Consider the following 55,969-nt stretch of genomic DNA (forward strand, 5'->3'; position numbering starts at 1 on the left):
GCCGAGCGCAAGGGGCGCGTGTTCATCGACTGGAGCCAGAACAACGGGAGGAAAACCACCATCAGCCCGTACTCGCTACGCGGACGCGAGCGCCCCACGGTGGCGGCGCCGCGCACGTGGGAGGAGATCGCGGACCCGGCGCTGCGGCAACTGGAGCTCGACGAGGTCATCGCGCGGGTGGAGGACGGGCTCGACCCCATTGCGACCCTCGGCGCGCCGGGGGAGGACGGGCTGGCCACGTACCGCTCCATGCGCGACAAAACAAAAACCGGCGAGCCCGTGCCCGACGCCGCCCCGACCCCGCGCGCGGGCGAGCCGATCTTCGTCATCAGCGAGCACGACGCCTCCCACCTGCACTGGGACTTCCGCCTGGAGTACGATGGGGTGCTCGTCTCCTGGGCGGTGCCGAAGGGCCCGCCGCTGGAAACCGATATCAACCGGCTTGCCGTTCAGACCGAGGACCACCCGATCGAATACGCCGAGTTCGAAGGCGAAATCCCGAAAGGCCAGTACGGTGCCGGCACGGTGAAAATCTGGGACATCGGCACCTGCGAGATAGAAAAGTGGCGCGAAGACGAGATCATCGCCATCCTCCACGGCCGCGACAGCGGCGGTTTGGGCGGTATCCCGCGCCGCTTCGCGCTCATCCGCACCGACGGAAAGCACTGGCTGCTCAAGCTCACCCGCGATCAGCCCAGCGCCGCCCCCGATACAACGCCGCTGGCACCGATGCTGCCCACCGCGGCCACCCGCGGCGACATCACCCTCGAACAACACGACGGCACCGAGTTCGCCTACGAGATGAAGTGGGACGGCTACCGCATCCTCGCGGCACACGGCGGCACGGTCCGCCTGCGCAGCCGCAGCGGCAAGGACTACACGCACCTGTTCCCACACACGGACGAGCTTGCGCATTTGCTTATCGACGGCGGCTGCCTCGACGGCGAACTCGTCGCCCTCGACGCCAACGGAAAACCAGACTTCTCCGCCCTACACCGCGCCGACCAGCACGGCGCAGAGGCGCAGCTCCGCTACATGGTCTTCGACCTTCTGCGCCTGGGTAGTCGGGACCTGACCGGCACACCCTGGCACGCCCGCCGCGAGCTGCTCGAGCGTCTCGACGAAACCGAACACGTGGTCATCCCGCCCGCAACCACCGGCTCCTTCGACACCGCATGGCGCGCCGCCGAGGAACTCGGGCTGGAGGGTGTGGTGGCCAAGCGCACCGACGCCGAATACGCGCCGGGGGAGCGCTCCCGCGTGTGGCTGAAAGTCAAGCGCGCCCTGCACCAGGAGGTGGTGGTCGTGGGCGTGCGTACCGGCAAGCGCGGCATCGCATCGCTGCTGGTCGCGGTGCCCGACGAGGGCGGCGAGCTGCGTTACGCGGGGCGTGTGGGCACCGGTTTTTCCAACTCCCAGCTCGCCGACATCGGCCGCAAGCTGCGCCGCGTCGAGCGCACAACTCCGCCGATAGAGATCCCCGCCCCAGACGCGAAAGACGCCTGGTGGGTGAGCCCGAAGTACGTCGCTGAGGTGCAGCTCGCTGGCGCTACCGCAGACCGAAAGGTGCGCCAGGCATCATGGAGAGGTTGGCGCGAGGACAAGGACCCCAGCCAGGTCCGTTGGGAAGTGTGAGGAGCAATCGGTGTCGCCCGAGAACATTCTGCTGCGCCTGCCCGAGGCCGAAGAGCAAGCCGTGCGCGAGATCTACGCCGAGCTCGCCGGGCGCGGCTTCCCGCAGCAGCACCAGCGCCCGCACATCTCCGTCACCTTCGCGCCTGCCATGCACCGCCGCGCCATCGCCGCGGCGACGGACCTTCTACCGCCCGTGTTGCCTGCAGCTTTACGACGTTCCGGTCTCGCCATCTTCGGCACCAAGTCCAAACAGACCGTTGCTTGGCTGCTCGAGGCGCCGGAGGAGCTCGAGCGTGCAGCCCGGGCCGTCAGCAGCGCGAACCCGGAGGGCCGCGGCGAGCGCTGGATCCCGCACCTGACCATGGGGCTGCGCCTGCCCAAACGCATCGTGCCGGGCTACATCGCCGCGCTACAGGAGGTCACCTCGCCTCACTTCAAGGAGCTCACCGCGCAGCGGGCCGCGTTCTACCAGCCCAGTCTGGGCACTGAGCTCGAGCTCTAGGGGCTAGTCGTGCAGGGGCGAAGCGCCGTCGATAGGCAATTGAGCGTCAGGGAGCGGCGCATCGGACGCGGCTACGACGACGTTGCCGTAGCCGCGGCCCGTAAACGTCGCGGCGGTATTGGCGAAAACCTCTTGCAGCCCGGCGACAGTGGCGCGGGCGCGGGGCAGGCCAGCCACATCGCCGACGTTGACCACGAATAGCCCGCCCGGGGGTCAGGGCGCGGTACGCCGCCCGGTAGAACTCCACCGTTGTCAGCGGGCGGGGAGTGTCGGCACCGGCGAAGACGTCGCGCACGATCACGTCCACCGATCCGGGCGCGAGCGCGTGGGTGAACGCACGCGCTTCTGCGACAGCGATCTCTACCGGCGGATCAAACGCGTCGCGCACCAGGTGGGCCAACCCCCGGTCCAACTCGACGGCGATGTTGCGGCTGTCCCACCGGTGCTGCACATAGCTCGGCAGCGCGCAACCGGCCGCGCCCAGGTGCACTGCAATAAACGGTTCCGGAACGCTCGCGGCCTCGATGAAGTCCGCGATCCACCGCATGTAGTCGTACCCCAGCACCTCCGGCGCGCCGGGTACGACGTACGACGACGGCACCCGGTTGACCTCCAACACGTACGCGCCGTCGCGTTCAGGGTCCGCGACGATGCTGGCCGTGCCGGTGTCGATGGGGTAGGTGCCCTTGATGCGTTTCTTCCGAGTGCGCGGCTTACGGCGGCGGTGGTTGGACATGGGAGTATGCATACCTGTTGTGTGGCCGGTATCGCACCCGAATCGAGGACCCGGGGGTAGGCGGGGTTGGTACGATCACAGCATGGTTTATCTGTCACGGGACTACATCGGGGAACTGGAAACCTCCCAGGCCCCCATTGTCGCCCCTGACTTCACCTCGCTGCCTCGCGACCCGAATGAGCTGTTCGCGGCCTGGTTCATGGAAGCCGTGGAAGCGGGAATGCTCGATGTCAGCGCGACGGCGGTTGCAACTGTCGACAAGCACGGGCACCCAGACGCGCGCATCATGGACCTGCTCCACCTGGATTCAGACGGCTTCCACTTCGGCACCGGCAAGAACACCGCCAAGGTCCAACAACTGGAAACCACATGGGCGGCCGCGCTCACCTTTTGGTGGCAGCCGCTGCGGCGCTCCGTGCGCGTGAAAGGGACCGCTCACCGAAAGGTGGACGGGGAGCGGTTCAACCTGTGGTGCGTGAAGCCGCAGCACTTCGAGTTCTTCTACCTTTGGGAAGACCGCCTCAAAACCGACAGGGTGGTCTACCAGCGCGACGACACCGATTTCTGGGACCGCATCCGCATCATGGACAACTAGGCGCTGTTAATCGTTCCAGGATTTCGTCCTTGCGAAGAAGCACGCGACCACGGCGCCTGCCGCGATGACGGCGCACGGCAGCCAGATCGAGTTGCCCATTGCCAGCGCGAACGGTTCGTGCAGCGCCTCCGGCAGCGGGCCTGTCGCCTGACCCGCGGTGGCCATGTCGCCCGCGCCGGCTCCGTCGCCAAGCTTGGCGGCGAGCTGCGACGACATCATCGCCGCGATCGCCGCCGACCCGATCACCCCGCCGATCTGGCGGGTGGTGTTGTACACGCTCGAGCCAGCGCCGGCCAGGCGCGGGTCCAAGTTGCGGGTGGCGATCATGGAAAGCGGACCCCACATCAGCGAGTTGGCCACGCCATAGACCACGGCGATGGCGTACATCCAGCGCGGGTCCACCGCCGGGGTGGTGATCAGCGCCGAGACGCCCATCGACGCCGCCGCCAAGGTGAGGCCGGTGATAGCGAAGGGCTTCGGGTCGTGCGTGTTGGTCAGCTTGCCAACCCACGGCGACAGCAGACCGGAGACCACACCCGACGGCAGCACCAGCAGCGCCGCCTGAGTGGGGGTAAAGCCCTGCACCGTCTGCACGTAGATCATCCACGGGATGATGTAGGTGGAAATAGCGAAGCCCACCGTGGAGATAGTGGCGCCGGCGAGAGAAAAGTTGCGGTCCTGGAACAACGCCAACGGCACTAGCGCGCTGCCGCCCTGCCTGGACTGCCAGCGGAAAAACTGCACCATCGTCGCCGCGCCGACAAGTACCAGCGCCCACACGCGCCAGTCCCAGTTGAAGTTCTCCGCCTCCTGGATACCAAAGACCATGCAGAACATGCTCACGGTGCTTAACCCCACGCCCACCCAGTCGAAGTGCCGGTTGGTCTTGTCCAGGCGCGGCACGTAGATCCACGCCAGGACGAGGCCGAGCACACCGACGGGGACGTTGACGAAGAAGATCCAGGGCCAACCGGAGGCGTCGACAAGCACACCGCCCAACAGCGGACCCGTGACGGTGGCAAGGCCAGCCGTGGCGCCCCACACACCCATCGCCCCGCCGCGCTCCTTCGGAGAGAACGTGCGAATCATCACCGACATGGTTTGCGGCGTGACCATCGCACCACCAAAGCCCTGGAACGCGCGGGCGGCGATCAGCCCAGCCGAGGTGGAGGCCAACCCGCACGCCAGCGACGACGCCGTGAACAGCGCCAGGCCGGCCAAGTAGATGGTTCGGGGGCCGAAACGGTCGCCGAGGCGGCCAGTGATCAACAGCGGCACCGCGTATGCCAAAAGGTACGCGGAGTTGACCCAGATGACCTCGTTATAGGAGGCATCGAGGCCCTCTGAGATCGCGGGGATCGCCACCGAAACAATGGTGGAATCCACCAGGATCATGAAAAACCCGAGCATCATCGACCACAGGGCCGGCCACGGTGAACGAGTTGAGGTTTGACGCACCGGGGAGATGATACCGGGCCTAGAACGGCAGCATCTGCTGGATCGGCTCCGGCAGCATGTCCCTGTACATCGGCAGCGTCACCGCCCCGATGGCGCCGATGGCCGCGAGCACGCCCAGAATGATGCCGACGGTGCGCAGGGTACTCAGCGTGTTGCTGTCCTCCGAGGACAAGAACAGCTCGGGCTTGTCGTTGACCAGGTTGTCCTCAGCCTCCATGTCGGTGGTGGACTCCGACCCCTGCTTGACTACAGTGACCTCGGGCTCCTCGCGCACCTCGTCCGCGTCGATGCCGTACACCTTGTCCAGCCCCTTCACGTTGAACTGGGTGGCGGTGTAGCGGCTGTTGTCGGTGGTGTTCCACTGAGAGACCACAATGTCCATGTCGTCCAGGTGCGAGCCCGGCACGATGTAGCCGCCGTAGGGCTGCGACCAGTTCAGCGGGGTCTGCTTGCTGTCCCAGGACCCGTGCCGTGCGATCTTGGCTACCCGGACGTCGTCCCAGTCGCGTTCCAAAGTCTCGGAGATGCGCACCTCGACGCTCAGCGAGTCCTCGTTGAACATGACCAGAACCCAGTGGCCGTCGATGTAGCGCAAACACATCTCGCCGGCCTTCACGTTGTCCTCCAAGATCGCTTCGGCGCGATCGGTCCAATCGTCGATCGAGGCGCTGTAGCCCTCCCAGTTGCCCGGGTTGTCAATGTCTTCCGGCTTGAACCGGAACAGGTACACCGCCGAATCGCGGCCGAATTTGGTGGTGGTGGCGTAGATGTAGCCGTCCGGGCCCTCGTCCCAGCTAATCAGTTGCGTCACACCGCCCATGTGATTGCCGCGGGTGGAGCTGATTTCTTTCCAGGTTTTACCGCCATCGTCGGACTTCCACACGTTGGAGGAAACCACGTCGCCGAAGGCGGGGGCATGGAAGGTGCCGTGCAGGTACAGCGTGCCGTCGATGTTGATCACGTCGGACGGAATCAGGGTGCTTTGGTTGATGCGGCGGTACGAGATCATGTCGCTGACCTCGGAGGTGTTGTCGATGGGGCGCAGGATCTTGATAAAACCGTCCTCGTCCATGGTGGCCACCACGCCGACCGGGCTCATCCACCCTTGGCCGAAATCCCCGCGGAAGGAGTCGCCGAAGATCATGGCGAACTCGCCGTTGCCCATCGGCGCCATCGCACCCAGGTCGCCGCTGCGGAACCCGGTGTGGGCGGAGTATTTACCAAGCACGTCGTCCATGATTTGGATGGTGGTGCCGTTGGGCAGCCGCAGCGGATTCGACGCGGTCTTCTTCGGCGGCTCCACGGGCACCCACGGCTTCTTCTCGCGCTTCTTCTTCGCGGGGGTGCCGGAGGAAGATGAAAGGCTGGACAGGCTCGATTCCGCATGCGCCTGGGGCGCGGTCACGGCCGTCAGCGCGAGGGCGCTGGCCACACCTGCGCTGAGAAGGATCTTCGGGGTTGTCTGGGTGCGCATGGGGCTCGCCTTTTCTACAGGTTTTGGTGAGACATTTCAGAACCAGAGAGCACTCTAGCACCGGATACGCGCCCGAGTTGGCGTTTGAAAAAGCCCGGAAACGAACCTTCGCGTTTCCGGGCTTTCGCCAGTTTTACACAGCGCTGTTTACACAGCGTCGGTTTCCTGCGGGTCGTTATCCGCGTCCGCCTTGGTTTCGTGGCGGGTGCCGGGGGCGTGCTCCGGCGGGGAGTAGATGGAGTACAGCTTCGCCGGCGCGTCGGATTCGTTGACAAAGTTGTGCCACTTGCCGGCCGGCACGAATGCGGCCCAGTCGGCCTTGACCACTTCGTCGATTTCCAGGTCGTCCTCGGACGGGCCGATCTGTGCGCGCAGTTCGCCTTCCTCGAGGCGGAGGAACTGGTCGTGGTCGTCGTGGATCTCGGCGCCGATTTCGCCGCCGACCGGGATGGTCATCACGGTCAGCTGCAGGTTCTTGCCGGTCCACAGCGTGTCGCGGAACGCCTCGTTGTCCAGCGTCGCCTTCTCAATGTCCACCACAAACGGGTTGGGGCCCTTGTCAGCCATCATGCCTCCTCGGTTGTTGGAAGTGTTCCACGTCCGAGCCTAGGGGCTTTCGCTTATCGACGGTGGCGTCCGCCCCGCCGACGCTTCCTATTTTTCCTCCTGAGCTGGACTTTCTCCACTTCGGTAAGGTAGCCGCCCCGGGTGTTTTGCGCCGCAACTGCCGTCGGCTCCGGTCGCTTCGGCGCCTCGGTTTCGCCAGGCTCGTCCACGCGGCCGAACATCTCCGTCGGCGCGGCAACTTCTTCGGGGCGTGCGCCGCCGCCGAGGGAGACGTACCGGGCGGTGTGTTTCGGTTTGACTGTGTCGGCCGGGTCGGTGGCGAAGTCGCGCTCCACGGTGACGGCCCAGCCGCCGCCGGGAAACTCGATCAGCTGCCACGGCTCCGGGCGGCGCTGCGGTGCAGTACTCAAGGCGGGGATGTTCTCAATGCCCTCGTCCGGGGCGCCGGCGTCGAGGGCCGCCATGCCGCCCAGGACAACCGCGCGCGCCCACAGCCCGCCGTTGGGAAAGCCCGTCAGCCACTCCAGCACGGCCTCACCGTCGGGCCCGGCAATAGCGCCGAGGACGCGGCCGTCGAGGGTGGCCAGCGCGGTGCCGTCGATAGGCAAAAGCCCCACGAACCACTGGCCGGGGGAGCGGGCCGCAAGCTCATCGGCTGAGAACTCGCCGACGGAAGTGTCGACGACCAGCATGTCTCCCGGCAGTAGCACCGCAGCTTCCTCGGGTGCGTTGTTGCGCGGCACCGCGAGCTGCGGCTCCGGCAGCACCACGTGCACCTCGAAACGCCCCGTGTCTTCATTCAGGCTGACCGCGGCCACCGTTGCGGGCTGCAGAAACGACGAGTGGACGCGCTCCACCTCATCGAAGTGGGCGCGCCACTCGGGCGCGACCTCGCCGAGCACAGGACCAGGCAGCTCGCCGCCGCTGCGACGGCGCACGCGCCACGAGCGGTTCAGCGGGTTCGCCTCCAACACCACGTCGACGTACGTGGTGCCCCTGCGGCCCGCGAAATCGGAGAAGAGGGCGGCCTGCGAGACGTGGTCCACCGGGACTTCCACGCCGGCACCCCACGTGGACGGGGCGAGAGAGTACTGCTTGGCTGCCATGGGGCGAATTGTAGGCAGGCGTTAGCGCAACTTCTTCACCAGCTGCACCACGCCCAGCACAATGAAACCGACGATAAGGCCCGCCACCAGGGAAACGCCGGTATCCACCAGCCAGCCCAGCGCGCCGCCGCCGACGGCCTCCTGACCCATGGCGATGACGTCGTGCGGCCAGTGCCAGCCGAAGACCTCGTCGAAGCCGCGGATGAGCAGGTGGCCGCCCACCCAGAGCATTGCCACGGTGCCGATGATGCCGATGGCGTTGAGCACGTACGGCATGCCCTTGACCAGCGCACGGCCGGTGTTTTCGGCGTTGCCGCGCTTGATCATGCCGTGGCCGATGTCGTCGATCTTGACCAGCAGCGCCACGGCGCCGTAGACGGCGATGGTGATGAAGATCGCCACCGCGACCAGCACGGCGGCTTCCATCCACACCGACTGATCCTTGACCTCATCGAGGGAGATGAACATGATCTCCGTGGACAAGATCAGGTCCGTGCGGATAGCGCTGTTGACCAGCGTGTCTTCGTCCTGGTCGGACTTGTTGGCCGCCTTCTCGGCTTCCTCGTCGTCGTTAGAGGACAGCTTGTGGGCGATCTTTTCGGCACCCTCGAACGCGAGGTAGGTGCCGCCGAGCATGAGAATCGGGGTCAGCGCCCACGGCGCGAACGCGTTGAGCAGCAGCGCGACCGGCAAAATGAAGACCAGCTTGTTGCGCAGCGAGCCTTTGGTGATGCGCCAGATCATCGGCAGCTCGCGCGCCGGCGTGACCCCGTCGATGTACTGCGGGGTCACCGCAGCATCGTCGATGACCACGCCGGCGGCCTTCGAGGATGTCTTTGCGGTCATGCCCGCGACGTCGTCGATGCTCGCGGCGGCTTGGCGCGCGATCAAGGCGACGTCATCGAGCAGGGCGAGTAGGCCACCGGCCATGTGGATCCTTTCGAACGGGTGACATGAGTAGCGGGTGTGAGCACCACGGTCCCACAGTGTAAGGCAACGCGTCAGTTTCATCGGGCCGCACCTATAGAGCGAAAGTTTTTAAGCCTACGGGGTAAGGATTGCCTAACCTCTGCTAGGTTGTGGGCATGAAAATATCCCAGGCAAACGTGAAAACAGCCCGCCCCGAGCGCTACGCCAAACAGCTGGCTTCCCACTTCAGCAGGAAGGTCGAGGCGACGTGGGACGACACCACCCGCGAAGGCGCGATTACGTTCCGCGCGCAAGACGGCGCGGGTGAGAGCACTCGGTGCAGCCTCGCTGCGGGAGAGGGGGTGCTGCACTTGCGTATCGACGGCACCGCCGACGCTGTCGAGCGCATCGAACGCGTCGTCGGCACGCACCTCGTGCGCTTCGGTGCCCGGGACGGGCTGACCGTGCAGTGGCAGCGCGGCGACGGGTCGGGGCAAAGCTTCACAGCCTCCGAGACGGAGCCGCCCAGCCGATGATGTAGCATCATTTCAACAATTGAATGCCCACACGGGTGCTACCGCGGAAAATGCGGTGGCTGAGATGCCGAAGCGCTTCGGCGAACCGTTGAACCTGATCCGGGTAATGCCGGCGATAGGAAGGAAGATTCGCACATGACTGCGCCTGCAAACTCTGCCGCACCGAAGAACAACTCCTGGCGCGTGGTGGACATTGTCACCGCCGCCGTCCTTGGCGTGGCCTGCGGCCTGCTGTTTTGGGTGTGGAACAGCATCGGTGATGCGGGGTTTAAGGCGCTCGACGCCCTGACCCCGGGCCTCGGTGGTCTGGTCACCGGCATTTGGTTCACCGGCGGTGTGCTTGGCGGCCTGATCATCCGGAAGCCGGGTGCCGCGGTGTTCGTCGAGGTTGTCGCCGCATCCGTTTCCGCGGTACTTGGCAGCCAGTGGGGCATTGAGACGCTTTACTCGGGTCTGGCCCAGGGCTTCGGCGCCGAGCTGATCTTCCTGATCTTTGCTTACCGCCGCTTTGGCCTGTCCACGGCGGTGCTCTCCGGTATCGGCGCTGGTATCGGCGCGTTCATCCTGGAGCTGTTCCTCACGCCGAACCTGGCGATGAGCCTGCAGTTCAACCTCATCTACCTGGCCTGCCTGATCATTTCCGGTGCGGTCCTCGCGGGCGTGGCGGCCTACTACCTGGTCAAGGCGCTGGCGCAGACCGGCGCACTGGACCGCTTCGGCGCTGGCCGCGAGCGCTTCACCACAGCCGCGTAAATGTCGCTGGCCATCTCGGCGCGGGGGCTTTCCTACCAGCACGCCACGCGCCCGCAGCCCGCGTTTCGCAACGTCGACCTCGACATCGCGCGAGGGGAGCGGGTGCTCATCACCGGCGATTCGGGCTCGGGCAAGTCCACGTTGCTTGCGGTGATTGCCAAGCTTATCGACGACTCCGAGGACGGCAGCCGCGCCGGCACCTTACACGTGGACGGGACCGTCGGCATGGTGCTGCAGGACCCGGAGGCGCAGACGATCCTGTCGCGGGTGGGCGACGACGTCGCCTTCGGCGCCGAGAACCTCGGCGTACCCCGCGAGGAAATCTGGCCGCGTGTGCAGCGCGCCCTCGACGCCGTGGGCCTCGACATCCCCCTGGACCACCGCACCGCGCACTTGTCCGGCGGGCAGAAGCAGCGCCTGGCTTTGGCGGGCGTGATCGCGATGGGGGCGGACATCCTCATCCTGGACGAGCCCACCGCCAACCTGGATCCGCGCGGGCGCGACGAGGTCATCGCCGCGGTGGACCGCGTCTGCCAGCGCACCGGCGCCACCTTGATCGTGGTGGAGCACCGCCCGAAGCACTGGGCGCACGTAGTTCAGACCTACTACCGCCTGGACCAGACGGGCCTTTCCCGCATCAGCGCCGACGAGCTGCCGGACGCCCCGGCCCTGCCGCCGGCGAAGAAGGTGCCACGGGGAGTGCCTGCGGCCGTCGCAACGCAGGAGGTGCTCACACGTTTCGGCCCGCCGCGCACCATGCACGCGCCGGAGGGGTATTCCACCGTGATTACCGGTGAGAACGGCTCCGGCAAGACCACGCTGGTGCAGGTGTTGGCGGGCTTGACCCCGCCGGAAAAGGGCGAAGTTGAGTACTCGGAGACGATCCGGCAGGGGCTGGCCTCCCCGTCGATTACATGGTCGTCGAAGGATCTGGCCAGCCGCATAGGGTATGTGTTCCAGGAACCGGAGCACCAGTTCGTCACCGCCACCGTGCGCGAGGAGATGGCGCTGTCCGGCGCGCCGCGGGAGCGTATCGACGACCTGTTGCACCGCCTGCGCCTGGAGCACCTGGTGGACGCGAACCCGTTCACCCTCTCCGGCGGCGAAAAGCGACGCCTGTCGGTGGCCACCGCGCTGGTCAACGCCCCGCAGCTGCTCATCCTGGACGAGCCCACGTTCGGCCAAGACGACCGCACCTTCGTCGAACTCGTCGGCCTGATCCGCGAGCTGAGGGAGCAGGGCGTGACCGTCATGTCCATCACCCACGACGAGGCGTTCATCGCCTCGCTGGGCGACCACGTGGAACGCGTCCTCGCAAGCTCGGACGCTGAGGGAGATGGCCGATGAACCTGCTGCGCGGCATCAACCCCGTTACCCGCATCCTCGGCCTGGTGCTTTTAACCACGCCGCTGATGTTGACCATCGACTGGGTCTCCGCCACCTGCGTGCTCGCGTTCACGCTGCTCATGGTGCCTGTGTGCGGTCTGGGCTACGGCCGCTTTTTCAAGCGCGCACTGCCGATCCTGCTCATCGCGCCGCTGGCGGGTATCCCCATGGCGCTCTACGGCCAGGCAGGCGGGGAAACCTACCTCGAGTGGGGACTGGTGCAAGTCACCGAGCTGTCCGTGTCGCTGGCGTGGGCGGTGATCCTGCGCGTGCTCGCGATCGCGCTGCCGGTGGTGCTGCTGTCTGCGGACGTGGACCCCACCGACCTGGGCGACGGGCTCGCGCAAGTGCTGCACCTGCCGGAACGCTTCGTCATCGGCACCGTCGCGGCACTTCGCATGCTCACGCTGCTGCGCGACGACCTCGATGCCATGCGCCGCTCCCGCCGCGCCCGCGGCATTGCCGACCAGGGGAAAATCAAGTACTGGTTCTCCCTGTCCTTCGGCCTGTTGGTGATGTCGCTGCGCCGCGCCGGCAAGCTCGCCACCGCCATGGAAGCGCGCGGCTTCGGCGGGCCGAACAAGCGCTCCTGGGCGCGCGAATCCAAGCTGCACTCCCGGGACTGGGCGGTCATGGCCGCCTGCCTCGCCGTCGCGCTCGCCGCTCTCGCGCTTGCGTGGGCGACCGGCTACCTTCGCCCGGTGTGGGCGGTGCGATGACGTACACCCTGCTTATCGACGGCCCCTCGGGCTCCGGCAAAACCACCCTCGCCAACCACATCGGCTTCGTGCTAGGCATCCAGGTGGTGCACTTGGACGATTTCTACCCAGGCTGGGGCGGGCTGGCCGAGGGTGCCCGGATGGTCGCCGACGACGTCCTCGACCCGGTTGCACCCGGGTTCTGGCGCTGGGATTGGGAGCAGGATAGACGTGCAGAATGGGTGCCGTTGGTGCCCGGCGCGGACCTCGTGGTGGAGGGGGTGGGGGCGGTGACGGAGGCGTCGATAAGCAAGGCGAAAGCGCGCGGGGACGTGGACACGCTGAGGGTGACCGCGGCCGATGCGACGCGAAAAGCCCGGGCCCTGAAGCGGGACCCGGGCTACGCGCCTTGGTGGGACATGTGGGCCGAGCAGGAAAAACTCCTGCCCGTACTCCCCGTGGACGTGGAGGTTAGGAGGGTGTGACCTCCTCCGGCTTGTACACCGTGCGCTCGCGCGCACGCTCCGCGTCCGGATCGGGGATCGGAATCGCAGACAACAACGCCTTGGTGTAGGGGTGCTGCGGGTTGTCGAAGACGTCGTCGGTGTCGCCGAACTCCACAAAGTCGCCCTTGTACATCACCGCCACGCGGTCCGACAGGTGGCGCACCACCGACAGGTCGTGGGCGACAAACAGGTAGGACAGGCCCAGCTTGCGCTTGAGCGAATCCAGCAGGTTGATCACGCCGGCCTGGATGGACACGTCGAGCGCCGAGACCGGCTCATCCAGCACGATCACGGACGGGTTGGTCGCCAACGCGCGGGCCAGGCCGATGCGCTGGCGCTGGCCACCGGAAAAGTGCCCGGGGAAACGGTCGATCTGCTTCGCGTCTAGACCCACCGTGCGCATCAGCTCGGAGATGCGGGCGTCTTTGTCGCCCTCGTAGCCGAGGGCGTCCAGCGGCTCCTGGATGATTTCCTTGACCGTCATGCGCGGGTTGAGCGAGCTCATCGGGTCCTGGAAGACCATCTGGATGTTCTTTCGCGCCTCGCGTCGTTGCGCGGAGTTCATCTGCGCTGCATCCTGGGAGAACGGGTGTACAGGTTCATGTTCGCGTGGAACATATTCTGCTGCTCGGCGATTTCGGTGATCGCGAGCGTGAGTTCGCCGCCGTCCTGGATCTGGTCGCGCTCGAGCGGGTTGTAGTCGCCCGCGGCGTTGACTTCGAGCTTCTCGCCGTTGTCGCCAGAGTTCTTAGACTTGGTGTTCGCGGTGTCTTGGCCGCCACCTGCGGTTGTGCCCTCGGTGTTTCCGTCCGAGGAGCAGGAGGCGAGGACGAGGGAGATGGAGGAGAGGCCGGCGAGAGCCGCGACGCGGAGGCGTTTGCTCATGGTCAGTTCCTTTCATAGGTCGTCCGTTCGCAGTGTGCTTTGCGACGGTTGCCCAAGGCGGGCAATGGTGCCGGTAGATTCCGGCGGCCCCTGCACACGACACCGTTTTGGTAAACACGACGTGAATCAGGTTGAACACAACCTACCGCGCGTGTCATCTAGTTCACATTGCTTTGGCAAAGTATTTTGCGTTTTATGCCCAGTGATTTTTCAGCGAATTTGCATGGAACTGAAAAAGTGCACGTCAATCGCGGCATTTGGTCGCTCTTGATATAGCTGCCCAGCTATAGAAAAAGTGAATGATATTTGTGCAACGCAAAAACCCCACCCGCCGCTGCGGCGGATGGGGTTAACGGAAGGTGAATTAACCGGCCGGGGTTAGCTCCACATTGTCGGCCCACGTCAGTTCGATGCCTTGGGCGCGCAGCCACTCCATGGCGTCGTCGCCGTGGCGGGTGATGCCTTCGACGGCGGCCAGCGTGACGTCGATAGCCTTCTCGGCGTCCTCGGCGGTGATGAAGCCCGCAGAGGTGGCGGCGGCGAGCTCGTCGATGTCGAGAACGTCGATCGGGTTGCCGGTCAGCGACACGAGGTCGACGTACAGGTCGCGGGTGCTCCACACCTCACCGTCGACGTCGATGTCGGCGACGTCGAAGTAGAAGTCCTGCTCCCGCCCGGCGCCCTCGCGGAAGTGGAAGATGTTTGCGCGCAGCCCCAGCTCCGGCAGCAACCAACTCTCCAGGTAGCCGAACTCCGGGTGGTCCGCGCCGCGGCCCATGTACAGGCCAAAGTCCGTGATGCGGAACGTGTCCACCTCGCGCAAAAACCCCTTCGGGTCGGTGTTGATGTTCGCTGCGGTGTCGAACGTCTCCTGCTTCACGGGGTGTAGATCGGCGGCCATGGGTTACCTCACGTCAATCGATGCGGCGGTCGGTGCGAAGGGGCAGACCTTGTCGACGGTGCGCACACTCCCGTCAACAACTGCCAGAACCCGCCCAGAGCCCGTGTCCGCGGTTGCGGACACGGTGGCCGGTCCTGTGGGGTTAATCCCGTTGTTGTCCAACGGCGTTACGCCGGTGCGGAAATTGGCCAGGTTAATCCAGTACACCTTCATGCCGCCCTGCTCCTTCGCGGCCGCCGGGGTGCCCAGCGCGGTGAAGACGAAGGTGGTTTGGCCGGCCTTCGCGCCCGGGGCGGGGGACTGGGCGGGCCCGGGTACTGCGATCGCGGAGGCGGTGGAGTGCAGTCCCTCGCCGATGCAGTTGCCGGAGACGGTGGGCCAGTAGAACTGGGTGAACCGTGGGGCGTTCGCAGGCAGGGGCGGGCCGCCGATTTCGTCGCCACCCGCGTAGAACTGCACCGCGGTGCGCAGCGCGTTGCCCACCTTTTGCGGGACGTGAGGCTGATCTGCGAACGCGTTGACGCGCGCGACAGTCTCGGGCGTGGGCCGGCCCAGCGGGTCGAGGAAAGAGGACTGCGCAGAAGCAGTTTGCTTGGCGACGCCTCCGGTCACCAACAAACCGGCAGCGCACACCGCCGCAACGACGGTCCTGGAGAGTGAAAGGTAGTTGTGCACTTGCGCCACATTAGTCACATCCGTAACAACGTCAAGCGGAACTGGGATATCACTGTGGGAACCGTGCGCGCGCATCGCCCCGGTTTGCTGGCGGGATAATGCGATTTAGTGCAGGCGGGAGTATCGTTTAGGCGTTATTTCCGCCAACGCAAAGGACCTATCTCTGTGTCGCACCCTGAATTTCGCAACGTAGCCATCGTCGCCCACGTCGACCACGGTAAAACCACCCTGGTCAACGCCATGCTGGAACAGTCCGGCGTGTTCGGCGACCACGGCGAACACGGCGACCGCGTGATGGACTCCGGGGAGCTCGAGTCCGAGCGCGGCATCACCATCCTGGCCAAGAACACCGCCATCCGCCGCGCCGGCAAGGGCAAGGACGGCGCGGACCTGATCATCAACGTCATTGACACCCCGGGCCACGCCGACTTCGGCGGCGAGGTCGAGCGCGGCCTGTCCATGGTCGACGGCGTTGTCTTGCTTATCGACGCATCCGAAGGCCCGCTGCCGCAAACCCGCTTCGTGCTCGGCAAGGCACTCGAAGCCAAGAAACCGGTCATCATCTGCGTGAACAAGACCGACCGCCCGGACGCCCGCATCGACGAGGTCGTCGAAGAAGCCCAGGACCTGCTCCTCGAGCTCGGCGCTGGCCTGGAGGACCCGGAAGCCGCAGAGGCCGCCGAGAACCTGCTCGAGCTGCCGGTGCTCTACACCTCCGGCCGCGCCGGCCGCGCCTCCCTGGAAAACCCGGGCAACGGCAACCTGCCGGACAACGAGGATCTGCAGCCGCTGTTCGACGTCATCTACGACGTGCTGCCGGAGCCGTCCGCGGAGATCGACGCGCCGTTCCAGGCACAGGTGACCAACCTGGACTCTTCCTCCTTCCTGGGCCGTATCGGCCTGATCCGCGTGTTCAAGGGTTCCGTGAAGAAGGGCCAGACCGTCGCCTGGGTCCACTACGATTCCGAAGGTAACCAGCAGGTCAAGAACGTCAAGATCGCGGAGCTTCTGGTCACCGAGGGCCTGGACCGCGTCCCGGCCACCGGCGACGTGGTCGCAGGCGACATCGCCGCCGTCTCCGGCGTCGAGGACATCATGATCGGCGACACGCTGTGCGATCCGGAAAACGTCGAGCCGCTGCCGCGCATCGCCATCGACGCCCCGGCGATCTCCATGACCATCGGCGTGAACACCTCCCCGATGGCCGGCCGCAACGGCGGTGACAAGCTCACCGCCCGCATGGTCAAGGCCCGGCTGGACCAGGAGCTGATCGGTAACGTCTCCATCAAGGTGCTGCCCACCGAGCGTCCTGACGCCTGGGAGGTGCAGGGCCGCGGCGAGATGGCCCTGACCGTGCTCATCGAGACCATGCGCCGCGAAGGCTTCGAGCTGACCGTGGGCAAGCCGCAGGTGGTGACCAAGGAGGTCGACGGCAAGACCTACGAGCCGTACGACCACATGATCATCGACGTGCCCGCCGAGCACCAGGGCGCCGTCACCCAGCTGATGGCCAGCCGCAAGGGTCAGATGACCTCGATGGGCAACGCCGGCTCCGGCGACTGGGTGCGCATGGAGTTCGACGTGCCGTCGCGAGGCCTGATCGGCTTCCGCACCACCTTCCTCACCGAGACCCGCGGCGCCGGCATCGCCAACTCGTACTCCATCGAGCACCGCCCGTGGGCCGGCGAGATCAAGGGCCGCCCGACCGGCTCCCTGGTCGCCGACCGCTCCGGCCAGGTCACCGCCTACGCGCTGCAGCAGCTGGCAGACCGCGGCGACTTCTTCGTCGAGCCGGGCGTGGACGCCTACGAAGGCATGGTGGTGGGCGCGAACTCCCGCGACGAGGACATGGACGTCAACATCACCAAGGAAAAGAAGCTGACCAACATGCGCGCCGCCTCCGCGGACGCCACCGTCACGCTGCAGAAGGCCCGCACCCTGTCCCTGGACGAGGCCATCGAGTTCTGCGACGACGACGAGTGCGTCGAGGTTGCACCCGAGGCGATGCGCGTGCGCAAGATCATCCTCAACGCCACCGAGCGCGGCCGCGCCCGCTCCCGCGCGAAGCAGAAGAACAGCTAGCCTGTTCTTCCATGCACCCAAGTAGAACGCGCCGCCCAGCCACCCGCGCTGCGGCGGCGTTTTCCGTGCTCTGCCTAGTGGCGTCGTGCGCGGCCAACCCTGGCCCGCCGCCGTTGGTGGAACCGGAGGACCGCCCGGATGCCGTCTCGGAGCGCGACGCCGATAGCGACGGCTCAGACAGCGCTAGCAGCGCAGACAACGCCGAGGAGCAAGGCACCAACCAGGAACCGGCCAATGGACGTCCGCAGGCGCAGATCGGCGTCGACCCGGTACGCGCGGGGTTCAACCCGCACCTAGTCGGCGACGAGTCCGCCGTGGTGCGCGGCATCGCAGACCTTGTCCTGCCCAGCGCGTTCCAAGCAGACGGCGCAAAAGACCCGAACCTGCTCGTCGGCGCGTCGGTGCTGCCGACGTCCCCGGACGCGTTCACGGTCCGGTACGTCATCGCGCCGAACGCCCAGTGGTCCGACGGCACCCCGATCACCGGCGCGGACTTCGCCTACCTGTGGCGCGGCATGACAAAAACCGCCGGCGTGGTGAGCCCGGCAGCGTACCGCGCGGTGTCGAACGTGCGAGTCAGCGGCCCCGGCGGCAAGGTCGTGGACGTGGATTTCGCGCAGCCGGTGGCGAGTTGGAAGGTGCTGTTTCGGCACCTTTTACCGTCGCACTTACTCGCCGCCGACGCCGCCGATTTCGCTTACGCGCTGCGCAACACCGTCCCCGCCTCCGCGGGGCGTTACCTGGTGCGCAGCGTGGACCGCGCGCACGGCACCGTCACGCTGAACCGCAACGACAGGTTCTGGGGGCCGGACCCGGCGCCGATTGACATTCTCACTCTCGCCGCGGCGCGCGACACCACCCAGGTGGCGGACCAGCTGCGCAGCGGCCAGCTGGCGTTCGTGGACATGGTGCCGCAGGACACCACCGAGGATGTTCTCGGGCTCATCCCGGGTGCGGACACCCGCACGTTTGCGGGCACCCGCACCCTCGGTGTGACGCTTTCGGCCACCAGCGGGCTTTCGGCGCAGGCGCGCGCCGAGGTGCGTTCGCTTATCGACGTCCCCCTGCTCGCCCACATCGCCGCCCGCCGCAGCACCAACGTTCACGCCGCGGCACCCACCGAACCTGGCTCGCTGGCGCTGCTGCACGCACTGGCTGCGGACGGCAAGGTGCTGCGCGTGGCAGCCGACACCGCGGACCCAGCGGCCACCGCGGCCGCGCGTTCGCTGGTGGATTTGCTGGACGCCGCCGGCGTGCCCGCACGCATCGTGGCCAACGAGCTGCCCGCCATCGCCGCGCGCAGCTTACCTGCAGGCGAGGTGGACGTTGTGGTGCACTGGCGCAACGACGGCGACTCCGCAGACACCCTGGCCAGCCGCATCGCCTGCCCTGCGGAGACCGGCCGCGCCGGAAATCTCGCCGGCTTTTGTTCGGTGGCCGGCGACGAGTTTGCCCGCGCAATCCTCGCGGGCGAGATTCCGCCCGCCGTTGCAGCTGAGCGCGCCGCGGCGATTGAGCACCGCGAAGCGCTCTGGGTGCCTCTGCTGCACGAAACGCGCCTTGCCGCCACCGCGGGCGGGGTGCGCGCGGCCGGCACGCAGCCGGGGCAGTGGCCGGGCGGGTTGTCGTCGGCAGGCAAGTGGAAGCTAGCCGATACAGTGAAGCGGCGATCAACAACTCAGGAGGTTCCATGACCGTTCGAGACCTTTCCGGCTACCGCGTTGTCGCCGTGCACGCCCACCCCGACGACGAAGCAATCACCACCGCCGGCGCCCTCGCAGACCTTTCCGCCCGCGGCGCGGACGTGCTGGTGGTCACCTGCACCCTCGGCGAGGAAGGCGAAGTCATCGGAGAGCCGTATCAGCACCTCGTGGTCGATGAAGCGGACCAGCTCGGCGGTTTTCGCATCCAGGAGCTGCGGCGCTCCCTGGACGCGATCGGTGCGCGCGGGCAGTTCCTCGGCGGCGCCGGCCGCTTCCGTGACTCCGGTATGGCGGGCTCGCCCGCGAGCCGAAACCCGCGGGCGTTTGTGAATTCGGGCGACGTGGCCGTCGAGAAGCTTGCTGCCATCTTCGAAGCGGAAAAGCCGCACCTTGTGATCACCTACGGCCCCGACGGCGGCTACGGCCACCCGGATCACATCCGCGTCCACGAGATCACCCACGCCGCCGCCGAGCGTGTGGATGTCCCGCGAATCATGTGGGCGGTGCGGCTTGCCGAGGAGACCGCGGCGCTCATGCCCACCGAGGCCCCCGAGGGCTGGCGCCTGCCCGAAGACGGCGAGCTCGACGGCGTGGACACCTCCGATATCCGCGTCGAGCTCAACGACGCCGCCTACAGCGCCAAGGTGGAAGCGATGCGCGCGCACGCCACGCAACTGTGGATCGCGGACGGGCGCACCACCGACGTCAACCCGCACGCCGCGCTCGCCGCGGGCCCGGTGGTGTACTACGCGCTGTCCAACCTGATCATCCAGCCGATCCAGCGCGTCGAGCACTACCAGTTGGGCGCGGGGCTTCCGCTTCACGACGGCACTTCGCTGCTCGCCGGGATCGCGCGATGACCCAACCCGTCGTGCGCGACGACTTCTCTCGGGGCGAAGCCGTTGCCGGTTTAGTGTGGCTCAGCGTCGGCGCACTGGTCTCGCTCGCGCTGGAAGTGGTCTACCTCAGCTGGATCTGGGCGGTTGTGGCGCTGCTGTTTAACGCGGTGCTGACGAAGACGGCGCGGCTGTGGTCCCAGACGTGGGCGCTCGCGCCGCTGGGGGTGTGGGGATGCGCGTTTTTCATTTCACTGGCCATACTCCCGCCAACCGGCTGGTCGCTAGTGCTATTCGTCGCCGGCATAGTGGGTGGCGTTTGGCCCCTGGTTCGACGGAAGTGACATACTGTTTGCCATGACTTACGTGATTGCTCAACCGTGCGTCGATATCTTGGACCGCAGCTGCGTTGAAGAGTGCCCCGTCGACTGCATCTACGAGGGAAAGCGCATGCTCTACATCCACCCCGACGAGTGCGTCGACTGCGGCGCCTGCGAGCCGGCATGCCCGGTCGAGGCCATCTTCTACGAGGACGACACCCCCGACGAGTGGGCCGAATACTATGATGTCAACGTCGGCTTCTTCGACGAACTCGGCTCCCCAGGCGGTGCCGCCAAGACCGGCCCGCAGGACTTCGACCACCCGTTCGTGGCCGCCCTGCCGCCGCAGAACCAGGACTAGGCCCTTGGCTCGCACTCCACTCGGATCGCGGCTACCGGACTTTCCCTGGGACACCATCGCGGACGTGCGCGAACGCGCGGCCGCGCACGAAGGAGGGCTGATCGACCTGTCCGTCGGCGGCCCCGTCGACCCGGTCGCGCCGTCGATCCAACTCGCGCTGACCGAGGCCGCCGCGGCCCCCGGCTACCCGCAGACCGCTGGCACGCCTGAACTGCGTGCCACGATCGTCTCCTCGCTTGCCCGCCGCTTCGGCATCGCCGCGCTGAACGAGCGCTCCGTGCTGCCCGTCATCGGCCTGAAGGAGGCCGTGGCGTGGCTGCCCACGCTTTTGGGCCTGCGCGGCGCGAAGGTGGTCATCCCGGAGGTCGCGTACCCCACCTACGAGGTCGGCGCCCTGATGGCCGAATGCGAAGTCGTGCGTTGCGACGACCCCGCGGCTGCCCCGCGCGACGCCTCGCTAGTCTTCGTCAACTCCCCGTCGAACCCGACCGGGGCAGTGGTGTCCGCAGAGCAGATGCGTGCCTGGGTGGAGTTCTCCCGCGACACCGGCGCAATCATCGCCTCCGACGAGTGCTACCTCTACCTCGGCTGGTCCGCCGAGCCGGTGTCCATCCTGCACCCCTCCGTCACCGGCGGCGACAACACCGGGCTCCTCGCCCTGCACTCGCTGTCGAAGACGTCCAACCTGGCGTCCTATCGCGCCGGCACCATCTCCGGCGACGAGAAGCTGGTGCAGGAGCTGCTTCTCGTGCGCAAGCACTCCGGCCTCATCGTGCCGGGCCCCATCCAGGCCGCCATGGTCGCGGCCCTCGGCGACGACTTGCACGAGGAACTGCAGCGCTCCACCTACGCCACGCGCCGCGTCGAACTCATGAAGGCGCTGCCTGAAGCAGGCTTTACTATCGACGACTCTGATGCCGGGTTGTACCTTTGGTGCCGTCGAGAAGCAATGAGCTCCCGCGAAATCCTGGAATGGCTCGCGGACCGCGGCATCCTGGCAGCCCCCGGCCACTTCTACGGGCCCGCCGGCGCGAACCACGTGCGCATCTCGCTGACCGCCACCGACGATCGCATCAACGAAGCCGCCAAGCGCCTGATTTCATAGCGTCGACCTCCCGCGACTACACTCACGTAAGTTTTGCGTACTTTTCCGAGGAGGTTGACCGTGACGCACGAGCACACCGCCGCCCCAGCCGGCGGGAGCACAGCGGTGCGATTCGTCGCCGGACTGCGCCAGTTTCTGCGCTTCGGCATCGTCGGCGGCTCCGGCGTGCTGGTCAACTTTATCGTGTTCTACTTGGCTAACAAGGCCCTGGAAAACGGCCTTGACCTCCACGCCAACGACGTGGTGATGCAACTTGGTTCCACCCGCTGGAACGTGCGCTGGTACCACGTCATGTACACCCTGGCGTTCGTGCTGGCCAACACCTGGAACTACCAGCTCAACCGCTCCTGGACATTCCGTGGGGTGCACGCGCGCTCCTGGCTGCGCGGGTTCTTCCCCTTCTTGGCCACCGGCGCGCTCGCGTTCGCGGTGTCGCTGACGTGCATGACGCTTTTGATGAACCCCACCACGCCAGTTGGCCTGCCGGACCACATCTTCGACGACTCCTCCGGGCTGCGCACCAAGTCCTACTGGGCGCTAGCCATCTCGACGTTCATTGCCATGCCGGTAAACTTCATCATCAACAGATTCTGGACCTTCGGAAAACTAAAATCCGCCGTCTAGCTGGGGATTGTGAAATTCTCAGGAAAAGTTATCCACATTTTGGCCCGGGTCTAGTGTCGGGGCTTGCGCGGTCATAGCTTGTCTGCCATGACACCATTCCAAGTGTTTCTGAACACACAACCGACCATCCGCGTGCTTGAAGGCTTTGACAAGCGCGCCGCCATCGCCGCCGGCGTGATACCAAACCTGGCCAGCAAGTGGGAAGCCATCCACAAGGTCTATTTCGGCGCCACCCGATGGACCAAACACCAACGCCTCGCCCGCAAGGCCGCCGAAGAGTTCCCGCTGAGCCAGCTGGTCTACATCGAAGATCGGTTAAAGAAGATCCCCAACGAAGCCGAGCGGTGGCGCGTGCGCCGCAAGCTGCTGGAAAAGTTCAGCACCCACCACGAGCTCAAAGCGAAAGCGGACCGGCTGATTCTTAAACCGGCGCGGACCAAACCGAAGCTGCAGGTCACTTTTGGACGGTCGGTGCACGGCCGACGAACGATCCGCATTACTGCCGACGAGCACGACGCCGCCGACATCGAGGCCTACCTGCGCGAGGACCTCGACCCGACCAAGCCACCGGGACCGCAGATGCTGCGAAGATTCCTCGATCTGGTCCGCGGCTGCGGAGGGGGCATACCTTTCGCCGCGCGTCGCCCGATCGTGGTTGTTGGGCTGGACCAGCACGTGCAGATCCTCTCCGGCGACGGAGACGACGTGATCCTCGGGCTCACCGACGGCACGACCATCACCGGCGCCGAATACCTGGCATCGGAGCCCGAGCTCGCGGAAGTCGCGCTGTTCCACCCGACCGAAGGTGCGTTGAACCTGTACCAGACGCAGCGCTACGCCAACGACAAGCAGCGCGACCTCGCCCGGATGACGTTGACCGTGTGCCCGTGGCCGGGCTGCCGCCACGGCTCCGATGCCTGCGAGATCCACCACATGCAGTCCTGGGCCGAAGGCGGCGAGACGAACATGCGCAACCTCGTGCCGGTGTGCCGCTACCACAACCAGGTCAACCACGACATCGGCTCGCACGCGAACCGCCGCGGCAGCGTCAAACGCGTCAAGGGCAAGCCCATGTGGGTATCGCCCAACGGGGTCCCCGCGGCGAACCGGTACCACCCCTACGGGGCGATGGAGGTGCTGTTCGGCTCCGGTTCCTCTGGAGCGCGGAGCACGTAGCGGGCCATCTGGTCCTCGTGGCCGCGCAGGCGCACCGGGTCGGGGAGAAGCCCGTCGTATGTGAAGCCTGCTTTCTCGGCCGTGCGGCGCGAGGCAGCGTTGTCCACGGCAATGTGCAGTTCTAGCCGCCGCAGACCTTGGGTGTACGCGTGGGCGGCGACAAGTCGCAGTGCGCGGGCGGTGAGCCCCTGGCCGCGGGCCCACGGCGCGGTGTTGTAACCCAGTACACCGCCGGGGCGTAGTTCGATGTTGCCGCTGTGCCGGACGTCAACCACATACGCCCACCGCTCGACACCCTCCGGCACAACGGCGAGGAATTCGTCGGCGTGCTCGGGCGTGTAGGGGTGCGGCACGGTGGTCCAGCGCACCATTACCGGGTCGTTGCACGACGCGATGATGTCGGCGCGCACCCCTGGCAACGATTCGACATCGCGCCAGGGGAGCAGCGTCAGCTCCGTGTCCCGGAGGAGGGGCACGTTAGTTGGCGTGCAGCGCTTCGTTAAGCTCGATGCCCTTTGCGGGCACCGCCTCGACGGAGCCGGAAACGGAGTTGCGGCGGAACTGCAGGCCGTTCGCGCCGGAGAGCTCCAGCGCCTTGATCTCGGTACCGGGCTCCTTGCCCAGCGCTTCGGCCACTGGGGCGGTGAGTACGACCTTGGTGCCGGCGGTGACGTAGAGGCCGGCTTCGACGATGCAGTCGTCGCCGAGCGAGATGCCCACACCCGCGTTGGCGCCGAGGAGGCAGCGCTCGCCGAGCGAAATGACTTCCTTGCCGCCGCCGGACAGGGTGCCCATGATGGAGGCGCCGCCGCCGATGTCGGTGCCGTCGCCGACGACAACGCCCGCGGAGATACGGCCTTCCACCATGGAGGCACCGAGCGTGCCAGCGTTGAAGTTCACGAAGCCTTCGTGCATGACGGTGGTGCCTTCGGCGAGGTGGGCGCCGAGGCGGATGCGGTCGGCGTCGCCGATGCGCACGCCGGACGGCACGACGTAGTCGACCATGCGGGGGAACTTGTCCACGGAGAACACCACGACCGGGCCCTTTGCGGCAAGGCGGCCGCGGGTCATCTGGAAGTCGGAGACGGCGCAGGGGCCGTAGTTGGTCCACACCACGTTGGACAGCAGGCCGAACACGCCGTCCATGTTCGCGCCGTGGGGGCGGATCAGACGGTGCGACAGCAGATGCAGGCGCAGGTAGACGTCGTAGGCGTCCACGGCCGGCTCGGCCAGGTCCTTGATTGCCGTTTCCACGGCCACGCGCGCCACCCCGCGCGCCTCGTCGGGGCCGACGAGGTCTTCGAAGCGGGCGTCGGGCTCTGCTAACCGACGCGTCCCGGTTTCCTCAACCGGCTCATCTACTAACGGGGCGGGGTACCAAACATCAAGCACGGTGCCGTCGTGGGTGATGGTGGCGACGCCGCGCGCAATCGCGGAAGTTGGGGAATTCATGCCAGTCACCTTACGGCACCCCGGCTACGGGTGAGGAAGGACATGGCAATCAAAAACAACGACAGGATGGTGACGCTGATGACCTGGGAGCGCGAAGCGTCGTCGAAAAGCATGAGCACCGTCAGCCCCAGCAGCGCCGCCAGGGTCACCCACGGCACCCACGACGCTCCACGCACACGCACCGCAGAGGAGCTGATCCGCGGGTGGAGCTTGATAAAGCTCAGGGTGATCATGATCCAGGTGACAATGAGGCAGCCGCCGGTGGCGGACATGATGAAGTCGATCATCCCCGGCGGGTTCCACCACTGCAGGCCCACGGCCACGAATGCGAAGAACACGGAGACGAGCACGGAATTGCGCGGTACTCCGGCGGCGTTGGTGCGCGCCATCCACGCTGGCGCATCGCCCTCGAGCGCCTGCTGGTAGCCCAGGCGCGAGGTGCCGTAGATCTGCGCGTTGAACGCGGACAACAGCGCGAGCACGATCACGACCTCCATGAACCCGGCTGCGCCCGGGATGTTGGCCATTTCCAAAACGGCGGTGAAGGGGGAGTCGGCGGCGGAGTCCGCGCCGTCGATCGCCGTGTACGGCAGCAGCAGGATGATCACGGTCACGGAGCCGATGTAAAATAGCGCGATGCGCCAGATAATGGAATTGACGGCGCGCTTGACGTTGGCGGAAGGGTTTTCGGACTCGGCCGCAGCGATGGTGACCACTTCGATGCCGCCGAACGCGAACGCCACCGCGAGCAGGCCTGCGGCGATGCCGGCGATGCCGTTGGGGGCGAAGCCGGATTCGCGCACGTTGCCGAAGCCGACGAACCCGCTCGCAGGCAGCACGCCGGACCACAGCAGCACGCCGATGACCAAGAATCCCAGGATGACGGCGATTTTGATCATGGCGAACCAGTACTCGAACTCGCCGAAGCCTTTGACTTGCGCGAGGTTCACGGCGGTGAGCACGACCACGACGATGAGGCCGGGCACCCATTGCGGCACGCCGAACCAGCCGGCCATCATGGCGGAGGCGCCGGTGAGTTCGGCGCCGCACGCCATGATCAGCAGGAAGTAGTAGATCCAGCCGAGCAGAAACCCGGCCCAGTGGCCGAACGCCATGCGCCCGTAGGTGGCAAAGGAGCCGGAGGAGGGGTGCGCGGCGGCCATTTCGCCGAGCATGCGCATCACGGCGATGACGATCAGCCCGGCGATCGCGTAGGCGATGAGGATCGCGGGCCCGGCGGCGCGGATGCCCACGCCGACGCCGAGGAACAGCCCGGCGCCCACGGCGGTGCCGAGCCCCATGAGGGTGAGGTGCCGCGATTTCAGGCCGGAGCCGAGATCGCTGTTGCTTGTCGACGTCCCGCCGGCCATCACCCGACCGCCTTCTTTTGCACGTTTTGGTGGATCACGCCGGCGACGGCGATGACGCCGACGACGACGGTGACGGCGAGCATCTGGAAGCGCCCGTCCGCGTCGGCCACCATCAGCGCGATGACGCCTGCGGCGAGCGCGATCATGACCCACGGAAGGACGGCCGGCGCCCACATGCGCACCTCGGTGATCTCGCCGGTGGCGACGAGCTTCGGGTGGATGCGCACGAACGACAGGGCAACGACGATCCACAGCACGATCAGGCAGCCGCCGACCGCGTTGAGCAAAAATGCCAGCAGGCCCGGCGGGTTCCAGTACTGCAGGGCCACGGCGGCGAAGCCGAAGGCGACGGAGACCACGACGGCGCGCATGGGCACGCCGCGGGTGTCGGTGCGGCCGAAGGAGGCGGGTGCGTCGCCGCGCACGGCGAGGTTTTGCAGGAAGCGCGAGGAGCCGTAGATCTGGGTGTTGCAGGCGGACAGCAGCGCCACGACGATGACGGCCTCCATGATGCCCACCGCGCCCGGGATGTTGGCCAGCTCGAGCACGGCGGTGAAAGGGGAGTCGGCGGCGGAGTCGGCCCCGCCGATCTGGTCGAACGGCAAAAGCAGGACGATCAGCAGCACGGAGCCGATGTAGAACACGGAGATGCGCCAGATGATCGAACGGATAGCGGAGTGCACGCCTGCCTGCGGGTCCTCGGATTCGGCGGCGGCGACGGTGACCAGCTCAATGCCGCCGAACGCGAACGCCACGGCTAACAGCGCGGTGGCCACGCCGGACCAGCCGTTGGGCATGAAGCCGACCTCGCTGACGTTTTCCAGCCCAACGAAACCGCCGGCGGGCAGCAGCCCGAGCCACAGCGCCACGCCGATGATCAAAAACGCGACGATGACCGCAACCTTGATCAGGGCGAACCAGAATTCGAACTCGCCGAAGTTTTTCACGGCGGAGAAGTTGATCACGGTAAACGCCACGATGGCCACGAGCGCGGGGATCCACGGCGAGATGCCGAACCACGCGGCGACGATGGCGGAGGCGCCGGTGATCTCCACAGCCATGATCATGATCATCATGAACCAGTACAGCCAGCCGATGGTGAACCCGGCCCACGGTCCGAACGCCTGGGCGGCGTAGGTGGAAAACGTGCCGGAGGAGGGCCTGGCGGCGACCATCTCGGCGAGCATCTGCATGAAGCAGACGGTGATGAATCCGGCGATGACGTACGCGATCAGCACGGCGGGCCCGGCGGCTGCGATGCCCACGCCGGTGCCCAAAAACAGGCCGGCGCCGATGGCGGAGCCGAGGCCCATCATGGTCAGGTGGCGTGTCTTCAGCCCGCGGGCGAGCGCGGTGGATTCCGCGACGGGGGAAACTGGTGTCGACATGTCGAACACCTTAAACGCAAGCTATTGCGTCAAGGGCAATATATTCCGCAAGTTTTCGCTAATCGACGCCTAAAGTGTTCCGCCGCACCACCGGCGAGGTGGAAAACGGTTCGCGTTCGATGCGAAGATCGGCGCGCCCGGCGATGGTCCGCGCGGGCACCTGGGTGCCGGTTTCCACGTCGAAGACCATGGTGTCCGGTTCGAGCATGACGTTGACGCCGATTTCGCACCGGTCGCCCAAATCCACCCCGATCACGCCGGCTGACGGGTGCAGCCGGCAGTCCCGCCCGACCCGCATCGAGGCGCGTTCGAACTCGCTGACCCGTGACGCCATCAGCGCCGACGACAGCGACAGATCGGTCCCGCCGCCGACCACCACGGAAGACGACAGCCGCCCCTCAATCCGCGCAGGTCCCAGCGAGCCGGCGTTGTAGGAGACGTAGCCTTCGCGCATGACTGAAGTTCCCTCGGCCAGGTACGCCCCGAGCCGCACGCGTTCTGCTTCGGCGATGGTCACCCCGGACGGCACGACGTAGTCCACCATGCGCGGCAGCCGATCGATGCCGTAGACGTGAATCAGCCCACGCGCCCGCAGGTTGGTGCGCACGGTTTCGAAGTTGTCCGCCAGGCACGGGCCTTTGTTGGTCCACACCACCGGCTGCAGCAGCTCCAGCGCGCTGGCCATGTTGATCGTCAGCGGCTCCACCATGCGGTGCGACAGCAGATGAAGGCGCAGAAACACGTCGTGCGCGTCGATGGGTGGTGCGTCCAGGTCCGCGATGACGGTGCGCACCGGCACGAGTTCCACCAGCCGGTCGTGGTCTGCGCCAATAAGTTTCAGAAACTTCGGGCTGAGTTCGTGGGCGGAGACGCGGTGGGTGCCGGAGGTGCCGTCGATAGGTAGTAGCTCCGGCGACGGGAACCAGGTGTCCAGCACGGTGCCGTTCATGGCGATGTTGGCGATTCCGACGGCGCGCGCTCCTCGAGACATGCCTGCGAGTCTAAACGTAGGATCGCCGTGTGACTTCCTTAGATCTCTTCGCCGACCCAATTGCACTTTCTGCGGCGCTCGTGGACATCGAGTCGCCCTCGCATCACGAGGAGGCGATCGCGGACGCCGTCGAGGGCGCGCTTCGCGGCCTGGAGCACGCGGAGGTTGCGCGCTTCGGCAACACGGTGGTGGCGCGCACGAACTTCGGCCTGGGGTCGCGGGTGGTGCTGGCCGGGCACATCGACACCGTCCCGCTCGCGAACAACACGCCGCACAAGCTTGTCGACGGCACCCTGCACGGCTGCGGATCCGTCGACATGAAATCCGGCATGGCCTGCTACCTGGCAGCCTTCGCGCGCCTGGCCGAGCCTGGCAAGTTGGACCACGACCTGACCGTTATCGCCTACGAGGGCGAGGAGGTCGCGCAGGAGTACAACGGCCTGCACCACCTGGAGCGCGACCACCCCGAGTGGCTCGAGGGCGACATCGCGCTGCTCGGCGAGCCGTCCGGCGCCATCATCGAGGCCGGCTGCCAGGGCACCATCCGCGTGTTCGTGGACGCGCACGGCACCCGCGCGCACTCTGCGCGAAGCTGGCTCGGCCACAACGCCGCGCACGATCTGGCCGGTGTGCTCACGCGCATCGCCGACTACACCCCGCGCGCGGTCGAGATCGACGGCTGCGAGTATCGCGAGGGCCTCAACGTGGTGGGCCTGGAGGGCTTTGTGGCCACCAACACCATCCCGGATCACGCGCGGCTGATCGTGAACTTCCGCTACGCGCCGGACCGCTCCGTGGAGGAGGCGAAGGCCCACTTGGAGGAAGCGCTTTCGCTTGACGACGGGCTCACGCTGACCTACGACGACATCGCGCCGGGCGCGCTGCCAGGCCTGGGCGACCCGGTGGCCGCCGGCCTAGTCAAGGCTGTGGGCGGGAATTTCCGCGCGAAGTTCGGATGGACGGATGTCGCGCGCTTTTCTAGCCTGGGTGTTCCCGCGGTCAATTTCGGCCCCGGCGACCCTGGTTTTGCCCACAAGAAGGACGAGCAGTGCCCGACGGACCAGATCACGCAGGTCTTCGAGCAGCTGATGTCGTACCTGAGCGTTAACGAAAGCGAGTAGTCAATGGCCCCGCTGAACATCCCCCGCCCGGAGCGCGACCGGAAGCTGCGCGGCCCGATCGCGCTGCGCGGTTCGGACCACCAGGCGTCCACGTTCGACCAGCGCCTGCTTGAGGCGTTCGGGCACGCGGACAGCCAGTGGCGCCACGAGGACCCGTGGCGCGTGATGCGCATCCAGAGCGAGTTCGTCGCGGGCTTCGACGCGCTTTCGGAGATGCCGAAGGCCGTCACCGTGTTCGGCTCGGCGCGCCTGGGGGAGGGCACGGACGAGTACCAGCTGTCCTACGACGTTGGCAGGGCGCTGGTGGAGGCCGGCTACGCGGTGATCACCGGCGGCGGCCCGGGCTTGATGGAGGGCCCGAACCGCGGCGCGCACAACGCCGACGGCCTGTCGGTGGGCCTAGGCATTGAGCTGCCGTTCGAGCAGGGTTTGAACGACTGGGTGGATCTGGGGCTGAACTTCCGCTACTTCTTCGCCCGCAAGACCATGTTTTTGAAGTACTCGCAGGCGTTTATCGCCCTGCCGGGCGGCTTCGGCACGATGGACGAGGTCTTCGAGGTGCTGTGCATGGTGCAAACCGGCAAGGTCACCAACTTCCCGATTGTGCTGATGGGCACCGAGTTTTGGTCTGGGCTGGTGGCTTGGATTGAGCAGCAGCTGCTGGGCCGCGGGTTGATTTCGCCGGGCGACGAGAAGCTGTTTTTGGTCACCGACTCGGTGGACGAGGCGGTGGCGCACATCGTGGACACACACAAGGTGATGACGGATCAGCGCCTCAAGGATGACTAAGCAGCTCGCCGAGGTGATGGCGATTGTCAACCGCACACCCGACTCGTTCTACGACAAAGGCGCGACGTTCGCTTCCGAGAAAGCACTTTTGCGTATCGACGGCGCCGTGTCCGCCGGCGCCAGCATCATCGATGTCGGCGGGGTCAAAGCAGGTCCCGGCGATGACGTGGACGTTGCCGAGGAGATCGACCGCGTCGTGCCGCTGATCGCCGCCGCACGAGGACGCCACCCGGACGTGACGTTGAGCGTGGACACGTGGCGCGCGCCGGTGGCGGAGGCCGCGATCGCCGCCGGCGCGGACCTGATCAACGACACGTGGGCCGGTTTCGACCCGGAGCTGGTAGAGGTCGCCGGACAGCACCGGGTGGGCTACGTCTGCTCGCACACCGGCGGGATCACCCCTCGCACGCGCCCGCACCGGGTGCATTACGACGACGTGGTCGCCAACGTCATCGCCGAGACCACGGCGCTGGCCGAGCGCGCGGCATCGCTGGGCGTGCCGGAGGAGCGCATCTTCATCGACCCGACCCACGATTTTGGCAAGAACACCTACCACGGCCTGGAGCTGCTGCGGCGCGTGGACGAGCTCGTGGCCACGGGCTGGCCGGTGCTGATGGCGCTGTCGAACAAGGACTTCGTCGGCGAGACGCTGAACCGCGGGCTTTTCGGCGCGGACATCACCGAGCGCGTCCCCGGCACCCTCGCCGCCACCGCGTGGGCGGCCGCGCGCGGGGTGGCGGCGTTCCGCGTGCACGAGGTCGAGGCCACACTGGACGTGATCCGCATGACCGCCGCGATCCAGGGCGAGATGGCCCCGCTCCACACAGTCCGGGGGCTCGCGTGAGGGTCAGTGTGGTCATTCCTGCGTTGAATGAGCAGGAGACGGTGGGCGGTGTCGTCGAGAAGTGTTTGGCATCGAGCGTCGACGAGGTGTTGGTGATCGACCCGGACTCCACGGACGCCACCGCCGCCCGCGCCGCAGCCGCGGGCGCGAGGGTGGTGCCGTGGCGCGAGGTGGACCCGCGCGAGCCGTGGGAGGGCAAGGGCGAGGCCCTGTGGCGCGGGGTAAAGGCGGCCGCCGGCGACGTCGTGGTTTTCGTGGACGCGGACGTGACCTCGCTTAAGCCGTGGTGGGTCGACGCGCTTGCGGAGCCGTTGTCGGATCCGGGCGTCCACCTGGTCAAAGCCTCCTACGAGCGCGCCCGCGCCGGCGGCCGCGTGACCGAACTGACCGCCAAGCCGCTGTTGCGCGCGCTGTTTCCGCAGCTCGCCCACATCCGCCAGCCGCTCGCCGGCGAGTACGCCATCCGCCGCCGCACCGCGCTTGGTCTCCCGTTCGTCGCAGGTTACGGCGTCGAGGCTGGCTTGCTCATCGACGTCGCCTCCGCCCACACCCCCGCCTCCATCGCGCAAGCCGAGCTGAGCCCGCGCACGCACCGCAACCGCCCGCTAACGCAACTGGGGCCCATGGCGGACGTGGTCTCCCGCACGATCTTGGCGCGCGCCGGGGTGGGCGAAATACAGGTCCGCGAGCGCCCCGCCTGGGTGGACGGTTAAACTAACCGGCATGCTTTCCTGGATCGTGTTAATCCTCATCGTCGCACTGCTGAGCATCATCGGCGTGCGCGTGTTCGCCTCCGTCTTCGGACGCGGCGAGGCACAGCCGCCGATGCCGCCGACCGCCGACGTCAAGGAAGCCAACCGCCGCGCCGTGGAGGAGGGCAATTTCGGCGATATCCAGCTCGAGGTTGTGCACCGCGGCTACCGCATGGATCAGGTGGATGCGCTGCTGGAGCAGTTGGCTGGTGGCAACCTTGGGCCCGTCGAGAGGCAGGATGCTCAGGTAGAATCGTCTACGTCAACTATCGCGAAGTAAAAGGAGCGTAGACGAATGGCAGCAATGAAGCCGCGTACCGGCAGTGGCCCGATGGAAGCGGTGGAGGAGTCCCGCAAGATCGTGATGCGTATCCCGTCCGACGGCGGCGGCCGCCTCGTGGTGGAGCTGTCCAAGGAGGAGGCCGGCGAGCTCGGCCGACTGCTCACGGAGGCCGCAGAAGCCTAACGCGCCGAACGCGGTAGTATCGCCACATGCTCAACGACATTGTGGACGTGCTCGCCGACCCGGCAGATCTCACCCCGCTTCGGGGCGAAGACGATTCTTCCCGTCTCGTCTCCGAATCGGGGCATTCTTATGACGTGGCCAGGCAGGGCTACGTCACCCTCGCCGCCGGCAAGGGCATTGGGCACGAGGGTGACTCGCTGGAGATGGTCAACTCCCGCGAGACGTTTTTGTCCAACGGCCACTTCGCCCCGTTCGTGGAGGCTGTCTCCGACGCGCTCGCCGATGTGGTGGAGCGCGCCGCCGGCGACACCGAGCACCCGGTGATCATGGAGGCCGGCGCTGGCACCGGCTACTACCTCGCCCACACCCTGGACTTGATCGCAGGCGCGCGCGGCGTTGGCCTGGATGTGTCCGTGCCGGCGGCGAAGCACCTGGCCAAGTCCCACCCGCGCGTGAGCGCTGTGGTGGCGGACGTGTGGGAGCAGCTGCCGATCCGCACCGGCTCCGTTCACGCGCTTGCCGTCGTGTTCGCGCCGCGCAACCCGGCTGAGTTCGCGCGCGTGCTTGTGGACGGTGGCGAGGCTGTCATGCTCGTCGCCGACCAAGGCCACCTGGATGAGCTGCGCGAGCCGCTGGGCATCCTCGGCGTCGAAGAAGGCAAGGTCGAGCGCCTTATCGCCCAGTCCGAGGGCCACTTGGTCCCGGCGGCGGATCCTGAGCTCATCGAGTTTCCGATGCTGCTGGAGCGCGATGCTATCGCCGCCCAGGTGGGCATGAGCCCGTCGGCACGCCACCTGGACTCAGGCACGCTTCAGGCCCGCCTGGCGGAGCTGCCGGAGCAGATGCGGGTCACCGCGCGTGCGCAGTTGATCCGCATGCGCAAGGCATAAGCGTTAGCGCACGTAGCCGCGGCGCCACTCGGAGTGGATTTCCGCGCCGTTGTAGGCGCGGGTGCGGATGCCGGAGCAGCCGTCGTTGAGCCATACGCGCGAGGACATGACCACGCTGCCGCCGCCGGCGTAGACCTCGATGGTGGCGCCGTCGACGATGACGGTGATGTTGTCTTCGTCGTCGTCGTGGAGCTCGGCGCTGGCGGGGGAGCCGTCCTTGCGGTCGAGGACGATCTGGTCGCCGGAGTGGGTGATCTCTACGCCCGGTTCACCGTCGCCGTCGAGCACCTCCACGACGACGGAGGCTCCTGGCGCGACCTCGCAGAGCCCGGCCCACATGCGGGCGCGGTCGGTGCTGTCCACCGCGTCCGGAAGCCCCGGGGCGGGCACCTGGTAGAGGCGGCCGCCCTGCAGGGTGATGCGGCGCGGCAAGGTCAGGGCGTTGGCCCAGCCTTCGGCGTCCCAGTTGGGTTCTTGGGTGGGGTCGCCGGCGCGGTCGGTGTTGGTCATGAACCCGTACAAGTAGGCGCGTTCGTACAGCTTCGCCGTTTCTGCCAGGCTGTAGGTGGTGTTGCGGGGGCGGGTGAAGTCGTGGCCGTGGTCGACGATGGTGAACGGCGTGTCCACGCGGAAGGTGTGGCCGCGCAGCTCGCCGACGGCGTAGACGGCGGTGTCTTTGCCGTCGCGTTCGAGCGTGACAAACAAAACGTCGCGGATCTGGCCGTCCACTTCGTCGCGCAGGCGCACGATGCGAGGGGCGACCAAGGAGGTGTCGAGGTCGAAGCCGGTGTCGCCTTCGAATTCGAGGACGCCTTCGAGCTTCCAGTCGCGGCCGTCGTCCGAGGTGAGCACGACTGGCTTCGGCGCGGTTTCGGGGCCGGAGACGGCGAGCATGAGCCAGCCGTCGTGGTCGTCGTCGCGGTCGGTGTCGGCGTCCCAGTCGGGCACGACGCAGGGGGAGCGGAAGTTGCTCACGCCTGCGACGTCTTCGACCACGGCGCCGAGGCGGGCTGCGGCGCCGGAGACGTCGAGGTCGGCGTCGTCGTCGAGGTCGGAGCACAGCTCGTTGACGTGGGGGACGTGCGCGACCTGGATGGTGCTGCCGGCGGCGGTGGCGGAGGTGAAAAACAGGTCCACGCCGTCGCCTGCGGGGGAGATGCTGCCGGCGCGAACGGCGATTTCGCCGCCGACGGGCACGATGACGTCGTTGCAGTCCACCCAGCTAAACGCGTCTTCTTCGCTTTGCTGGTGGCCCCAGCGGCTCGGTGCGTCGGGGGTGGGGCGGTACTGGTAGAACATGTTCCACATGCGCTCGGCTGCCTTGCCGGTGCGGTAGATGCCGGCGGGGCCTTCGAGGATGCCGCGCTCGGCGGTGACGTGCAGTTCCGGACGGTAAACGGTCATCTGTTCAGCCCCTTGTAAATCTCTACGGTTTCTTGCGCAATGGTCGCCCAGGAAAAGTCGGTTTTGGCCCGCGTGAGCCCGGCTGCCCCTAGGGCGGCGGCGCGCTCGGCATCGCCTGCGACGGCGTTGACGGCTTCGGCCAAGGCGGCTTCGAAGCCCGCGGTGTCGTCGGCATCGTAGTCCACCAGCACGCCGGTTTCGCCGTCGACGACGACCTCCGGGATGCCGCCGACGCGCGAGGCTACCACGGCGGTTTCGCACGCCATCGCCTCGAGGTTCACGATGCCCAGCGGCTCGTAGATGGACGGGCAGACGAACACGTCTGCCAGCGAGTACACCTCGCGCACCTTCTCGGGCGGCATCATTTCCTGGATCCAGAACACGCCGTCGCGCGACGCCTTCAGCTTTTCGACGAGCCCTTCGGTCTCCGCCGCAATCTCCTTGGTGTCCGGGGCCCCGGCGCACAGGATGAGCTGGATGTCCTCGTCGAAGGATTGGGCGGCCTTGAGCAGGTGCGCCACGCCCTTTTGGCGTGTGATGCGCCCGACAAAGGCCACAACGGGCTTGTCCGGGTTCACGCCCAGCTCTTCGGCGATGGTGCCGGAGTCGGGGTACCACTTCTCCGGGTCGATGCCGTTGAGGACGGTGTGGACTTTAGTGTCGTCGATACGCGGGTATGCGCGCAGTACCGCTTCCTTCATTCCGGCGGAGACCGCGATGACCGCATCGGCGTATTCGAAGGCGTTCTTCTCCGACCAGGAGGAGACGTTGTAGCCGCCGCCGAGTTGCTCGCGTTTCCACGGGCGGTCCGGCTCCAGGGAGTGGGCGGTGACCACGTGGGGGATTTCGTGCAGCTGGCCGGCCAGGTGCCCGCCGAGCCCCGCGTACCAGGTGTGGGAGTGCACCACGTCCAGGCCGGCGGCGGCGTCGGCCATGCGCAGGCCGGTGGACAGCGTTTTCATCGCCCCGTTGGCCTCCGCCAACGCGGGGTCGACGCCGTGCACGTAGACGCCTGCTGCGTCGCGCGGTGCGCCCATGCAGTGCACGTCCACCTCGACGATGTCGCGCATGAAGCGCGTCAGCTCGGTGACGTGGACGCCGGCGCCGCCGTAGACCTCCGGTGGGTATTCGCGGGTGAACATTCCGACTTTCATGACCGCCGAGCCTACTTACCCGCGCGATTCCCTGCAGGGGCCTGAATTTCTCATTAGCCTGGTTAGTATGAAAAGCCAGCCTCGGGTTCTCGCCATCGTCCTCGCCGGCGGTGAGGGCAAGCGTCTGTTTCCGTTGACCGCCGACCGTGCCAAGCCCGCCGTGCCGTTCGGCGGCAACTACCGTCTCATCGATTTCGTCCTGTCCAACCTGGTCAACGCGGGCTACATGCGCATCGCGGTGCTGACGCAGTACAAGTCGCACTCGCTGGACCGCCACGTCGCTACTGCGTGGAACGTCTCCGGCCCGACGCAGCAGTACATCGCGTCGGTGCCGGCGCAGCAGCGCCGCGGCAAGCGCTGGTACTCGGGTTCGGCGGACGCGATCGTGCAGTCGCTGAACTTGATCTACGACGACGCGCCGGACTACGTGCTGGTCTTCGGCGCGGACCACGTTTACCGCATGGATCCTTCGCAGATGGTGGAGGACCACATCGCCTCGGGCAAGGCCGCGACCGTGGCGGGCATCCGCGTGCCGCGCTCGGAGGCGCACGCGTTCGGCTGCATCCAGGCGGCAGACGACGGCACCATCACCGAGTTTCTGGAAAAGCCCGCCGACCCGCCGGGCACCCCCGACGACCCGGAGACCACGTTCGCGTCGATGGGCAACTACTGCTTCTCCACCGAGGCGCTGATCCAGGCGCTGCTGGAGGACGAGCAGAATGAGGATTCCGCCCACGACATGGGCGGCGACATCATCCCGTACTTCGTGGCCCAGGGCGAGGCGAACGTCTACGACTTCTCCCGCAACGAGGTCCCGGGTGCCACGGAGCGCGACCGCGGCTACTGGCGCGACGTGGGCACCGTGGACTCGTTCTACGAAGCCCACATGGACCTCATTTCCTCGCACCCGGTGTTTAACCTCTACAACAAGGCGTGGCCCATTCACGCCACGGAGGAGGACAACCTGCCGCCGGCGAAGTTCGTCATGGGCGGCATCGCGCAGGAGTCCATCGTGGCGTCCGGCTCCATCATCTCGGGCGCGACAGTGCGCAACTCGGTGCTGTCTACCGACGTCCGCGTTGGGGAAGGCGCCACCGTGGAAGGCTCAGTGCTGATGCCGGGCGTGCGCGTGGGCAAGGGCGCGGTGGTGCGCCACTGCATCCTGGACAAAAACGTCTACGTCTCCGACGGGGAGATCATCGGGGTGGATCCCGAGCGCGACCGCGAGCGCTTCAACGTCTCCGACAGCGGCGTGGTGTGCGTGGGCAAAAACGAGGTGATTTAGCGCCGCTTGGTCAGAAGCGTCAGCCCGCTGTCGAGAGGCAGGCGCGCAATGGCGGCCTCTTCGAGCGCCAGCGTATCGACGAAAGCGTCAGCCTCCCTCGCCGCCTCAGTTTCGCGGTCGCGGCGGGTGGGGTCGGCCACGGTGCCGTCGAGAAGCGAGCCTGCGATGACGAGTGTGCCGCCGGGGGCGAGCAGGGGCCACGCGGCGTCGATGAGCGGGCGCAGCTCCACGGCCGAGACGTCGGCGTAGATGAGCTGGTACGCGCCCGTTGCCAGGCGGCCCATCACATCGAGCGGGCGGGAGGTGAGGAAACGCACGCGCGACGGCGCGAAGCCCGCGGCGCGGAACGCCTCCTTGGCGCCTGCCTGCAGCGCCGCCTCCGGTTCGATGCAGGTCAGGGTGGCCTTCTCGGGCAGGCCGGCGAGGATGTGCAGGCCCGCCACACCCGCGGCCGGGGTCACCGCGACCGCGCCCTGGGCGGCCTCGTTGCCCGCCGCCAGCACGGACAGCAAATCGCCCACGATCTGGCTGGGAACCGGCACGCCGTTTTCCCCGGCGTCCTCGCGGGCGCGGGCGAGTGCTTCGCCCACCGCCTCCGGCAGGTGGTCCCGGCGGGAGTCGATGTAGGTGCTCAGTTGGGTAAACGCTGTCTCACTCACACCGGCAATCATAGCGGGGCGCATGCGCCCAGGGAGCTCACAGCTGGCGTGCTGGCATCTGGGAGGTTGATCTGCCAGACTACTTGCTATGACCTCTGAGGAGAACCAGCTGTCCGGCACTGCCGCGTTCGACGCGGGCGAGGGGGCCATGCCCACCTGGTCGGAGCTGGTGCAGGAACACGCCGACAGCGTGTACCGCCTTGCCTACCGCCTGTCCGGCAACCAACACGACGCGGAAGACCTGACGCAGGAGACGTTCATGCGCGTGTTCCGGAGCTTGAAGAACTACCAGCCGGGCACCTTCGAAGGGTGGCTGCACCGCATCACTACCAACCTGTTTTTGGACATGGTGCGCCGCCGCGCGAAGATCCGAATGGAGGCGCTGCCGGAGGACTACGAGCGCGTCCCGGGCACCGACATGACGCCGGAGGAGGCATACAACGTGGCGAACCTGGACCCGGCGCTGCAGCGCGCACTGGATGATTTGGCGCCGGACTTCCGCGTCGCCGTCGTGCTTTGCGACGTCATGGGCATGACCTACGAGGAAATCGGCGACACCCTCGGCGTGAAGATGGGCACTGTGCGCTCGCGCATCCACCGCGGGCGCGCGCAGCTGCGCGAGTCGCTGGAGGCGCAGGCGCTTGACGACGCGCACGCGAAGGAGCTCATCCGCACCCGCTAACCAAGCGACGTGATGATGTCCATGGCCAAACGCGAATTCAACTCCACCGACCACCTGAACCCGGAAGCGGTTGCCGCCTTCGTCGACGGTGAGCTGTCTGATTCAGCGTTTCGCCGCGCCGCCCGCCACCTGACCGACTGCGACGAGTGCAGCGCCGAGGTCGACGCCCAGCGCCGCGCCGCGAACCGGCTGCGCGTGGTGGACAACTCGGCCGTGCACGCCCCGGCGTCGCTAGTGGAGCGCTTGGCCGGCATGAGCGCCGGGGACCTCGACAGGGTGGGCGAGGTGGGTGAGGCGCCAGGCCCTCGCGACCGGGTCAGGGATCTAGGCGCCAACCTCAGCTCGGCGCTGCAATCGGCTCTGGGCGCGCTGAAGCGCCGCGGGGAGTAGGGTGTTGTAGGTGTTTTCCAACATCGGCTGGGGCGAGATTTTCTTCATCCTGATCATCGGGCTCATCGTGATCGGGCCCGAACGCCTGCCCGCCGTTGTGGAGGATGTGCGTGCGGCCATCTACGCCGCGAAGAAGGCCATCAACAACGCCAAGGCTGAGCTCAACGGGGAGCTAGAGGACTTTGAGGAGTTTAAAAAGCCGATCAACACCGTGTCCCAGTACGCGTCGATGGGCCCGCGCCGCGCGATGGCGAAGGTGTTGTTCGAGGACGAGGCCGTCGATCCGCGCCAGGCCACGCCCGAGCCCACCCGCTCGGGCCCGCGCCCCGCGGCGCAGGAGCCGCCGCGGCCGGAGCAGCCTGCACAGCCGGATCAGGCGGAGCGGCCGTCGAAAGGCAGGAGCTTCTCCTGGGAGGACGTTATTTAACCTGCGGGTTGAGGCTCTTGCCGGCGAGGGATTCGCGGCGCACCTTCAGCTGATCCGCGACCGCTTGGATGGCCTTGGCGGCGGGGGAGTCTGGCTCGGAGATGACGACGGGGGTGCCGGTGTCGCCGTGCTCGCGAAGCTGCGGGTCCAGGGGGATGGAGCCGAGCAGCTTCACGTCGGAGTCCGTCAGCTGCGTCAGGCGTTCGGCGACCTGCTCGCCGCCGCCCTCGCCGAAGATGTTCATCACGGTCCCGTCGGGCATGGTCATACCGGACATGTTCTCGATGACGCCGGCGATCTTCTGGTCCGTCTGCTGCGCGATCGTGCCGGCGCGCTCCGCCACCTCCGCGGCGGCGGCCTGCGGAGTGGTCACGATGAGCAGCTCCGCGTTCGGCACCAGCTGCGCCACCGTGATGGCCACGTCGCCGGTTCCAGGCGGCAGGTCCATGAACAACACGTCCAGATCGCCCCAGTACACGTCGGCCAGGAACTGCTGGATCGCGCGGGTGAGCATGGGCCCGCGCCACACGATCGGCGCGTTGCCTTCCACGAACTGGCCCACCGAGATGTGGCGCACGCCGTGGGCGATCGGCGGCATGATCATCTCGTCGACCACTGTGGGGCCCTTGTCGTTCGAGCCCATCAGCCCGGGCACGGAGTGGCCGTAGATGTCCGCGTCCACCACGCCGACGCTTAAGCCCTGCGCGGCGAGGGCGGCGGCCAGGTTCACGGTCATGGAGGACTTGCCCACGCCGCCCTTGCCGGAGGCGACGGCGTAGATGCGGGTGCGCGTGTCCGGGTCCGCGAACGGGATCGCAGGCCCGGTCTGCTCGCCGCGCAGCTTCAGCGCGAGCGCTCGGCGCTGCTCGTCGCTCATGGTGTGCAGCGTGACGGAGACGTCGCCGACGCCGTCGAGTTCCTCTAGTACCGCGCGCGTGTTGGACTCGATGGTGTCGCGCATGGGGCAGCCGGCGATGGTCAGGTAGATGCCCACGGCCACGTCCGTGCCGCTAATGCGCACGGATTCCACCATGTCCAGCTCGGTGATGGGCTTGCCAATCTCGGGGTCTTCCACGCGCTCGAGTGCCGCGAGGACGTCCTGCTCTGTGATTTTTTGTTCTGTAGCCATGTTGCCCTGCAGTATAACGGTGACCCGGAGGCGAGCGGATACACTGGTGGGCATGACAAATCCCATGAGCAACTCTTCCCGTGTGCCTGCGCGCGAGGTTCCCACGGGCTGGCCTGTCGGCAGCTTCAAAACCTACGCGGAGGCGCAGGCGGCGGTGGATTCGCTATCTGACAAGGAGTTCCCGGTGGAGAAGCTGTCCATCGTGGGCGTGGATCTGATGCAGGTGGAGAAGATCACGGGCCGTCTGACTTGGGGCAAGGTGCTGGGCACCGGCGCGCTTTCCGGCCTGTGGATGGGCCTGTTCATCGGCCTGATCCTGTCGGTGTTCACCGAGCCGGGCTCGGGTTGGGTGACGTTTACCACCACGCTGGTCATCGGCGCGATCTTCGGCGTGATTTTCGCGGCGGTGGCCTACGCGTTCACCGGCGGCAAGCGGGACTTCTCCTCGGCGACGACGATCGTGGCGGGCCGCTACGACGTGCTCTGCGAGCCGGATTCCGCACCGCAGGCGCGCGACCTCATCGCGGGCCAGCTGCCTATCGACGACACGCCGCACCCCAACCCCGATGCATAAGCACTACCGCGCCGCGGCGGCGCTTTCCGTGTGCGCACTGACGGTCTCCGGGGCGTTGTCCGGATGCGCTGCGCTAGGCCAGAAGAGCACGAGCAAGGAACCGATCGCGATCGGCATCGACGCCGAGGACCCGGAGCAGCGCGTCCTGGGCGAGATTTACAGCCGCGTGCTGCAGCAGCTGGGTAGGCCCACCAGCGTGACCGCTGCCGACTTCTCCGCCGGCGACACGCTGCGGGTGCTCAAGGAAACCCCGGTGGATTTCGTGGTGACATGCACCGGCCGCCTCGTCGAAGAAACCGACGTGGAGGCCGCCAAGCGCTTAAAGAAGGAGGCGAAGGATGCACCGGCCGGGTTCTCGGACGTGGTCTACGACCAAGCCATCGCTAGCCTGCCCAGCACCCTGCGAACCGTGGACCCCTCGCCGGCGCAGAGCTGCGGCCGCGCGGGCGAGTTGCCGCAGAACATCATCCCGCTGTTCGAGAAGTCCGGCTTCGACCGCGGCGAGATCAACCGCCTGAACTTCATCACCCGCGTCATTTCCACCAAGTCGCTGGAGGAGATGGTCGAAGACATCGAGGGCGGCGCCGACGTCCAGGACACGCTGGCGGCGTGGATGGTGGAAAACGCCCACATCAACATCTACGACGACGAGCTGCCGGAGGCGGACGAGGACGGGGCAGCGGCGGGCGATTCCGCAGACAGCGCCGGCGCGCGCTAGGTAGGCCCCAGACACAAGGAAGGGCCCCGGGGTATCCCGGGGCCCTGACGCTTGTGGGGGAGCACCGGGGGCGCTCCCGTCGTCAAGCTACTTTGCAAATGCCTCCTCGAGCAGCTGCTTCTCCTCCTGCTGGTGCACCTTGGCCACACCGGTTGCGGTGGTGGACTGGGCGCGGCGGGACACGCGGACCATCTCCGGCATGTCCGGGATCAGCGTGCGCAGGTGCTCGTTGTAGAACGGCCATGCGCCCTGGTTTGCCGGCTCGTCCTGGACCCAGCGGATCTCCTTGGCGTTCGGGTAGTTCTTGAACGCGTCGGCGAGGCGGTTGAACGGGATCGGGTGGAGCATCTCCACGCGGATGATCGCGACGTCGTCGCGGCCTTCCTTCTCCTTCTTCTTGGCCAGCTCCCAGTAGATCTTGCCGGAGCACAGCATGATCGTGGTGACCTTGTCGGTGTCGCCGACAACCTTGTTGCCGCGCTCGACGAAGTTCGGGTCGTCGATGACGGACTGGAAGCGGTCCACCTCGATGAAGTCAGCCGGCTGCGAGACAGCCGCCTTGTTCCGCAGCATCGACTTCGGGGTGAAGACGACCAGCGGGCGCTTCATCTCGCCGAGAGCCTGGCGGCGCAGCAGGTGGAAGTGGTTTGCCGGGGTGGACGGCTGGGCAATGGTCATCGAGCCCTCTGCCACGAGCTGCAGGTAGCGCTCGATGCGGGCCGAGGAGTGGTCCGGGCCCTGGCCCTCGTAGCCGTGCGGCAGCAGCGCGATCAGCGAGGACAGCTCGCCCCACTTGGTCTCGGAGGAGGACAGGTACTCGTCGATGATGGTCTGCGCGCCGTTGGCGAAGTCGCCGAACTGCGCCTCCCAGGCCACCACGGCGTCCTTGTTGCCCAGGGTGTAGCCGTACTCGAAGCCCATGCCGGCGAACTCGGTCAGGGCGGAGTTGAACACCTGGAAGTGGCCGCCGTTGTCGGCCTCTTGCGCGTTGTGGTCCAGCGGGTTGTACGCCTCGGCGTTATCCGGGTTGTACAGCACCGCGTGGCGCTGGGTGAAGGTGCCGCGCTGGGAGTCCTCGCCGGCGAGGCGGACAAACTTGCCCTGCTCCGCCAGGGAACCGAAGGCGAGCAGCTCGCCCCAGCCCCAGTCGATGTCGCCGTCGGTGAACGAGCCGCCGCGCTTCTTCAGCACGGACTTCAGGCGCTTGTTCGGCGTGAAGTCCTCCGGCAGGTTCGCGAACGCGTCGGCGAGGCGCTTGAACTGGTCCTCGGAGATGTTCGTGTCCAGGCCGCGGGTGAGCTCCTGCGACTCGGTGATGCCGGTCTGCTCGCTCGGCTGGCCCTTCTCTGCCTTGACGTCGGAGAAGACGGAATCCAGCTGGTCGTGGAAGTCCTGTGCTGCCTTCTCTGCGTCTTCCTCGGTGATGTCGCCGCGGCCGATGAGGTCCTGGGTGTAGCGGGTGCGCACCGACGGGTGGGACTGGATGCGGTCGTACATGACCGGCTGGGTCACCGTCGGGTCGTCGGCCTCGTTGTGGCCGCGCAGGCGGTAGCAGATCAGGTCGATGAAGACGTCCTTGCCAAACTCGCGGCGGTACTCGGTGGCCAGCTGGGCAACCCAGGCGGCTGCCTCCGGATCGTCGCCGTTGACGTGGAACACCGGGCAGTCGAAGCCCTTGGCTAGGTCGGTGGCGTAGTAGGAGGAACGGCCGGAGTCCGGGGTGGTGGTGAAGCCGATTTGGTTGTTCACCACGATGTGGATGGTGCCGCCGACGGTGTAGCCCGGCAGGCGGGACAGGTTCAGCGTCTCCTGGACCACACCCAGGCCGGTGAAGGAGGCGTCGCCGTGCAGCATCAGCGGCACGACCGGGTGGTCCTCGCGGCCCTTAGCAAACTTGATCTGGTCTTCCTTGGCGCGTGCCATGCCCACCAGGACCGGATCCACGGCCTCGAGGTGGGACGGGTTGGCGGCCAGGGAGACCTTGATCTCGCCGTCGCCGAACATCTGGATGTGCTCGCCCTCGAAGCCGAGGTGGTACTTCACGTCGCCGGAGCCGCCCTGCTGGGCGGCGCGCACGTTGCCCTCAAACTCGTTGAAGATGGTGGCGACCGGCTTGCCCACGATGTTGAACAGCACATTCAGGCGGCCGCGGTGCGGCATGCCGACGACGACCTCTTCCAGGCCCTGGCCAGCTGCGGTGTCGATGATGGCGTCCATCAGCGGGATCAGGGTCTCGGCGCCCTCGAGGGAGAAGCGCTTCTGGCCGAGGTACTTGGTCTGCAGGAAGTTCTCGAACGCCTCGGCGGCGTTGAGCTTCTGCAGGATGTACTTCTGCTCCGGGCCGGTCGGCTTCGGCATGCCGGCCTCGACGCGGTCGCGCAGCCACTCGCGCTCGTCGCGGTCCATGATGTGGGAGTACTCGGTGCCCACCTTCAGGGTGTAGGCGGCACGCAGGCGGGTCATGACCTCGCGCAGGGTCATCTGCTCCTTGCCGCCGAAGCCGCCGACGTGGAAGACGCGGTCCAGGTCCCACAGGGTCAGGCCGTGGGTTTCCATCAGCAGGTCGCGGGAGTCCGGCTTGGGCAGGCCCGGCTGGTGCCAGTGCAGCGGGTTGGTGTCGGCGATGAGGTGGCCGCGGGAGCGGTACGCCTCGATCAGCTGCATGACGCGGGTGTCCTTGTTGATGCCGGTGTTCGGCTCGTCCTGTGCCCAGCGCAGCGGCGCGAACGGGATGCGCAGGGAGCGGAAGATCTCGTCCCAGAACTTGTCGTCGATGAGCAGCTGGGAGATGTCGCGCAGGAACTCGCCGGACTCAGCGCCCTGGATGACGCGGTGGTCGTAGGTGGAGGTCAGGGTGACCAGCTTGCCCACGCCGAGCTCGGCGAGGCGGTCCTCGGAAGCGCCGGCGAACTCTGCCGGGTAGTCCATTGCGCCGACGCCGACGATGGTGCCCTGGCCCTTGGTCAGGCGCGGGATGGAGTGGCGGGTGCCGATGCCGCCCGGGTTGGTCAGCTGGATGGTCACGCCGGAGAAGTCGTCCATGGTGAGCTTGCCGTCGCGGGCGCGGGCGACGATGTCCTCGTATGCCTCGACGAACTCGTTGAAGGACTTGGTCTCGCACTCCTTGATGGCGGCGACGACCAGGGAGCGGGAGCCGTTCTTGCCCGGCAGGTCGATGGCCAGGCCGAGGTTGATGTGCTCCGGCTGCACCGCGAAGGACTTGTTGCCGTCCTCCTTGTAGTTCTTGTTCATGTCCGGGTGCAGCTTGGTGGCCAGGACAATGGCGTAGCCCAGGATGTGGGTGAAGGAGACCTTGCCACCGCGGGTGCGCTTGAGGTGGTCGTTGATCAACGCGCGGTTTTCAAACATGAGCTTGACCGGCATGTCGCGCACGGTGGTCGCGGTCGGCACCTCGAGCGACTCGTTCATGTTCTTGGCAATGGCCTTGAAAGCGCCCTTGAGCTGGAACTCGCCGGGCTCGGCTTCGATCTGGTTGACCTTGTCCAGGGGGGAAGCCTTCGCTGCGGCGGCGGGGCGCTTCGGCTGGGTTGCCACCTTGGCGGCTGCCTCGTCCACCTTGGTCTCGCGGCCGTCCTGGCTCGGGGCACCGGTGGAGCGTGCGACCTTCGGGTCGGTCTTTGGCGCGCTCGCGCTCGCGGCGGAAGGGGTGACGTTGGGGGTGCCCTTCGCGGTCTTCGGAGCGCCCTTGTTCTCGAAGAGCTCGCGCCATTCGGCGTCCACCGAGTTCGGGTCGTCCTTGTACTGCTGGAACATCTCGTCAACCAGCCAGCTGTTCTGGCCGAACGTGTTTTCGCTGCTCACGGCAGGTTCTCGCCTTCCTTCTGGGTTGTGTTCGCGGAACGTTTCTTTGACTGTAATCGTCGGCGCTGGTAGAGCGCTAACTTGGGTTGTTCCTCTCCACGGGGGCCTTGTGTTTCACCCCCGTTATCGGTTAACAGCCCACATATGGGCATATCTTCCGCCTGCGGAGATGAGGTCCTCGTGGCAGCCGTCTTCAATGATACGTCCTTCATCAATCACGAGTATTCGGTCGGCGCGCGCGGCGGTGGCGAGCCGGTGCGCGACGACGACGGAGGTGCGGCCGGCCATCGCGCGATCGGAGGCGTCGAGGACGGCGCGTTCGGTGGCGGGGTCGAGGGTGGCGGTGGCTTCGTCCAAAAGCAGCACCGCGGGTGTGAGCATCTCGGCGCGGGCGAGCGCGATGATTTGGCGCTGCCCGGAACTTAGGCCCCGGCCGCGTTCGCCGACCCGCGCGTTGAAGCCGCCGGGGATGGTGCCGATCACGCCGAGCGTGCCGATGCGCTCTACCGCGGCCTGCACTTCAGCGTCCGTGGCGTCGGCGGTGCCGTAGGCGATGTTGTCCGCGACGGTGCCGGGGAAGAGGTAGGACTCCTGCGGCACCTGCGCGAGCGCGCGCCGCCACTCCGCGAGCGGAAACTCGGCAATGTTCGTCCCCGACGCGCGCACGGTGCCATCGGTCGGGTCGTAGAAGCGGGCCAGCAGCTTGACGACGGTTGACTTGCCCGCCCCCGTCGGACCCACGAGTGCCACGGTGGAGCCGGAAGAAAGGGACAAATCCATCCCGTCGATGACTGGCTCTGAGTCCGGTGAGTAGCCGAAGGTGACGTCGTCAAGCACAAGCTTCCCGGACGCCGCGGTGTGCGCACCGAGGCGCGAGCCGGTGTCTGGGACGGTGGTGCGCTCGGCGAGCAGTTCGCGGATGCGGTCGAAGCTGACGGTGGCTTGCTGCCAGGAGTCGAAGATTTGTCCCAGCTGCTGGATGGGGCCGTAGAGCTGGCTTAAGTACATGGTGAAGGCGACAAGCACGCCGACCGACAGCGTGCCGTTAGCGATGCGGGTGGCGCCGACGCCGATGATCACCGCGGTCATAACTTGGGAGACGAACTGCATGCCGGGGAAGTACAGGCCCACCAGGCGCACCGAGCGCATGCGGATGCGGCGGTAGGTGTCGCTCATTTCCGCGAAACGCGACTCGAAGTGGTCTTGGGCGAGGTGGGTCTGGGTGACTCGGATGCCGCCGATGAGCTCGGCGAACTCGCCGTTGACCGCAGAGATCTGCGCGCGCGAGGCGGCGTAGAAACGCTTGGAGAAGTGCCTGAAACCCCAGGTGGCCAGCGCAATGACGGGCACCGCGGTAAACGCGACGAGCGCAAGCTGGCCGTCGGTGGCCACCAGCATCACCGTCACGCCGGCAAGCGAGCCGACGGCGACAATCGCCTGCGCCAACCCGGTTTGCAGGAAGCTGGACAGCGTGTCGATGTCGGTGGTCATGCGCGTCATGATCTTGCCGGACAGGCGCGATTCGAAAAAGCTCAAGCCCAGCTGCTGCAGGTGCGAGTAGGAGCGCAGGCGCAGGCCGTAGAGAAGGCGCTCGCCGGAGCGCGAGGACAGTACCGTCATCACGGTCATGGACGCCCACGCCACCGCCACCACGGCCAGCGCGATCAGTCCGGTGCGGATCAGGCTGGCCTGGTCGGATTGCGCGATGCCGCGGTCTACAGCCGCGCGCACGAGGGAGGGAAACGCCAGGTCCGCCAGCACGCCGACGACCAGCAGGGCCACGGTGCCAGCGATGAGCCAGCGCACCGCGCGGAACAGCTCGCGCACGTGGAAGTCGCTGGACGGGGTGCGCAGCTGCTCCAGGCGCTCTTCGCTCAGGTCCGGCTGCTCGGTGGCCTCCGGGAGTTTCTCCACCCGCGCGAGCAGCTCCGGGGTGGCGTTGACCGTGGATGCACGCCCGGTGGTGGGCACGATCACGCGCTCGCGCTCCGGCTCGGTGGTCTCGGGCCATAGTTCGGCGCACGTCGGCGCCTCCGGCAGCTGCGCCGGCGAGTCCGCGGACATGGTGGCGAGGTACTCCGGGCTCTGAACAACCTCGTCGCGGGGGCCATGCTTGACGACGGCTCCGCGGTCGATCACCGCCACAGTATCCGCATGATCCACCGTGGACTGCCGGTGCGCGACGGTGAGTACCGCGACGTTTTTGAGCTCCTCGCGCAGGTTGGCCAAAATCTGGGCCTCGGTGACGGCGTCGATGGCGCTGGTGGCGTCGTCGAGCACGAGCGCCTCGGGCCGCGCCATGAGCGCACGCGCCAGGGCGATGCGTTGGCGCTGCCCGCCGGATAAGGTCAGGCCGCGCTCGCCGACTTCGGTGTCGTAGCCGTCGGGTAGATGCTCGATGAACTCGTCGGCGCACGCCAGGCGCGCCGCCTCGCGCACCGCGGCGTCGAGCTGATCGGGCGGAAGATCTGTACCCATGGCGATGTTCTCGCGCACGGACGAGGAGAACAAAAACGCCTCGTCGAACACGCACAGGACTTTGTGGCGTAAGGCGGCGGGGGAGGCGGAGCCGTCGAGAAGCTCGACGCTTCCGGAATCCGGCTGGTAGAAGCCCCCGGCGAGCTGGACGGCCATGGTTTTGCCCGCGCCGGGCGGGCCGACGAGCGCGACCGTCTCACCCGGGCGCACGGTGAGCGAAAAGCCGTTGAGCACCGGGTTGCCGCCGGTGGTAAAGCGCACGTTGTCGAAGCGCAGGCCCGCGCCCTCCACGGGGCCGCCGGTGGCTTCGCGGGCGGGGGCGAGCTTGAGCACGTCGTCGAGGCGGTCGAATGAGCTCATGCCCATCTGCAGCCGCACGTACTGGTTGGTCAGCATGGACAGCATCGACGTCATGGAGGTCAGATATGCCGTGAACGCCACGAACTGGCCGATGGTGATCTGCCCGCGGATGGCCAGCATGCCGCCGGCGATGATGGTGACCACCAGCGCGACCTTGGGCAGCTGGGACAGGATCGGCTGGAACCGCGCCGTGAGCTTCGCCGCGCGCATCTTCACCGCGTAGAGGTGGCGTCCCAGCTGATCCAGCTGGTCGATCTCGCGCTGCTCCTGGCCGAACGCTTTGACCACGCGCACGCCGGAGACGGTCTGCTCGACGTGCTCCGCCAGCTCCGCGGTGGCGTGCTGGTTGACCCACGTGGCGGCGTAGAGCGTTTTGCGTGAGCGGTTGGCCTCCCACAGGATCAGCGGCAACAACGCCAGGGACATCAGCGTCAGCGGGACGTCCATGTACAGCATCACCGCAAGCGTGAGCACAAGTTGCACGGTGCGGGTGAGCATCATGGCCAGGGTGTCTAACACCATCTGGTACATGTTCAGATCCGAGATGGAGCGCGAGACGATCTGCCCGGTGACAATCTTGTCCTGGCCAGGTCCGTCGAGGCGGTGCAGGGTGCGCAGGATCTCGGTGCGCAGCCAGTGCTGTGAGCTGGATGCCAGCCGGCCCGCCGTCACGCGGCGGGTGAAACTTAAGCCGTAGGTGGCTGCGGCGACGGCGACCATCAACCACGCCGTGCGCGTCACCGATCCCTCCGCGTTACCGGTGGCGATGTCCACCGCGCGGCCTGTCAGCGCCGGCACCGCCGTTTGGAACACTGCGGCGAGCGTGGCCGCGATGAACGCAGCTGCCGCAGGCGCGCGGTTGGCGCGGAGGGATCTGGTGAGCAGGGGGTTAATTGTCGCCGCCGTCCTTCGTGTCTTCCTTGTCGTCCTTCTTATCGTCCTTGAACTGGCGCAGGATCCAGGCCGCGAACTCCTTCGGGTTCAGGCTCAGGCCCTTGCCGTCCTCGTCGGTGTCCTTCTCCGGCAGCGGGGAGGCAAACGCGGCCGGCATCGCTGACAGGCCGGACTGCACGTTGTCGATCACGCCGTCTGCAAGCTTGCGGTTGGCGGTGGTGCCGGCGATCGCGCCGATGCCCAGCGGCATGAGCTTGCCCAGCCACGCACGCCGCAGCGTCTTGCGTATGGAGCGCGTGGCGATGCGTTCCAGCACGTTGTTCGTGTTCGCCAGCGTCGGCCCGGAGAACTTTGCCAGCGTGGACTTGCCGGGGATTTTGCCGGCGTCGTCGCCGAGCATGGCGTCCACAATCGCCAGCCCCTTCGTGCCCATCAGCAGCGACAGCACGAGCGTGCGGCGCCGCTCCGGGGCGGCGATGTCTTCACCGCGCAGGTAGGCGGACGCGACGGCGTAGAACGCGGCCAGGTCTAAAAACAGCACGGATTCGCCCGCGACCGCGGCCGCGCCGGAAAACAGGCCGATGCCGGGCACGGCGGCTGCGGCACCCACACCCGCGCCGGTACCGGTGACGGTGTTTTTCAGATGCTTGTCCATCAGTTTCTGAATCTCCGCTGGCGTGGCGTCCGGGTTCTGGCGGCGCAGCCAGTCCACGTAGGTGCGGATGGTGGAGGTCTGCAGCTGCACCGCCTTATCCACCGCGCCGATAAACGCCCGCCCCAGCGGGCCAGCGTCCTTTTCCAGCTGCGCCGGGTCCTCGCGCAGCGCCTCATCGATCTCCTGACGCACGGCCAGATCCTTGGACTTCTTCTTGGTGCCAAACATCGTGTGCTCTTTCGCTAATGGTCTGATTTACGTCGATCCAGCATAGTTGGACTTCTCGCACATCCGTCTACGCTTGAGGCCATGACTGCCGCCGAGCACCCTGTCGCAGACACCACCGCGGGCAAGGTCCGCGGAGTGGTGGACGAGCGCTCCGGCATGCGCACCTGGCGCGGCGTGCCGTTCGGCGCATCCACCGCGAGCACCGGCCGCTTCCGCGCGCCCCAACCCGCCGAGAAGTGGCAGGGGCTTTACGACGCCTCCCGGTTCGCCCCGCCGGCCATGCAAGGCACGTTCGGCTGGCGCGACGTGGTCATCGGCACCGAGGATTGCCTCACCCTCGACATCGTGCGCCCGGACACGGATGAAGAACTGCCGGTGGTGGTCTACTTCCACGGCGGCACCTTCGTCACCGGCGCAAGCAACGAGAAGGTGCTGCAGGGGCATTTGCTCGCAGACGCCACCAAGGTGGTGTACGTTTCCGTGAATTTCCGCCTCGGTGTGCTTGGCTACCTGGACTTCCGCTCGCTCGGCCACGACTGCGTGGCCACACCCGCGCTGCTGGACCAGATTCTGGCGCTGGAGTGGGTGCGCGCGAACATCGCCAACTTCGGCGGGGATGCGAACCGGGTGACCATTATGGGCGAATCCGCCGGCGGGGCGGCCGTGGTGCACCTCATGTGCGCCCCAGCCGCCCGAGGGCTGTTCCACGGGGCAGTGGCGCAGTCGCCGCCGCCAGCAAGCGTCCACTCGCGCCTCCAAGCCGCCATGTGGGTGCGCGAACTGGTTACCCGGATGGGCCTGCCACGCACCACCACACTGGCGGATATGCGCGCCACCAGCGCAGAAGAGCTCGTGCGCGCCGGGCAATCGATGCTGCTGAACTCCAAGGAACTGGTGCAGCTCAACACCAGCTTCATGCCCACCGTGGACGGCGACACGCTCACCGCCCACCCCATCGACACCTTCGAGGCCAGCGAGCAGGCCGCCGTGCCGCTGATCGTGGGCACGAATTCGGATGAAGCCAGCTTTGCCAAGGCCATCTACCAGACCACGAAGGCCCGCCAGCGCGCTGCGCGCCGGGCGCTGGAGGCGTTCGACCCAGACAATTCCCAGGCGGTGCTGCGCGCCTACGGCTACGCGGGTGGACGGGGCGACTACGCTGACCTCATCGCGGATGCGGTGTTCTGGGCACCGACGGTGATCCTGGCGACGGCGCACCGTCGAAAGGCAAAGACTTGGATGTACCGCTTCGATTACGCCTCCGCGGCGATGCGCATGCTGGGGTTGGGCGCGATGCACACCTCGGACTTGGGTGCGGTGTTCGGCGAGCCGAACGCAACGAAGGCCTCGCGGTGGGACGTTTTCGGCGGATCCGAGGGGTTTGCGGAGGTCAGCCGCGTCATGCAGCACCACTGGGGCAAGTTTTTCCACACTGGCGCGCCGGGGGAGGAGTGGCCCGTGTACGGCTTCCGCTCCGACGATAAGCCGGGCCGCGCCACCGCCGTGTTCGACGCTGGCATGCACGTGGAGTGGGATCCGAAGGCGGTGCAGCGCAGGGCCTGGGAGAGCTTTGACATGCGTGAGTGGGGCACCCACCGCCAGGATCTGATGAATTCCGCCGCATCCCTGTTGGGGGCTGCACATCCGGCGTGGGGCGACGACTAGCGGCGCGTCGGCGAAGTCCCACGCATTTGCGGGCATTCGTGGCTAGGCTTGTCCGCGTTGCGGCAAGCCAGCCCGACGGCGCGACGTGGAAGGAACCACAGACATGAGCTTTTTCGAGGACATTGCAGCGGCGCTCGACCGCGAAGGTATCGAGTCCCGCGTGGGCGGGGACACCATGTTCGTGCCCATGACCGCAGCACTGGAGATCCAGTTCGTAGAAATTGACCCGCACTTGCCGGCCGCCAACGTCTACATCGCGGCCGCGGACGTGGACGAGGACGACGAGGATTTCGAGGCCGTGTTGGTGGCCGTGGTGTTTTCCGTAGAGGACGCCGTGGCCGCGGTTGCGGAGCATATAGCGACCGACCAGGTGATCACCGTGCTGCGCGACCTGCTTGAGGGCACCGACGAGCGCATCGGCGACCTGGAGTTTTTCCAGGATCATTTGAACCCGCAGCAGGTGCGCGCCGAGGTGGGCGATAACGCGGAGCTGCTGGTCACCATCGACACCGTCGAGGGCACCCCGCACGCCAAGGTCACCTTCATCGCGCTTCCGGACGACTACGACGACGTGCTCGACGACGCCGAAGGTGAGCTCTGGGAGTCCGACGGCGACGCGGAGCTGACGGAGGAGGACCGCGCCCGCCTCTTCGACGCTATCCACGACGAAGCACTCGTCGATGCCGAGCGGCTCGAGCTGGGCAGCTTCACGGACTTTGACAGGCTTTTCGACGTGCTTTCGCTCGCCGCCGACCAGGCCGAGGACTGGGAGTCGCAGCTTTTGCCCGTGGACGACGAGTACGACGAGCCTGAGGTCTACGACTTGTTCGGCCAGGACGACGAAGACGACGATGACGACGCAGACGAAGACGACGATGACGACGCAGACGATGTCGACTACGACGAAGACGACACGGACGACGCCGACAACGCAGACGAGGACCACAGCCCTCGCCGTTAGGCCGCGCGAAGCCCCTCGAACATCGACGACGGTGACGCGATCGGCGTGAAGGTCCCGTCGACGAGCCAGACGTAGTTCGCCGTGCGTGTCCCAGCCAGCTCATGGACCGCGTGGGCGCTGTCGTCGGGGAGCAGTGCGCGCACCCACGCTTCGGTGAGCACGGTGTCAACCACGCTGCCGGTCGTGTCCGCAATACGGACCTCAATCAGGTACGCCGGCACCTGGCTGCCTCCGTAGCCCTGTATCCGGGCCCGCGCCCGTGGGCCGACCCTGCGCCGGGTCACGGCCAATGTCAGCTGTGGCCCGTTGGCCACCCGCGGCAGTGTGAGCACCGGTGGGCGCCACGCGGCGGTGGGCCGGGACAGCGACCGCGGGTGGTGCATGACGGCCTGTGCGGACTCGATGATTTCCGGGTGGCGCTCGCGGATGACCTCGGCGAGGGATTCCGGGGTGGAGACGGGGGAGTGGGACATGTCGTTTCGGCTGACGCTTCGCAGCGGATTCTTCGTGGTGAACTTCATGGCGCACACACTATGAAGCCCGTCGACATCACCGACCCGGCAATCGAACACACGGTCGAATTCTGGTTGGCTGCCAGGGGTGATATGTCATTGCGGAAAATATTTGCCACATTGCCAAATCAGACCACCCCACCTGGCGATGTACCCTAGCCAGCAATGAACGCCGACAATCCAACTCAACAGCAGACGCCGCGCACCCAGCCGAAGATCCCGCGCACGATCTGGGTGCTTGTCGGCGCCGCGTTCATCATCGCCCTCGGCTACGGGCTCATCGCCCCAGTGCTCCCGCAGTTCGCCGGCAGCTTCGGCGTGTCCATGGCGGCCGCCGGAGCGGTCACCTCCATTTTCGCACTGGCGCGCCTTCTGGGGGCTCCGGGGGCCGGCCGGCTCGTCGATAGGCTTGGCTCCCGCCCGATCTACCTCACCGGCTTGCTTATCGTTGCCGCCTCCACGTTCTTCGTGGCCTTCGCGCAGGTCTATTGGCAAATCCTCGCCCTGCGGTTTATCGCCGGGTTCGGCTCCACCATGTTCACTCTGTCGGCGCAGGCGTTGATCGTGCGCGTGACGCACCCGTCCATCCGCGGGCGCGCCAACGCGCTGTACGCCTCGGCGTTTCTGGTTGGCAATGTCGTCGGCCCGGTCATCGGCGCCGCGTTGTCTTTCCTGGGTTTCCGCGCACCGTTTGTCATTTACGGCATCGCGGTGGCGGGCGCGGCGGTTGCCGTCGGCGCGCTGACCCAGCCAAAGCCGGGCTCCGAGCCGCTGCCCGCAGCGAAGCCGAAGATGCGCGTGCGCCAGGCGTGGCAGAGCTCCACCTACAAGGCGCTGCTGGCCGCCGGTTTTACCAACGGCTTTGTCAACATGGGCTCGCGCGTGGCCATCTTGCCGCTGTTCGCTGCGGCCGTTTTTGAGCGCGGGGGAGCGGCCGCCGGGCTGGCGCTCACTGCCTTCGCGTTCGGCATGGCCGTGACTCTGCAGTTCTCCGGCCGCCTCGCCGACAGCCTCGGCCGCCGTCCGCTGGTCGCCGCGGGTCTTGCCACCTCGGGCGTGTTCACAGCACTCCTTGGTGGGGCCACCAGTTTCTGGCCGCTCGTGCTACTCTCCGCCGCCGCAGGCATCGGCGCGGGCCTGATGAGCCCCGCCACCCAGGCCACGCTCGCGGACATCATCGGCAACGAGCGCTCCGGCGGTACAGTGCTGTCCACGTATCAAATGACGCAGGATGCCGGCTCGATCCTCGCGCCGGTGCTGCTCGGCACGGTCGCGGAGGCGGCGGGCTTCCAGGCCGCGTTCGGCGTGTGCGGGGCGGTGTGCGCCGCCACGTTAATCATTTGGCTTGTCGCCGGAAAGGAAACAAAACCGTGAGAGTCATCCTGGATTGCGACCCCGGCATCGACGACACCTACGCAATCATCTTCCTCACCGCCGCGGCCCACGCGGGGCTCATCGAGCTCGATTGCCTCACGACGACCTCCGGCAACGTCCCCGCCGACCAATGCGCCCAAAACGGCGCCTGGATCCTGGGACTGAGCGGCCTGCCCATCATCTCCCTGGCCGCCGGCCTGCCCGAACCGCTCGAGGTGGAGCTGACCACCACGCCGGAAACCCACGGGGAGACCGGCTTGGGCTACGCCACCGCGCCCGAGCGCCACGTGGAGCACGACTGGGATGCGCTGTGGATCGACTCCATCGAGCGCGGCACCGAGGATTTGCACCTCATCGTCACGGGTCCTTTGACCAACCTGGCCGCCTTTGCCCACGCCCACCCGGAGCATTTTCAAAAGCTCAAGCACATCACCGTGATGGGCGGGGCAGTGCATTACCCGGGCAACACCACGCCCATCGCGGAGTGGAACTTCTGGGTGGACCCGCACGCCGCCGCCGACGTGTTCGCCATGACACAGACCCCGATCACGCTGTGCTCGCTCGGCGTGACGGAGCGGATGTTGCTCGGTCCGGAGGCGTTGGCGGAGTTCGTCGATAAGCTTGGCGGCTCCCCGCTCGCCGAGCATCTCGAGGCGATCACGCGGTTTTACTTCGAATTCCACGAGGATGTGGGCGAGGGGTATCAGGCGCAGATCCACGACCTGCTCACCGTGCTGATCGCGCTTGACCTGGTGGATTACCAGGCGACCGAGACCACTGTCGACGTGGAGACCGACTCCGAGCTGATGCGCGGCACCTCGGTGGCGGATCTGCGTGGGATTTGGGAGCGCGACCCGAACACGCGCCTGGTCACCGACGTCACCGACGAGGGCATCGCCGCTGCCTGGGAGCGCTTCGACTGGGCCTGCGAGGTGCACGCCAAGGCCGCCGCCGGCGCCGCCGAGATTGTGGAGCTGCGCCACCTGCGTGCCGACGACTAGGCCGG

55 protein-coding genes, 1 pseudogene and 1 riboswitch (1 of these 57 only partly in view) are annotated in these 55,969 nt (G+C 66.8%); of the genes and pseudogenes, 33 read left to right on the forward strand and 23 right to left on the reverse strand.

Translation table 11 applies throughout. From position 1 onward, the window contains the following. Positions 1-1,635, forward strand: the 3' portion of a protein-coding gene (locus CIHUM_RS04240) for an ATP-dependent DNA ligase (protein WP_034999657.1). It extends 651 nt beyond the left edge of the window; the window shows 1,635 of its 2,286 coding nt (coding positions 652-2,286); its start codon lies beyond the left edge, outside the window; it ends in the stop codon at positions 1,633-1,635. A gap of 10 nt (positions 1,636-1,645) precedes the next feature. Continuing rightward, on the forward strand, positions 1,646-2,137 hold the full coding sequence (locus tag CIHUM_RS04245; protein ID WP_034999660.1) for a 2'-5' RNA ligase: 492 nt from the start codon (positions 1,646-1,648) through the stop codon (positions 2,135-2,137). Positions 2,138-2,183: 46 nt separating this feature from the next. Here the strand turns inward: CIHUM_RS04245 and CIHUM_RS04250 are convergent, their stop codons facing one another. Beyond that, complete coding sequence (locus CIHUM_RS04250) at positions 2,184-2,873, reverse strand: spermidine synthase (protein WP_051106461.1); 690 nt, start codon at positions 2,871-2,873, stop codon at positions 2,184-2,186. 82 nt (positions 2,874-2,955) lie between these two features. Between CIHUM_RS04250 and CIHUM_RS04255 the strand changes: the two genes are divergently transcribed. After that, complete coding sequence (locus CIHUM_RS04255; RefSeq protein WP_034999662.1) at positions 2,956-3,468, forward strand: pyridoxamine 5'-phosphate oxidase family protein; 513 nt, start codon at positions 2,956-2,958, stop codon at positions 3,466-3,468. Between the two features lie 6 nt (positions 3,469-3,474). Here CIHUM_RS04255 and CIHUM_RS04260 read toward each other — a convergent pair whose 3' ends face one another. The 5 genes from CIHUM_RS04260 to CIHUM_RS04280 form a co-directional block, all read right to left on the reverse strand. Beyond that, entirely contained in the window at positions 3,475-4,926 is a 1,452-nt protein-coding gene (locus CIHUM_RS04260) for a DHA2 family efflux MFS transporter permease subunit (protein ID WP_034999664.1), read from the reverse strand. Positions 4,927-4,945: 19 nt separating this feature from the next. Then, entirely contained in the window at positions 4,946-6,400 is a 1,455-nt protein-coding gene (locus tag CIHUM_RS04265; RefSeq protein WP_051106463.1) for a DUF4185 domain-containing protein, read from the reverse strand. Between the two features lie 147 nt (positions 6,401-6,547). Continuing rightward, positions 6,548-6,967, reverse strand: a complete 420-nt coding sequence (locus tag CIHUM_RS04270; protein ID WP_081634465.1) for a cupin domain-containing protein — start codon at positions 6,965-6,967, stop codon at positions 6,548-6,550. Positions 6,968-7,020: 53 nt separating this feature from the next. Beyond that, positions 7,021-8,073, reverse strand: coding sequence for a hypothetical protein (locus tag CIHUM_RS04275; protein WP_034999669.1), 1,053 nt, complete (start codon positions 8,071-8,073; stop codon positions 7,021-7,023). A 21-nt stretch (positions 8,074-8,094) separates the two neighbouring features. Further along, entirely contained in the window at positions 8,095-9,003 is a 909-nt protein-coding gene (locus CIHUM_RS04280) for a DUF808 domain-containing protein (RefSeq protein ID WP_034999672.1), read from the reverse strand. Between the two features lie 155 nt (positions 9,004-9,158). On the opposite strand from CIHUM_RS04280, the gene CIHUM_RS04285 reads away from it, so the two are divergent. From CIHUM_RS04285 to CIHUM_RS04305, 5 genes are all read left to right on the forward strand, one after another. After that, entirely contained in the window at positions 9,159-9,518 is a 360-nt protein-coding gene (locus CIHUM_RS04285; protein ID WP_034999674.1) for a DUF2218 domain-containing protein, read from the forward strand. 21 nt (positions 9,519-9,539) lie between these two features. Next, positions 9,540-9,657: riboswitch (TPP riboswitch) on the forward strand. Then, positions 9,654-10,271 carry an ECF transporter S component gene (locus CIHUM_RS04290; protein WP_034999675.1) on the forward strand — a complete coding sequence of 206 codons (618 nt, stop codon included), beginning with the start codon at positions 9,654-9,656 and terminating at the stop codon, positions 10,269-10,271. (Overlaps the previous riboswitch by 4 nt.) Continuing rightward, entirely contained in the window at positions 10,272-11,618 is a 1,347-nt protein-coding gene (locus tag CIHUM_RS04295; RefSeq protein ID WP_034999677.1) for an ABC transporter ATP-binding protein, read from the forward strand. It begins immediately after the preceding gene. Then, the gene (locus tag CIHUM_RS04300; protein WP_034999679.1) at positions 11,615-12,376 is read left to right on the forward strand and encodes an energy-coupling factor transporter transmembrane component T family protein; all 762 of its coding nucleotides are present in this window, start codon (positions 11,615-11,617) and stop codon (positions 12,374-12,376) included. Before CIHUM_RS04295 ends, CIHUM_RS04300 begins: the two co-directional genes overlap by 4 nt. After that, complete coding sequence (locus CIHUM_RS04305) at positions 12,373-12,840, forward strand: nucleoside/nucleotide kinase family protein (protein WP_273680241.1); 468 nt, start codon at positions 12,373-12,375, stop codon at positions 12,838-12,840. Before CIHUM_RS04300 ends, CIHUM_RS04305 begins: the two co-directional genes overlap by 4 nt. Here the strand turns inward: CIHUM_RS04305 and CIHUM_RS04310 are convergent. The 4 genes and pseudogenes from CIHUM_RS04310 to CIHUM_RS04325 form a co-directional block, all read right to left on the reverse strand. Next, positions 12,827-13,438 (reverse strand): annotated as a pseudogene (locus CIHUM_RS04310) (ATP-binding cassette domain-containing protein); the annotation flags it as partial. The gene CIHUM_RS04305 and the pseudogene CIHUM_RS04310 overlap by 14 nt on opposite strands. After that, positions 13,423-13,746: a hypothetical protein gene (locus CIHUM_RS04315; RefSeq protein WP_034999683.1), complete on the reverse strand. Its 324-nt coding sequence runs from the start codon at positions 13,744-13,746 to the stop codon at positions 13,423-13,425. The pseudogene CIHUM_RS04310 and the gene CIHUM_RS04315, both read right to left, overlap by 16 nt. A 364-nt stretch (positions 13,747-14,110) precedes the next feature. After that, complete coding sequence (locus CIHUM_RS04320) at positions 14,111-14,647, reverse strand: ribonuclease FAU-1 family protein (RefSeq protein ID WP_034999685.1); 537 nt, start codon at positions 14,645-14,647, stop codon at positions 14,111-14,113. A gap of 3 nt (positions 14,648-14,650) precedes the next feature. After that, positions 14,651-15,322, reverse strand: coding sequence for an Rv1157c family protein (locus CIHUM_RS04325; protein WP_101494254.1), 672 nt, complete (start codon positions 15,320-15,322; stop codon positions 14,651-14,653). 165 nt (positions 15,323-15,487) lie between these two features. Between CIHUM_RS04325 and typA the strand changes: the two genes are divergently transcribed. The 8 genes from typA to CIHUM_RS04365 all read left to right on the forward strand — a co-directional run bounded on the left by typA (position 15,488) and on the right by CIHUM_RS04365 (position 23,529). Next, positions 15,488-17,404 carry a translational GTPase TypA gene (gene typA, locus CIHUM_RS04330; RefSeq protein ID WP_034999688.1) on the forward strand — a complete coding sequence of 639 codons (1,917 nt, stop codon included), beginning with the start codon at positions 15,488-15,490 and terminating at the stop codon, positions 17,402-17,404. Between the two features lie 11 nt (positions 17,405-17,415). Then, on the forward strand, positions 17,416-19,098 hold the full coding sequence (locus tag CIHUM_RS04335; RefSeq protein ID WP_051106464.1) for an ABC transporter substrate-binding protein: 1,683 nt from the start codon (positions 17,416-17,418) through the stop codon (positions 19,096-19,098). Next, positions 19,095-19,967 carry an N-acetyl-1-D-myo-inositol-2-amino-2-deoxy-alpha-D-glucopyranoside deacetylase gene (gene mshB, locus CIHUM_RS04340; RefSeq protein WP_034999690.1) on the forward strand — a complete coding sequence of 291 codons (873 nt, stop codon included), beginning with the start codon at positions 19,095-19,097 and terminating at the stop codon, positions 19,965-19,967. The genes CIHUM_RS04335 and mshB overlap by 4 nt, the downstream gene beginning before the upstream one ends. Beyond that, positions 19,964-20,287, forward strand: a complete 324-nt coding sequence (locus tag CIHUM_RS04345) for a hypothetical protein (protein WP_034999691.1) — start codon at positions 19,964-19,966, stop codon at positions 20,285-20,287. Before mshB ends, CIHUM_RS04345 begins: the two co-directional genes overlap by 4 nt. A 13-nt stretch (positions 20,288-20,300) precedes the next feature. Further along, positions 20,301-20,624 carry a ferredoxin gene (gene fdxA, locus CIHUM_RS04350; RefSeq protein WP_034999693.1) on the forward strand — a complete coding sequence of 108 codons (324 nt, stop codon included), beginning with the start codon at positions 20,301-20,303 and terminating at the stop codon, positions 20,622-20,624. 4 nt (positions 20,625-20,628) lie between these two features. After that, a complete protein-coding gene (dapC, locus tag CIHUM_RS04355; protein ID WP_034999695.1) occupies positions 20,629-21,729 on the forward strand; it encodes a succinyldiaminopimelate transaminase in 1,101 nt (366 codons plus the stop codon). A gap of 60 nt (positions 21,730-21,789) precedes the next feature. Further along, positions 21,790-22,353 carry a GtrA family protein gene (locus CIHUM_RS04360; RefSeq protein WP_243427167.1) on the forward strand — a complete coding sequence of 188 codons (564 nt, stop codon included), beginning with the start codon at positions 21,790-21,792 and terminating at the stop codon, positions 22,351-22,353. Between the two features lie 87 nt (positions 22,354-22,440). Beyond that, a complete protein-coding gene (locus tag CIHUM_RS04365) occupies positions 22,441-23,529 on the forward strand; it encodes an HNH endonuclease signature motif containing protein (RefSeq protein WP_074432041.1) in 1,089 nt (362 codons plus the stop codon). Here CIHUM_RS04365 and CIHUM_RS04370 read toward each other — a convergent pair. From CIHUM_RS04370 to CIHUM_RS04390, 5 genes are read right to left on the reverse strand one after another with little or no spacing between them, the layout of a single operon-like run. Beyond that, positions 23,472-24,005, reverse strand: coding sequence for a GNAT family N-acetyltransferase (locus tag CIHUM_RS04370; protein ID WP_051106466.1), 534 nt, complete (start codon positions 24,003-24,005; stop codon positions 23,472-23,474). The two genes, CIHUM_RS04365 and CIHUM_RS04370, sit on opposite strands and share 58 nt — an antisense overlap. A 1-nt stretch (position 24,006) precedes the next feature. After that, positions 24,007-24,981 (reverse strand): 2,3,4,5-tetrahydropyridine-2,6-dicarboxylate N-succinyltransferase, encoded by a 975-nt coding sequence (gene dapD / locus CIHUM_RS04375; RefSeq protein ID WP_034999698.1) that lies wholly within the window; start codon positions 24,979-24,981, stop codon positions 24,007-24,009. A gap of 5 nt (positions 24,982-24,986) precedes the next feature. Beyond that, the gene (locus CIHUM_RS04380; RefSeq protein ID WP_034999700.1) at positions 24,987-26,351 is read right to left on the reverse strand and encodes an amino acid permease; all 1,365 of its coding nucleotides are present in this window, start codon (positions 26,349-26,351) and stop codon (positions 24,987-24,989) included. Then, positions 26,351-27,739 (reverse strand): amino acid permease, encoded by a 1,389-nt coding sequence (locus tag CIHUM_RS04385; RefSeq protein ID WP_034999702.1) that lies wholly within the window; start codon positions 27,737-27,739, stop codon positions 26,351-26,353. The genes CIHUM_RS04380 and CIHUM_RS04385 overlap by 1 nt, the downstream gene beginning before the upstream one ends. Before the next feature lie 58 nt (positions 27,740-27,797). Then, positions 27,798-28,730, reverse strand: a complete 933-nt coding sequence (locus CIHUM_RS04390; protein ID WP_034999704.1) for a 2,3,4,5-tetrahydropyridine-2,6-dicarboxylate N-succinyltransferase — start codon at positions 28,728-28,730, stop codon at positions 27,798-27,800. Positions 28,731-28,759: 29 nt separating this feature from the next. On the opposite strand from CIHUM_RS04390, the gene dapE reads away from it, so the two are divergent. The 7 genes from dapE to CIHUM_RS04425 are packed head-to-tail and all read left to right on the forward strand — an operon-like array spanning position 28,760 to position 33,592. Then, positions 28,760-29,851, forward strand: a complete 1,092-nt coding sequence (dapE, locus tag CIHUM_RS04395) for a succinyl-diaminopimelate desuccinylase (RefSeq protein WP_034999706.1) — start codon at positions 28,760-28,762, stop codon at positions 29,849-29,851. Between the two features lie 3 nt (positions 29,852-29,854). Continuing rightward, entirely contained in the window at positions 29,855-30,640 is a 786-nt protein-coding gene (locus tag CIHUM_RS04400) for an LOG family protein (protein WP_034999708.1), read from the forward strand. Next, positions 30,633-31,484, forward strand: a complete 852-nt coding sequence (gene folP / locus CIHUM_RS04405) for a dihydropteroate synthase (protein WP_034999710.1) — start codon at positions 30,633-30,635, stop codon at positions 31,482-31,484. The genes CIHUM_RS04400 and folP overlap by 8 nt, the downstream gene beginning before the upstream one ends. Beyond that, positions 31,481-32,197 carry a glucosyl-3-phosphoglycerate synthase gene (locus CIHUM_RS04410; protein WP_034999719.1) on the forward strand — a complete coding sequence of 239 codons (717 nt, stop codon included), beginning with the start codon at positions 31,481-31,483 and terminating at the stop codon, positions 32,195-32,197. Before folP ends, CIHUM_RS04410 begins: the two co-directional genes overlap by 4 nt. A 10-nt stretch (positions 32,198-32,207) precedes the next feature. Beyond that, positions 32,208-32,516 (forward strand): hypothetical protein, encoded by a 309-nt coding sequence (locus tag CIHUM_RS04415; protein WP_034999721.1) that lies wholly within the window; start codon positions 32,208-32,210, stop codon positions 32,514-32,516. Between the two features lie 15 nt (positions 32,517-32,531). Then, positions 32,532-32,702, forward strand: coding sequence for a DUF3117 domain-containing protein (locus tag CIHUM_RS04420; RefSeq protein WP_070475087.1), 171 nt, complete (start codon positions 32,532-32,534; stop codon positions 32,700-32,702). A gap of 26 nt (positions 32,703-32,728) precedes the next feature. After that, positions 32,729-33,592, forward strand: a complete 864-nt coding sequence (locus CIHUM_RS04425; protein WP_034999724.1) for a class I SAM-dependent methyltransferase — start codon at positions 32,729-32,731, stop codon at positions 33,590-33,592. Between the two features lie 3 nt (positions 33,593-33,595). Here CIHUM_RS04425 and CIHUM_RS04430 read toward each other — a convergent pair whose 3' ends face one another. Next, complete coding sequence (locus tag CIHUM_RS04430; RefSeq protein ID WP_034999726.1) at positions 33,596-34,996, reverse strand: GH32 C-terminal domain-containing protein; 1,401 nt, start codon at positions 34,994-34,996, stop codon at positions 33,596-33,598. Further along, positions 34,993-36,150: a glycogen synthase gene (gene glgA, locus CIHUM_RS04435; RefSeq protein WP_034999728.1), complete on the reverse strand. Its 1,158-nt coding sequence runs from the start codon at positions 36,148-36,150 to the stop codon at positions 34,993-34,995. The genes CIHUM_RS04430 and glgA overlap by 4 nt, the downstream gene beginning before the upstream one ends. A gap of 67 nt (positions 36,151-36,217) precedes the next feature. On the opposite strand from glgA, the gene glgC reads away from it, so the two are divergent. Then, a complete protein-coding gene (glgC, locus tag CIHUM_RS04440; protein WP_034999730.1) occupies positions 36,218-37,435 on the forward strand; it encodes a glucose-1-phosphate adenylyltransferase in 1,218 nt (405 codons plus the stop codon). Here glgC and CIHUM_RS04445 read toward each other — a convergent pair. After that, positions 37,432-38,106: an O-methyltransferase gene (locus CIHUM_RS04445; protein WP_034999732.1), complete on the reverse strand. Its 675-nt coding sequence runs from the start codon at positions 38,104-38,106 to the stop codon at positions 37,432-37,434. The two genes, glgC and CIHUM_RS04445, sit on opposite strands and share 4 nt — an antisense overlap. Before the next feature lie 76 nt (positions 38,107-38,182). Between CIHUM_RS04445 and sigE the strand changes: the two genes are divergently transcribed. The 3 genes from sigE to tatB are packed head-to-tail and all read left to right on the forward strand — an operon-like array spanning position 38,183 to position 39,593. Then, entirely contained in the window at positions 38,183-38,776 is a 594-nt protein-coding gene (sigE, locus tag CIHUM_RS04450) for an RNA polymerase sigma factor SigE (RefSeq protein WP_034999735.1), read from the forward strand. 21 nt (positions 38,777-38,797) lie between these two features. Further along, complete coding sequence (locus tag CIHUM_RS04455) at positions 38,798-39,166, forward strand: anti-sigma factor family protein (RefSeq protein WP_148363853.1); 369 nt, start codon at positions 38,798-38,800, stop codon at positions 39,164-39,166. A gap of 10 nt (positions 39,167-39,176) precedes the next feature. After that, positions 39,177-39,593, forward strand: a complete 417-nt coding sequence (gene tatB / locus CIHUM_RS04460; RefSeq protein ID WP_034999737.1) for a Sec-independent protein translocase protein TatB — start codon at positions 39,177-39,179, stop codon at positions 39,591-39,593. Here the strand turns inward: tatB and CIHUM_RS04465 are convergent. Beyond that, entirely contained in the window at positions 39,586-40,722 is a 1,137-nt protein-coding gene (locus CIHUM_RS04465) for an Mrp/NBP35 family ATP-binding protein (protein WP_034999740.1), read from the reverse strand. The two genes, tatB and CIHUM_RS04465, sit on opposite strands and share 8 nt — an antisense overlap. 52 nt (positions 40,723-40,774) lie before the next feature. Here CIHUM_RS04465 and CIHUM_RS04470 point away from each other — a divergent pair, with 52 nt between their 5' ends. Beyond that, the gene (locus CIHUM_RS04470) at positions 40,775-41,296 is read left to right on the forward strand and encodes a YflT domain-containing protein (RefSeq protein WP_051106468.1); all 522 of its coding nucleotides are present in this window, start codon (positions 40,775-40,777) and stop codon (positions 41,294-41,296) included. After that, entirely contained in the window at positions 41,289-42,014 is a 726-nt protein-coding gene (locus CIHUM_RS04475) for a type 2 periplasmic-binding domain-containing protein (protein WP_034999743.1), read from the forward strand. Before CIHUM_RS04470 ends, CIHUM_RS04475 begins: the two co-directional genes overlap by 8 nt. An 87-nt stretch (positions 42,015-42,101) precedes the next feature. On the opposite strand, the gene CIHUM_RS04480 is transcribed toward CIHUM_RS04475, so the two are convergent. The 3 genes from CIHUM_RS04480 to CIHUM_RS04490 all read right to left on the reverse strand — a co-directional run bounded on the left by CIHUM_RS04480 (position 42,102) and on the right by CIHUM_RS04490 (position 50,451). Further along, the gene (locus CIHUM_RS04480) at positions 42,102-45,836 is read right to left on the reverse strand and encodes a multifunctional oxoglutarate decarboxylase/oxoglutarate dehydrogenase thiamine pyrophosphate-binding subunit/dihydrolipoyllysine-residue succinyltransferase subunit (protein WP_034999746.1); all 3,735 of its coding nucleotides are present in this window, start codon (positions 45,834-45,836) and stop codon (positions 42,102-42,104) included. 123 nt (positions 45,837-45,959) lie between these two features. Beyond that, a complete protein-coding gene (locus tag CIHUM_RS04485) occupies positions 45,960-49,568 on the reverse strand; it encodes an ABC transporter ATP-binding protein (protein ID WP_034999748.1) in 3,609 nt (1,202 codons plus the stop codon). Then, complete coding sequence (locus CIHUM_RS04490; protein WP_074432042.1) at positions 49,564-50,451, reverse strand: hypothetical protein; 888 nt, start codon at positions 50,449-50,451, stop codon at positions 49,564-49,566. Before CIHUM_RS04490 ends, CIHUM_RS04485 begins: the two co-directional genes overlap by 5 nt. 81 nt (positions 50,452-50,532) lie before the next feature. Between CIHUM_RS04490 and CIHUM_RS04495 the strand changes: the two genes are divergently transcribed. Next, entirely contained in the window at positions 50,533-52,116 is a 1,584-nt protein-coding gene (locus tag CIHUM_RS04495) for a carboxylesterase/lipase family protein (protein WP_034999749.1), read from the forward strand. Between the two features lie 103 nt (positions 52,117-52,219). Beyond that, positions 52,220-53,077, forward strand: coding sequence for a hypothetical protein (locus CIHUM_RS04500; protein WP_034999751.1), 858 nt, complete (start codon positions 52,220-52,222; stop codon positions 53,075-53,077). On the opposite strand, the gene CIHUM_RS04505 is transcribed toward CIHUM_RS04500, so the two are convergent. Further along, positions 53,074-53,598: a hypothetical protein gene (locus CIHUM_RS04505; RefSeq protein ID WP_243427170.1), complete on the reverse strand. Its 525-nt coding sequence runs from the start codon at positions 53,596-53,598 to the stop codon at positions 53,074-53,076. The two genes, CIHUM_RS04500 and CIHUM_RS04505, sit on opposite strands and share 4 nt — an antisense overlap. A gap of 156 nt (positions 53,599-53,754) precedes the next feature. On the opposite strand from CIHUM_RS04505, the gene CIHUM_RS04510 reads away from it, so the two are divergent. After that, on the forward strand, positions 53,755-54,963 hold the full coding sequence (locus tag CIHUM_RS04510; RefSeq protein ID WP_034999753.1) for an MFS transporter: 1,209 nt from the start codon (positions 53,755-53,757) through the stop codon (positions 54,961-54,963). Beyond that, positions 54,960-55,964 carry a nucleoside hydrolase gene (locus CIHUM_RS04515; protein WP_034999755.1) on the forward strand — a complete coding sequence of 335 codons (1,005 nt, stop codon included), beginning with the start codon at positions 54,960-54,962 and terminating at the stop codon, positions 55,962-55,964. Before CIHUM_RS04510 ends, CIHUM_RS04515 begins: the two co-directional genes overlap by 4 nt. The last annotated feature ends 5 nt before the right edge of the window (positions 55,965-55,969 follow it).

Origin of the sequence: Corynebacterium ihumii (assembly GCF_028609825.1) — a bacterium.
Lineage (GTDB): Bacteria > Actinomycetota > Actinomycetes > Mycobacteriales > Mycobacteriaceae > Corynebacterium > Corynebacterium afermentans.

Bases quoted from the DNA above. Each gene is read 5' to 3' on its own strand.
- CIHUM_RS04250 (WP_051106461.1), bottom strand. From the start codon at position 2,873: ATGTCCAACCACCGCCGCCGTAAGCCGCGCACTCGGAAGAAACGCATC.
- CIHUM_RS04255 (WP_034999662.1), top strand. From the start codon at position 2,956: ATGGTTTATCTGTCACGGGACTACATCGGGGAACTGGAAACCTCCCAG.
- CIHUM_RS04265 (WP_051106463.1), bottom strand. From the start codon at position 6,400: ATGCGCACCCAGACAACCCCGAAGATCCTTCTCAGCGCAGGTGTGGCC.
- CIHUM_RS04270 (WP_081634465.1), bottom strand. From the start codon at position 6,967: ATGGCTGACAAGGGCCCCAACCCGTTTGTGGTGGACATTGAGAAGGCG.
- CIHUM_RS04275 (WP_034999669.1), bottom strand. From the start codon at position 8,073: ATGGCAGCCAAGCAGTACTCTCTCGCCCCGTCCACGTGGGGTGCCGGC.
- CIHUM_RS04280 (WP_034999672.1), bottom strand. From the start codon at position 9,003: ATGGCCGGTGGCCTACTCGCCCTGCTCGATGACGTCGCCTTGATCGCG.
- CIHUM_RS04285 (WP_034999674.1), top strand. From the start codon at position 9,159: ATGAAAATATCCCAGGCAAACGTGAAAACAGCCCGCCCCGAGCGCTAC.
- CIHUM_RS04290 (WP_034999675.1), top strand. From the start codon at position 9,654: ATGACTGCGCCTGCAAACTCTGCCGCACCGAAGAACAACTCCTGGCGC.
- CIHUM_RS04295 (WP_034999677.1), top strand. From the start codon at position 10,272: ATGTCGCTGGCCATCTCGGCGCGGGGGCTTTCCTACCAGCACGCCACG.
- CIHUM_RS04300 (WP_034999679.1), top strand. From the start codon at position 11,615: ATGAACCTGCTGCGCGGCATCAACCCCGTTACCCGCATCCTCGGCCTG.
- CIHUM_RS04305 (WP_273680241.1), top strand. From the start codon at position 12,373: ATGACGTACACCCTGCTTATCGACGGCCCCTCGGGCTCCGGCAAAACC.
- CIHUM_RS04315 (WP_034999683.1), bottom strand. From the start codon at position 13,746: ATGAGCAAACGCCTCCGCGTCGCGGCTCTCGCCGGCCTCTCCTCCATC.
- CIHUM_RS04320 (WP_034999685.1), bottom strand. From the start codon at position 14,647: ATGGCCGCCGATCTACACCCCGTGAAGCAGGAGACGTTCGACACCGCA.
- CIHUM_RS04335 (WP_051106464.1), top strand. From the start codon at position 17,416: ATGCACCCAAGTAGAACGCGCCGCCCAGCCACCCGCGCTGCGGCGGCG.
- mshB (WP_034999690.1), top strand. From the start codon at position 19,095: ATGACCGTTCGAGACCTTTCCGGCTACCGCGTTGTCGCCGTGCACGCC.
- CIHUM_RS04345 (WP_034999691.1), top strand. From the start codon at position 19,964: ATGACCCAACCCGTCGTGCGCGACGACTTCTCTCGGGGCGAAGCCGTT.
- fdxA (WP_034999693.1), top strand. From the start codon at position 20,301: ATGACTTACGTGATTGCTCAACCGTGCGTCGATATCTTGGACCGCAGC.
- CIHUM_RS04365 (WP_074432041.1), top strand. From the start codon at position 22,441: ATGACACCATTCCAAGTGTTTCTGAACACACAACCGACCATCCGCGTG.
- dapD (WP_034999698.1), bottom strand. From the start codon at position 24,981: ATGAATTCCCCAACTTCCGCGATTGCGCGCGGCGTCGCCACCATCACC.
- CIHUM_RS04380 (WP_034999700.1), bottom strand. From the start codon at position 26,351: ATGGCCGGCGGGACGTCGACAAGCAACAGCGATCTCGGCTCCGGCCTG.
- CIHUM_RS04385 (WP_034999702.1), bottom strand. From the start codon at position 27,739: ATGTCGACACCAGTTTCCCCCGTCGCGGAATCCACCGCGCTCGCCCGC.
- CIHUM_RS04390 (WP_034999704.1), bottom strand. From the start codon at position 28,730: ATGTCTCGAGGAGCGCGCGCCGTCGGAATCGCCAACATCGCCATGAAC.
- CIHUM_RS04400 (WP_034999708.1), top strand. From the start codon at position 29,855: ATGGCCCCGCTGAACATCCCCCGCCCGGAGCGCGACCGGAAGCTGCGC.
- folP (WP_034999710.1), top strand. From the start codon at position 30,633: ATGACTAAGCAGCTCGCCGAGGTGATGGCGATTGTCAACCGCACACCC.
- CIHUM_RS04415 (WP_034999721.1), top strand. From the start codon at position 32,208: ATGCTTTCCTGGATCGTGTTAATCCTCATCGTCGCACTGCTGAGCATC.
- CIHUM_RS04420 (WP_070475087.1), top strand. From the start codon at position 32,532: ATGGCAGCAATGAAGCCGCGTACCGGCAGTGGCCCGATGGAAGCGGTG.
- CIHUM_RS04425 (WP_034999724.1), top strand. From the start codon at position 32,729: ATGCTCAACGACATTGTGGACGTGCTCGCCGACCCGGCAGATCTCACC.
- CIHUM_RS04430 (WP_034999726.1), bottom strand. From the start codon at position 34,996: ATGACCGTTTACCGTCCGGAACTGCACGTCACCGCCGAGCGCGGCATC.
- glgA (WP_034999728.1), bottom strand. From the start codon at position 36,150: ATGAAAGTCGGAATGTTCACCCGCGAATACCCACCGGAGGTCTACGGC.
- glgC (WP_034999730.1), top strand. From the start codon at position 36,218: ATGAAAAGCCAGCCTCGGGTTCTCGCCATCGTCCTCGCCGGCGGTGAG.
- CIHUM_RS04445 (WP_034999732.1), bottom strand. From the start codon at position 38,106: ATGATTGCCGGTGTGAGTGAGACAGCGTTTACCCAACTGAGCACCTAC.
- sigE (WP_034999735.1), top strand. From the start codon at position 38,183: ATGACCTCTGAGGAGAACCAGCTGTCCGGCACTGCCGCGTTCGACGCG.
- CIHUM_RS04455 (WP_148363853.1), top strand. From the start codon at position 38,798: ATGGCCAAACGCGAATTCAACTCCACCGACCACCTGAACCCGGAAGCG.
- CIHUM_RS04465 (WP_034999740.1), bottom strand. From the start codon at position 40,722: ATGGCTACAGAACAAAAAATCACAGAGCAGGACGTCCTCGCGGCACTC.
- CIHUM_RS04470 (WP_051106468.1), top strand. From the start codon at position 40,775: ATGACAAATCCCATGAGCAACTCTTCCCGTGTGCCTGCGCGCGAGGTT.
- CIHUM_RS04475 (WP_034999743.1), top strand. From the start codon at position 41,289: ATGCATAAGCACTACCGCGCCGCGGCGGCGCTTTCCGTGTGCGCACTG.
- CIHUM_RS04490 (WP_074432042.1), bottom strand. From the start codon at position 50,451: ATGTTTGGCACCAAGAAGAAGTCCAAGGATCTGGCCGTGCGTCAGGAG.
- CIHUM_RS04495 (WP_034999749.1), top strand. From the start codon at position 50,533: ATGACTGCCGCCGAGCACCCTGTCGCAGACACCACCGCGGGCAAGGTC.
- CIHUM_RS04500 (WP_034999751.1), top strand. From the start codon at position 52,220: ATGAGCTTTTTCGAGGACATTGCAGCGGCGCTCGACCGCGAAGGTATC.
- CIHUM_RS04505 (WP_243427170.1), bottom strand. From the start codon at position 53,598: ATGAAGTTCACCACGAAGAATCCGCTGCGAAGCGTCAGCCGAAACGAC.
- CIHUM_RS04510 (WP_034999753.1), top strand. From the start codon at position 53,755: ATGAACGCCGACAATCCAACTCAACAGCAGACGCCGCGCACCCAGCCG.